A 55504-nucleotide genomic window follows, 5' to 3' on the forward strand; every position below is an offset into this window, starting at 1 on the left:
GAGTTATTGTCAAATCTGGTGTATGAGCATCAGGCGGCGTCTCTGCCGGATTGATCATCCACCCGTTCTCCATCCCGAAACTGAACGTTATTCACGACCAGCTTCAGTTGGTTAAACCCCTTGATCCGCTTCCAGCGTTTCTGGGCGGATTGGAGCAATTTAAATACCATCGATAACGTAGTGTCGCGGTTGCCACAGGACCGGCTTCGCTTGGTCCTCAGCCTGACTGTGGCGAAGGTGGACTCAATGGGATTCGTGGTCCTCAAGTGAATCCAGTGCGCTGCCGGGAAATCGTAAAAGGCCAGCAGTTCATCCCGGTCTTTTTCGAGGTTTTCCATGGCCTTCGGGTACTTGTCCCGGAATCGCCTTAACGTGCTGTCAAAGGCTTTGTGAGCGCCATCACGGGTCTCCGCCAGATAGATCTCATGCAGGTCTGACTTCACCTTCGGCTGTACGGACTTGGGCAGCTTGTCCAGCACGTTGGCAGTCTTGTGAACCCAGCACCTCTGGTGCCGGGTATCCGGAAACACCTTGCTCAGCGCTTTCCAGAAGCCCAAAGCCCCGTCGCCTACGGCCAGCTTGGGCGCATTGTCCAGGCCACGTTCACGCAAGCCGGTGAGCAGCTCTCGCCAGCTGGCTTCGGACTCGCGGTGGCCATCTTCCACCGCGACCAGCTCCTTGTGGCCATGCTCTGTGACCCCGATAATCACCAGCAGGCAAAGTCGATCATCCAGACGAACATTGCTGTAGACACCGTCTGCCCACCAGTAGACGTAGCGCTTCTGGCCCAGGTCACGGCGACGCCAATCCTCGTGCTCCTTCAGCCACCGTGCCTTGAGCCGTGACACCGTGTTGGCGGACAGGCCCTTGGCCTGCTCGCCGACCAAGGCACTCAGGGCCTCCTGAAAATTGCCAGAGGAGACACCGCGCAGGTAGAGCCAGGGGATGAGTTCATCCAGACTCTGGGCCCGCTTCAAATACGGTGGCAGGAGCTGACTGTTGAAGCGAATGCCGGAGCCGCTGCGGTCCCGGACCTTGGGCACCTGAACGTCAACATCTCCAACGCCTGTCTGAATGGTTCGCTTTGGTAAATGACCGTTTCGGACTACCGCCTTGCGACCATCGGGTGTCAATACATCGGCATACTGATCCAGTAGCCCCTGAAGCTCAGACTCGACAGCCCGCGCAATCAGGTCACGGGCACCCTGTCGGATCAGATCGTGCAAGGGATCGTTCGTGGTCGCCTCTGGTTGTGAAAGAGCATGCAGGTTAGACTTGGACATGGCGTATCCATCCTCTGTTGGTTGTGATCTTGGTGGTGATCAACCAACAGGATACGCCATCCTTTCAGCCTGCTTCCATACACCAGAAATCACCATAACTCTCATGCCCGCAGCAGCTGGCGCATCCGGTTTAGGTGCCGTCGAGCGGTCTCAGGATCCGCAGGGCGCGGCGCTGGCTGCTCCGGCAGGCCTCGCGGAATTTCAGCCGATAGATCCTCTCCATCAGCCACACGCCTCACGGCGATTTCGTAGGCTCTGATAAACAAGCGCCTTGTCTCAGTGGCGGGGAGCGTACATAGATCATGGCTGCTGATTTCTCTCGCCGCCACTCTCACGGCTGGATGACTCCACCTGCTGTGATCAGCGGCTGGGTGGGCCATAGCACAGGCCTCGCGGTATGCGTCCTCGGGGGAGGGGAGGCCGAGCGACTCCGGGTCTGGCTGGCACCACTGGATGAATTGACCCACGCTAGGCCAGAACGGACTATTGGAGCGCCGAGCTCGACGCAGGCCCCACTGGAGCTGCTCTTCAGTCGTTACCCCAGATTCCACCAGGGCTCGTGTCCAGCTCCGCTTAGCGGCGGCTAGATCTGCCTGACCCGGATAGGACTGCCGCCACGCGGGGAACAATGCCTGTAGATCAGCAAAAAGCCGGTTGATGACTCCCGCCGCTGCCCGGAACTGCTCCGGATCCGGCTGGTTAGGTGTGCGGGGAGGCCGATTGGCCCCCACCGCCTGTGAAACGACGTCGCTGATATGTTGCATCACCAACCTCCCTCGGCCCAGCTCGTGTCAGATAGCGTATCCACGGGTGAGACGGTTTTATGGGGAGTGCGGTCACGCTCAGCGAACTGCTGCCCACGAATCACCCATGTGCGCCATGCGGCCTGTAGGGCCTCCTGTGAGCGATACCGCTGATCCACGCCACGAGGATGTGTCTGAAAAACCTGGGTTTCCCACTGGAGGTCGACGAGCGGGGCGTTTTCCACCGCCCATGTCCGCATCTCATCAGTCACGACCAGATCGCGGCGGGTAAACTCTCTCTGTTTTTTTGAATCTATTTTTTCTGGATCTGTATTTTTTATATCGCCGGGTTTACCGGCGACGGGTGAACCATCGACGGCTGATCCATCGACGGAAAACACGTCCATGGTTGCACCATGCCCTGGATTTCCGTCTGTGGTGTTGCCCGTCCGGGTTTGGGTCTCCTGATACACCTCGGACACCCAGTCCCATGTGCCATCAGACCGTCTCGATTTGATTCGTACCAGATAGCCAGAACTTTCCAGTTCAGCGAGCAGGCGGCGCAGTTTATCTCGTCCAATCGCGCACTCCTGTTGCAGCTGATATGGGCGAACCTCCCAGTTGGGCGGACGTGAAATCAGTTTCACTAGCAGCCCCAGAGCATCGAGGGAGAGGCGTGGATCGCGGATAGTGCGGTTTGGCAGGACGGTGAACTCCTGCCCCTGAGCTCGACGAATAACGCTCATGCCGCACCCCCCACTGACCACTGGCGGGGCTCACGACGAGCGAGCTCGCGGTCTACGATCTGCTCAGCTCGCTCACGAATGTTGATGCGACCCTCGCGCATGAGGGCGGCGACGCAGTAGGAGCGGTAGCCGTAGCTGCCGTAGGCGTAGGTGATATCCAGCATGAGCTGGAAAAGTTCCGACGAAACAACGTTATTGACGCGCTGATGATGGGGATTACGTTGATTAAAACGCATAATAAAAAACCTCAACAAAAACAAACTGATAGTTGAGGCACTGCGCTCGCGGCTGTCTGGGGGACAGACAGCACTCGGCCCCGGTTGTGCCGATCCGGGGGTTAGTGGCGAGACGCATAAAGGAACCGACGAGCAACGCTCGCGGTTTACCCGCCCACGCTGGCCGCTGGCGCGGCTGCCTGGACTCGCGGCGGAAAAACCCGCTTTCCGTACTATTCACATCCAGCAGTGCTGGAAGGGGGGCTAAAAAGCCTATTTTTCAATAGTTTGAATGCTGTTTCTTTTCAGAGGCCAGCTACCTACTTTTTATGCGCCGGAGGTCAACCGGCGAAACCAGATACCAACACGGCTCCGGCGAGCTTGCTGACGAATGCAAGCACATCCAGCCCTACCAACTCCAGAGCGGCGAGGGCGGCGACTGCTCCCAGCAACTTAATCTCAATATGTGCGGTCATGGAAACATCCTCATCTGATCACAGTTTTATAATAGGCCGTAAAGGCCTATTTGTCAACGCCTCACAATCAGATTTTACCCTAGCCTGATCCTGAGCCCTCCCTCTGGAATTGCCCAAAATGGGCGGAAAGAGCAGGTTGGGGCGAGGGTCTCGAAAAGGACTTTTTCGAGACCCGGTTTGCAGATGACGGTAGGCGACTACACGAGCAGGTCTCGTAAAAGACTTTTATGAGACCGTGCTGGGCTTAGCTGCTTGCTCCTCCACGGATCAACATGCCAACAGTCCCGTAAAGGGCTTTTATGGGACTTTATTTGTGACCATTTTCATCGGTTTCCTCCAAACCGCCTGTTTCGGGGCTCTCTCCGCGCCAGATAAATCCCAACCCCGCCTCAGCACACAGAATTGCCCACGCGGCGTAGGGGATCCGGGACTCGCCACCAATCCACCGTCTCACAGTGCGAGAACCCTTACCTGAGCCTGAGCCGGTAGATGATGCGCCGCACAGACTGGCAAGCTCCACGTGAGTCAATTTCCGCTTCCCTCGTGCTCTCGCTGCTAATCGGACTACGAGACGAATTTCCTCTGCCGTAGGCGGTTCCCAGTGCGGGAACGACCGGAGAGTTTCCGGTCGCAGCTGTTCCTCTTCTTTTGTCATTCGCTTCTCCCGGAGCCCCGAAGGGCTCCTCACTTATCCTACTCACGTGAGGCTTAAACGAGGCAAATGGTCTATGCATCCAGTGAGTTCAGGTATATTTAATCCTTCCAATTCCTTGATTTCTTGAATAATTTCTAGTGATACGAGCCGGAACTTTTCCCCACACGAGCCCACCAGCACCTCCGGATGAATCGCACGAACTTTTACGCTGTAGCTGGGAGTGCTAGGAGTTGCGTATTCCTTGTTTAACTCCACCTCAGCATCAGGACTGATTCGCACAATGCGAAATGCCTCTTCGCGTTTTCGCTTATTCTCCTCTAGTCGTCGTTTGAGCAGCGACAGGTCTTCCTCTAATTCCGGATCTTCAACTACGTCCACTTCCTGCAGGACTTTCCGAATCGCGTTTGTTGAGCTCAGTCCCTGTTTGGCGTCATCAAGCGCATACCCCAGCCACTTGCGTTTTTCGAGAAAACTTAGAATTTGGGCGCGATCATCGCGAATGATCAATGGCTCTAAAATTACAGTGGTGCCATGCCGTGATTCTATGGAGTGATCCACGCAGAAAAACGCCCCTGTGAAGCCTTCCTGCAAATTTGTTGACCTGTCATTAATGATCAGCTTCACCCTATAACTGCGGCCTGGAACCTCGCAGGTGAAATACTTCCGCCCTCGTTTAACAATTTTCAGCTCTTTCATCATCTCTTTCTCCTAAACACTTGAGCACGTTGGCTACGCTCCCTCGGCTGTCCGAGAACTTGGTGTCAGAAGCACACTTCTAAATCTTATTGTAGGACATAATGGCCTATTTTCAATAGTAGCAACGACCTTTTAAATTAACATTTTGTTATGCGCCCAAAACGGGCAATTCCAGAGGCCAGCGTTTTCTGGGGCGTGTGAAATCATTTCTCCTGCATCAAGCAACAACCATAGGAGAAGCGACATGAAACCTGTTCCGACCAAACAACTCTCAAAAATCGTCGTGGCTCTGGGCATGACCACTGTAATGGCGGGATGTTCTACCGTGACAGACTACATCCACTCGATTCATGGTGATCAGCCCCACTCCGGATATAAATCCACAGAAACCGCTGAATATACATTCGAAGAACAGCGCATTGGCGGGAAAACAATTTGCTCGGCCACTTACAAAATAGGATCCGATTCAATTATTGACTTTGAAAACATTATAGATACTGCTGACGCAATTAATAACGAGCATAAAGTTCAGGAGCGATGCACTTCTTTTGAGATGGATCTCGAAAATTACATGTATAGGACCGGATCTGACAATTTTTATCTGTTTTTGGATCAGCGAAACCTTCCGAGTCGCTGTGGTCTTTTTTATGGCGACAGTGCAACCCCAGATAATGTAACAGAAGAACTAGAGTGGGAGCTGGCATCAACCGACTTATTTGATTGTCGCTATTTCTCTGTGCGCGATATGGCAGAGGAAATGCGCACAGTATTGAAATAACGAGGTGGAATCATGGCAAAAAGAAATGTTTACTCGCTAGACAGCCCTCACACATGTTTCCAATGTTGCGGTAGCGCCTATTTGCGGATACTGGAAGAGGCCGCTGATTCGTTAACACCAGAAGAATGTATCAGCGTTATTGTTCATAGGCTGGCAATTCTCGGTGAAAAACGCCGGGAATATGCAATCAAAAAGCTGGCTGAACAATACCTGCGTCTGATCGACTTCACCCCGAGCCTAGCGGCTCGGGGGCCCCAGAGGGGAATCGAAAAACCAGGTCTTCGACCTGATTTTTCTCCACACCCCACTCACCGCGAGTGGGCTGTCTCATCCGGCGCTGTTGCGCCGTCTGAGGGGACTCCCTGCAAGCCTCTGGCTGCGGAGTCAGAAGGGAGTCATGAACGAAGCCGTAAAGCTCAGGAGGGACACTAATGGGAGTCAGTAAGGCGTACAGGATCCAGATCTATCCCAGCCGAGCTGTTCATGTGCTGCTGAAAGATTTGGCTCAGGAGTCTGGGCAAACCATCAGTAAAACGGCAGTTAGTCTTATTGAGCAGGCCCTAAATGATGACTCGGTTTTGAATGAGGCCAGAGAGATTCGGAGGGATCAGAGGCATATCTATGAGCAGCTGATAAATCTGCTCTCAATAAACATGGCCACGGTTGATTACCTGCTTAAAAAAACTTGCTCTGAGCAGGAAATGATTGAAGCAAAACAGGTGATTGCTGAACGAACAAATGCTTTACGCCAACATTTTTCAGGAGGTGATGAAAATGCCTGAAATAAGAAAAGGTCGAATTGGTGATTTTATTCGTGGATCCGATACCTGGCTCCACGGTAGTCAAATGTTTTTCTTTAGTGCGGCATGGATAATCCTATTTGGAATAATTATCAGCCTTTTGGTAGCTTCAATTTATTCATGGATAGTTACTGATGAATGTGCTTTTTCTAACGCCTACACATATTACTGGGCAAAACTTAAATCATTAGTTGCGCCATTCTCCTCTGTAGGGATTGGATCGTGTGTTCCTGTTGAGGCTAAAACCGTCCCTTCAACTTTTGTGACTGGCGAGGCCTTCTTTAAAGAGGCCGCAGGACAGTTCGTTGGGAAACTGGGCTTTTATTTTGGTGCGTCCTTTTTGGCATATATCCCGGTAGGTTTTTATCTCGGGTATAAAGCCATAAAGCGAGGAAAAGATATTAAGTCCGATAAATATATCCGTGGTGCAAAAATTGTTAGCCAGGATGAATTGAAACGGGAGGTCATTGATAAGCACGGTGCATCAGATCTCGCTATTGGTGATCTGCCCTTGCCCGCAGGCTTTGCCAAAAAACACACACTTATCAGTGGTACGACCGGTGCCGGTAAATCCACTGCGCTGATTCACCTGCTGAAAGCAATTCGCGCCCGTGGAGATCGAGCAGTTGTGTACGACAAAAAAGGCGAGTTCGTTGAAATGTTCTATCGGGACAAAGTAGACCACATTCTGAATCCCTCGGATGAGCGCTCCCACCAGTGGAACCCATGGGCCGAAATGGCTTCACCGTTCGACGCCGACTGGATTGCAGAAACACTGTTCCCTGAGAACAACAGTAATGGCGGAGGTAATGACAAATTTTTCGTGAATGCCGCCAGAAACGTGGTCTCTGCGGCTTTGCAGACTCTCTATCTGGATGGCCCGCAATCGGTAATGACACTGTTGCAGGCGACCGCATGGAATGACGCTGAACTGCTCAGAGAGCTTGTTGCTGGCACCCCGGCTGCTGTGTATTTCAACGAGGAAAACGAGAGGACATTGGAGAGCATTCGCTCCACCATTGTTGATGGAATCCGACCGCTAAGGCTGCTTAAACAAGGCGAGGATCGTGGTTATTTTTCCATCCGGGATTGGATCGCTCAGGGTGACGAAACCGATGCTGATGATTCCTGGCTGTTCCTGCCTGTCAGAGAATCCGAGATCGAGATACAGAAACCGCTGATTTCCACGTGGATCCAGTCTGCGGCCAAGGGTCTCATGACTCGTGGTGTGAATAACGACCGGATTCTCTGGCTGATTGTGGATGAGCTCCCGAGCCTGAAAAAAATTCCGGCTCTATCCATGCTGATGGCTGAAGGGCGTGGTTTTGGTGCGGCGGTCGTTCTCGGGATTCAGGAGATTAACCAGCTGGAGGAGGAGTTCGGGAAAAACGTTTCCAAAACGATCCTCGGTCTTTGCTCTACGCAGTTGCATTTCCGTCTGAACAATTCTGACACTGCCGAGTGGGTATCCAAAACGCTGGGCGAGGCTGAGCGAGAGGAGATTGACGAGGATCTGAACTATTCCGCTGACGACATCCGCGATGGCGTTCGAGTCAGCAGTAAACGCCAGAACCGAAAAATCGTTCTGCCCAGCGAGATCATGGATCTGCCGGATCTCACCTGCTACGCCAAACTATGGGGAGTTGAATCAAAGGCAAAACTTGATGTGCCCTTCCTACGGCTACCGAAGATTTCTGAAGGCTTTGTGCAGGGCAACGAGGATGACAGCGTTGGTATGCGCCTGCTGAGGCTGGCACGAGCCGCAGCGGTTCCGGCAGATATGGAAATAGCTACTGACGATCCGGGCTCACTGGACGTTGATTCAGAGGAGTCCGCTACTCAGCCCAATGGGGACAATGACAACAATCAACCCGTTGATCAGGAATCCGAGACCGAACAATCCGGTTCTGATTCGGTGCTGGAATCTGCGGGTAACGATGACTATCTGTTCGATCTGCTGGGAGGGAAAAAATCATGATGTCGGCCTCGTCTATTAAAAGCGCCGGTGCGGCTGGCCACTATTTTGAGCAGGATGATTACTATGTAGACGGCTTATCGCCGTCTGCATGGGTAGGCAGTGGTGCTGAAACGCTCGGGTTAACCGGCGATGTTGACCGCGAAAGCTTCAAGTCCTTGCTTGAAGGCCAGCTTCCCACTGGAGAGAGAGTTGGAACGGTTCGAGATGGCGAGTGGAAACATCAACCCGGAACCGACCTGACTTTCTCCGCTCCCAAAAGTGTTTCCATTCTCGCGGAGGTTGCCGGTGACCAACGGCTTCTCACTGCCCATGACCGAGCTGTTCAATCGGTTCTCGCCCACATAGAACAGGAGTACATCGTCACACGTAACCGTTGCCGGGCGACGGATACCGTTGAATATGAAAAAACCGGTTCAATGGTAGCTGCGACCTTCAAACATACCACCAGCCGTGCTCTGGATCCCCAGCTACACACCCACGCCGTTGTCATGAATCTGACTCAGCGGGCAGATGGTGAATGGAGATCGACCGAAAACAAGCCGATTTTCATCGACCAGAAACACCTCGGATTGGTCTACCGGCAGTTCCTGGCAGAAGAGGTGCAAAGTTTGGGGTATCGGCTTGACCATGGACGAGATGGCACATGGGAGATCTCTGGACTGGATAAGGATGTAATCAGGGAGTTTTCCAAACGCTCTGAGGCGATAGGCGATGCGCTGGAGGCTCGCGGAAAAAACCGTGATACCGCGACGGCTGCGGAAAAAGAAACTGCCACACTGGATACTCGTGACCGCAAAGTTGCGGCAGAGCGTGGAGAGCTGTTGGATCGTTGGCACAACGAAATAGGGCACGAAAAGCTTTCCGAACTTCAGGATTTCGTTCAGCAATCCCAGCGTCACACAGCAACTCATGAGCAGCGTTCAGAGGCATTACTGGCCAGGATACAGGTAGCCAACCAAGCGGTTATGTGGGCGGCAGAGCATCTGGGAGAGCGTGACACCTCATGGGCTCGCCATGATCTACTCAAAGAGGCCAGCCGCTACGCTGGAGCGCGGGCGGTTCTCACCGACATCCAGAATGCTATTGATGCGGCAGCCCGAGAGGGGCAGCTCATTGAAAAAAGCGTTCGGGTTTACGACAAGGTGAGCAAGCAGGAGGTGGACGTTCCCGGTTACACCTCGAAAACGGCAATTGGTATCGAGGATGAAATGCTCAAGGAAGAGTATGTAGGCCGTAATAAAAGCAACGCTCTGTGTGATGCTGAGGCGGCGCAAAACGCGGTGGCAAAAGCAGAGCAACAGGCTGCTGAACAGGGATACAGCTGGAACGCAGATCAGAAACGAGCAACCGCAGGGATTCTGACCTCTGAGAATCGAATCGTGGGTATTCAGGGGCTGGCCGGTACAGCAAAAACCAACTCGGTGCTCCGGACAGTTTCCGAGACGGCGGAACGTCTGGGCTATGAGGTGAGGGGGCTCACTCCAACCAACTCTGCGGCTCAAAGCCTGGCTGAAGGGGCGGGCATACAGGCCAACACTATCCAGTCCTTCCTCGCTCAGAATAGAAACGAGTGGGTGCAGGAGAAAAAGAGCCAGGCTCAGATCGACAAAATTGATCGGCGTCTGGAAAGGATTGAGCAGCAGCTGGCGAATCCCACAGTCGATCTCCAAACCGGACTACAGATCCCGGAGGACTCTCCGCTGTACCAAAAGCGACTCGACGAACTCCGTTACGAACGAACAGAGTTGCAGGGAGAGCGCGAAGGACTTACCAAAAGCCTGCAAAAAAAACCGCAGCTATGGATCGTTGATGAGGCCAGTATGGTGGGCACCAAGTTGATGCGCGACCTGCTACAGCGGGCTGGCCAAGTAGGCGCTCGCGTCATTCTGACTGGTGATGTCCGGCAGCTCGCCTCGGTTGAGGCTGGCGCAGCGTTTCGGCAGCTACAGAACCACGGGATGGAAACCTACCATCTAGAAGAAATCGTTAGGCAGACTAACCGAGGAACTAGGGATGCGGTTTATCTCTCTTTGATGAAGAAGGCGAAACAGGCACTCGACCGAATCCAAGAAAGCGGTAGTGTGATCAAGGAGATGGTTGCCCACAAAGTAAACGGAGAAATCGACCATGAACAAAGCGGCGAATTGCGCAGGGAAGAGCTTGTGAAGGACTACATGGCTCTCGCGCCAGAAGAGCGAGCCAAAAGCACCATCCTAGAGCCCAGCCGTGAAGGTAGGAGCCGTACCAATGAGCTTATTCGCAGCGCTTTGAAGGAAGAAGGCACCCTTGGCGATGAAATTCGGGTTCAGCGGTTATCTTCTGTTGATTCAACTGAAGCCGAGCGGCGGCTTATCGGGACTTACCAGGATGGCCAGATTGTCAGGTTTTCTCGCAACTATAAGCGAGATGGCATCAAGCAAGGAGCGTACTACGAGGTCGTTGGCCGTGAGGATCAGAGTGTCCTGTTGAAGCTACACGGTTCGGATGAGGAGGCAACCATAATTCGCTTCACTCCAGAGCGTTATTCTGCCAGCAATGTCCAGATATTCGGTCTGACGGAGAGTGAGTTAGCCGTTGGCGAACAAGTAGTTTGGCGTGACAATGATCACGCGACATGTCGGTTTAACAGTGAAACTGCGATTGTTAAAAATATTGAAGGCGGGATTGTTACATTCACGCTAGCAAATGGAAAGGTTGAAAAATTTGATATGTCACAATTGAAAAACTCTCATTGGGATCATGGATATGCAATGACAGTTAACGCCGCCCAAGGTAAAACAGCCGAGAACGTATTTGTACACGCTGAGACTAACAGAAAGGCTCTGCTGAATACTGAGCAGTTCTATGTCCAGCTTTCGCGGGCAAAGAATGGCGTTTACCTCTACACAGACTCCCGTGAAGGGTTAGTGAAAGCGGTTGAGCAGCGCACTGGACAGAAACAGGCGGCGAAAGAAAGTCGCTTCCAGCCGCTCGCACCGCTGGATCACCTGATGGACAAGCTATGGGGCCGCGACAAGCCGCAGCAAGAACAGCAGAACCAGCGGGAAGCCGCGCACCGACAAAACCAAGACCGTGGTGGCATGGCGCTTTCGCGGTAAGCATCACACTGTAATTACCGTAATTACGGTAATTACAGTTCCCTTCATTTAATCTCGATCAAAACTTTCACATGTGAAAGTTTCTATCTTGATAATGCACCCAAAACGGGCAAAACGAGAGGCCGGGATTCTGTCTGGCCCATGGAAGAATGTCTCTGTAGAAACAAAATAAGGAGAGGTGATCATGAAGTATCCCAGTCTTTTCAAACCACTTGCCCTTACCGTAACCGTGTCGCTTTTCAGCGGATGCGCTGCACTGAATGACTCTGTCGAAAAAGCAGCTGGCCTCACCGGCATGACGGATCCCGCGCCAGAAACCACCAGTGAGGCGGTTGATGTAGCCGGAGGACTGGCGAATCTGCGCTCCGTTGGATTTATTGAATCGGATTTTGGCTCCTCAGCAGCTATGCGGTCTGCCGCGACGATGTTAGCTGCGCTGGGTTCAGAGTGGGCACAGTTTAATGGCTGGACGGCAGAGATCCTGGAATCGAATCAGCGATACAGGGAGCGCATTCGGGAACGGGATGAGCAGCGGCGTAAAAAGTGGCTGATCGGCAATAACGCCAGCCCCGGCGTTTTGCACCGGAATGATTTTTCCGATGCTGAGGAGCGCTTGGTTCGCGAGAAAATGGCTCCGGTGTCGTGCTTCACTGAGTCTGGCGTTCGAGATTACTCGGACTACGCCGATGCTGAGGTTATTCGGGAAGTGAGTTTCGCTAATATGCCGCGTCTGGCTTTCCAGCGTTGGAAAAGGACGGAACTTGAGACCGGCAATCGCATGACCTGGGATGAGTATGTGGACGCCCGAATCGAGACGGAGATGGGCCGGGAGCCATGGAAATGGGAGGATTCGGAGCAGTTTCTGAAAACCTCTCACTATCGCCAGCGAGCTTTGCGGTCGTGGGCTGAAAACTGTTCCATCGGAACACCGGTCGAGCACGTTCATTATGTTCTGAATACGCATTTTCTCGATGTGCGGAATTCGCTCTACGCAGCGGCGATTGATCGCGTGGGCGCAAATTCGGCTTATCGTATGGCTCAGCAGGCTATGGAAACGCAGGTTGGAACTCTGAATGGCATTGCTCAGGCACTATGGGAGGCATCTGATACTGGCCAGTGGCAGACGCCGAAACAGCCGCTACCTGCCTACGTTGGACGGTCGCCGGGTGTGCTCGTGCAGCATCTGGGCGGCATGTGCAGCTATTTTGGGGCCAGTGATAGCCCGGAACCCAACAGCGCCACCATTGACGCGCTTGCCATGGCTCTGGGGGCAGAGCAGCGATCCACTGATCGAGGGTTTCACTGCCTGAGCTGGGGATCTGGCAACTGGGAAAAAATCGCCTCGATGGTCTCCGAGGAGTCGCGCCTCATCCGTGATTACCTGCGGCAATATTCCCCTGTAAAAAACGGCTATTTGGTTCCCAGCTGGACCTATCCTGGCCCCCAGCAGCGCGGTGAGATTCATTCCGTTAGAGCGCGAGATCATCGGCGGGATAGCGGTTACAGCAACCTGCCTGTCCATGAACGGGAGACCTGTACGACCTATGCTGCGAAAAACTCCAATCTGATGACTTGGACGTACCCCGCCTGCGACACGCTGGAGGCCCTCAACGCCGCTTTTGATGAGCGAGAGTCCCTGATGGTTGCCGCAGGCCGCCGTGATGCCTACATATGCGCAAATAGCGAAACCAGTCCCTCAGAACCCGACCTGACAGCCTGCCCCTCTTTATACCCTCGCAACAGTCTGGCCAGTGGCCACCACAAAAACTGACTTTCCACTCAGGGGCCGACAGGCCCCTTTCTTTCACATGTGAAAGTTTCCTCTCGCCTACTAATGCACCCAAAAAGGGAAAAAGCGCAGGCATGCATTTTTCTCGACTTATGGAATGCTATCTATGAGCTTGAAGCAAAGAAGGTGACTGTCTTATGAAGCTTTTAGAGAAACTTTTCTCACCGAAAAAAACTGTTCCCGAGCCGCCGACCGTTCGGCTCAGCGAACAGATCGGCGCTGTGATCGCGCAGCTGGAGCAGCAGGAGCGTGATCTACAGGCCATGCAGCGGCAGCTGGAGCACGTTTTTCATCCGGACAATTTCGTGAGCGCTGAATATAAGAATGGCGTGCTTACCGTGACTCATCGTTATTGAGGGGATAGTCAGATGGAAATGAACGAACAGGCGAAAATTGCGAGCATTCTGAGCTCGCTGGCAGAGTCAAAAGAGGCTGATCCTGCGAAATTTTTTACTGAGCTGGTTAAGGGCGCGGAGGCGGCACTGGATGCCGGGCGGATTACAGAGCGTGAAAATCAGGGTCAGCGCCCGTCCGGTGAGGAGATGGTTAAATCGGATTTCGATTTTTCGAAAATGTCCGAGGCACCGCATCTGGCAAGGGAACAGCTGGAGGCTGTCAAAAAAACCGCCGAGATGGTTGAGTCACTGGAGGAGGCTGGCTACAAAAAACCGGAACAGGGTAATTGGGTTAGCAGCATGCTCGACAACCATCAGCGCGGGTACATGCAAAGCGATATTTTCACTGAGGCCGCTGTAGGTCTCGTCTGGATGGCAGCGAAACTGGCAGAAAAAATCATTGAAGGCCCCGAAAAAGAGCAGACACAAGATCGCAAAGGAGAATTGGTCTCAGAGATCAAAGGTGAGCTCGCGAAAATCGGTAAAGCCGCCGAGAAACAGCTGGCTCACAGCCATATCCGAGAGGCTAATCAGGGCCGAGATGTGGTTATGTCGATGATGGTCACTCAAGCACGCAACGTTTGGCGATCAGGCGACCACCAAAAAGCGGATCAAATGATCATTCAGACTCATGAAAAGTTGGCCAACGAAGCGAAAAAACAACATATGCACTATGAGCCAAGTCCGAAGTTCCAGAAAATCGTTTCTGAGGCTCACGCTCGTGAAAAACAGCGCGAAAAGAGCTTGGGTAAAGCGCCACAGGAGGCGCTAGCTCATAACACCGGAAAAGATCGGGACAGAGGGATGGCTCTCTGAGCGATAACAGTAACAGCCATGAAAAAGCCCCAAAGCAGGGGCTTTTTCTTTATCTGCAAGAACTTAACGTTTCAGTTTGCACGGGGCGGAATACCCTGGCTCTCCCTCAGTGCCGCCCGCATATCATCGAGATCCTGATCCATCTGCTCGAATGATTCATCGAGATCCTGAGATAACAGCTCACGCTGACGTTTTAGCTGGGCAATCCGGGAATCCCGTTCCTCCTGCCGGGCCTCAAAACGCTCTTTCTTTTCAGCCCGTTCCTCACTGGACGAAGGCGGGTTGTCAAAATCGTTCCATGCCTCCGCGAAATCGCGGCGGAACTCCTCTGACTGGATCTGCTGCTGCACCTCGTGTGCCTTTTGCTGGATTACCACATCCTGACGCCCCTGAAGCGCGAAGAATACGATAGCAGCGGTCATTGGTACGGAAATGGCGAGGCCATACAGAAATGATTTCATGGTGCGCTCCTTTAATTACCTTTCATGCCGGGTTGAGAAACTGAAAAGCCGGTTTCGGCGGAACTGGTCACGTTTGCAGCTCGTTCGGTCTGGAGCCGCTCTGAAATTCGCATGGAGAGGTTTTTGGATTGGGTTTTTCGGTTGTCGATGCTGGCGTACCGGGCATCTGATGCAGATAGCTCGGAACTCTCGGTATAGGAACGGGAGCTGGAATACAGTATGTCCTGAGAGCGACTGGTTTCCAGATCCCAGGTCTGGCCGAAAATGGAGTTGCCACGACCGTAGACGGTGAGCTCACCAATTGATGCGGTGAGTGTCTTCGGATCCACGCTGAAAGCGCCGCAGCTCCAATCATATTTGCCCTCGTACCGGTAACCGCGACTCGTCGGGACTACGCAACTCTGGCCGAGTTGCTGTTCTGCGATTTTTCGTGCTTTTACAGGTAGATCTGATCGGTCGAGGTGGGAAGCCATTGCTCTGGCAAGGCCGATTTTCACATCTTGCCCCAGCGGAATGCTCTGACCAGAGGCGAGGGTGTCCATGGTGGCCTCTGCTACCAGCCCATACAGTGCCCAGCATGAGGCGGGCTCGACCATTCTGCCGGAATCAACTCTCATGGTTGTAGGCATCCCGGTTGTGGCCCAGTTATAGGCGGCCTGTTCCAGCTCCACCTGACACTGGCCTAGAGTTTTCTCTTTGTTCCACGCCATACAGGCCTCAACACTGGTTACAACCGGTTTTGGCTCCAGAGAAGGAAATTGAGGTGCTTCGGGCTTTGTTACGAGAGAACAACTTCTGATGGCGGATGCGGTTGGCCCCTGAGCTGATTTGCCCCTTTCCACGTAGGCGAAAATTTCATTGAGCAGGGATAGGGGGGCGGTTTTAACGGAGATCCGGTCTGTTGCCTGCCTCTGATCTCGGTCAGAAATTTCTGCGGAATCCCGGTAAGAGTCTGTTTCTGTCGTGCGGGTTTCTTCGCCAGTCCGTTCTTCACGCCCCTTCTGGCGCTGAATTTCACGGCTGCGCTCATCGTTGATGGACTGCTCAAGCTGCGACCGGTTTTCCCTGGCTGATTTCTCACTGATGTTCGCGCTTTCCTGCGCGTACAGCTGAGAGCTGACAGTCAGCGCCGCCACTCCCAGCAACACCGTTCTGGAGAGAATATTGGGTTTCACTGAACACCTCCTCGGTTTGTGCGTTCAGCAATATTTTCTCGCAGAGGTCACAAAACCGAGGGGTCTGGAATTGCCCAATTTGGGCGCATGATCAAGCAAAAACTTTCACATGTGAAACTTCGAGACGCTACGAGTAGCAACAAACATAGCCAGAAAACAGGTAACATTGCCCAAAAAGATGCTGGACTAAGGAGTAGTTAGCTTGGAAGCCATTGCAGATTCTTCCGCTGTAGCTGAGTTTCTCAAACGTTGGGATGGAAATACCGGTAGTGAACGCGCGAATTTTCAGTCATTCATGCGCGACCTGTGTACTCTGCTGGACTTACCCCATCCAGATCCTGGCGAGGGCGATACCAGCCAAAACGCCTACGTCTTTGAACGGTTCATCTCATCGGCTCGTGTCGATGGTAATACCGACAACCGGTACATCGACTTGTATCGTCGGGACTGCTTTGTACTGGAAGGAAAGCAAACCGGTAAAGAGTTGGCATCTCGGAGCCAGCAAAATGCCATTAATGCAGCGGTAGCGCAGGCTGAACGATACATTCGAGGGTTACCGCAGGAAGAAGTAGAACATGGTCGCCCGCCGTTCATCGTGATCGTGGATGTTGGCAATGCTATCTACACATATTCAGAGTTCACCCGTACCGGCGGAAACTATGTTCCTTTCCCTGATCCACGGCATTATGAGATCCGTTTGGAGGATTTGTATAAGCCAGAGATCCAACACCGTCTCAGGCAACTATGGTTAGCGCCTGATCAACTGGATCCCAGCAAGCATGCTGCAAGGGTTACCCGAGAAGTCAGTACAAAATTGGCCGAGCTGGCAAAGTCTTTGGAACAGAGTGGCTACGATGTTGAGCGGGTAGCCAGTTTCCTAAAACGCTGTCTCTTCACCATGTTTGCTGAAGATGTTGAGTTACTGCCCAAGGCATCCTTCCAGAATCTTCTGATCGACATTAAAGATCGGAACCCGGAAGCCTTCCCCCATGCAGTTAAGGTCCTTTGGGAAACCATGAATGCCGGGGGCTATAGTGAACGCTTGATGCAAACGGTTAAGCGCTTCAATGGTGGATTATTCAAAAATATCGACCCTATTCCTCTCAACGTACAGCAGATCCAGTTGCTGATTGATGCAGCCAAAGCTGACTGGCGTTTTGTTGAACCCGCTATATTCGGTACGTTGTTGGAGCGGGCGCTAGACCCCCGTGAGCGCCATAAGCTTGGTGCTCATTATACTCCGCGAGCCTATGTCGAACGCCTCGTAATGCCCACGTTGATTGACCCCTTGCGTGAACAGTGGGGTGATGTTCGTGGTGCCGCCGAAACTTTGTTGCGTCAGGGCAAAGCTGACAAGGCTTTGCAGGAAGTCCGAGCTTTCCACTACCAACTATGTGAGACCCGTGTACTCGATCCAGCCTGTGGTAGTGCCAACTTCTTGTACGTTGCTTTGGAACACATGAAACGACTGGAGGGAGAGGTTCTGGGTTTTATTTCAGAGCTAACCCAAGGCCAGGGCGTTTTGGAAAGTGAGGGTTTGACGGTGGATCCCCACCAATTTCTCGGTCTCGAAATAAATCCTCGTGCTGCACAGATTGCCGAGCTCGTGCTATGGATTGGTTACCTTCAATGGCATTACAGGTTGAATGACCGACTGGATCTTCCTGAGCCTATCCTCCGTGACTTCAAGAATATTGAGTGCCGTGACGCCCTGATTGAATACGATAGCCGGGAACCGAAGTTGGATGAAAACGGAGAGCCGGTGACTATCTGGGATGGCATCAGCATGAAGGTCAGCCCAACGACTGGTGAGCTGATTCCGGATGAAACCGGTAGGGCAAAGGTGTACCGCTATCACAATCCTCGTAAAGCGAAGTGGCCGAAGGCTGAGTACATAATAGGAAACCCACCATTTATTGGTGATAAAGCTATGCGTAGGGCTTTGGGTAACGGCTACGTAGATGCGTTGCGAAAGGTTTGGAAGGAGCTTCCAGAATCCACAGATTTTGTTATGTATTGGTGGCACATCGCAGCAACTCAAGTTAGAAACGGAGAGTGTAAACGTTTTGGATTTATAACAACGAACAGTCTGCGCCAAACGTTCAACAGACGTGTCATGGAGCCCCATCTATCCGACACTAAAAGCCCTGTTTCGCTAGCTTTCGCCATACCTGACCATCCTTGGGTTGACGCTAATGATGGCGCAGCTGTGCGTATTGCTATGACTGTTGCTACAGCTGGTGAACGATCAGGAATACTAAAAAAGGTTCTAAGGGAAGTTAAAGATACTGACGATGCGAGAGCCGTCTCCCTAAACTCAAGGAACGGGAAGATCTATTCAGATTTAAGCGTTGGAGCTAATGTAGCCGGATCCCAGAAATTGAAAGCAAATTCCGGCATTTCATCAAATGGTGTAATGCTTGCGGGTTCAGGTTTTATCGTTAGTGAAGAGCAAGCACAGAGTCTGGGCTTTGGGATCAAGCCAGAAACTGAAAATGTAATCAGAAAGTATCGAAATGGGAGGGATTTGGCTCAGAAACCAAGAGAAGTGATGGTGATCGACTTATTTGGCATGGAGCCACCAGAGATTCGCGCTCAATATCCAGCCATTTATCAATGGGTTTCCGAGCGAGTGAAGCCTGAAAGAGATAATAATCGTCGAAAAAAGCTAAAAGAAAATTGGTGGATATTTGGTGAAGCGCGCGTTAACTGGCGCCTTATGAGTAGGGGACTAACTCGTTATATAAGTACAGTTGAAACAATGAAGCATCGTTTATTTTGCTTCCTTAGTTCGGACATTTTACCCGACCATAAATTAGTGAACCTTGCCCTCGATTCAGCTTCAGACCTTGGGGTTCTAACAAGCAGAATCCATTCTTGCTGGGCAATGGCGACCGGAAGTTGGTTAGGGGTCGGCAACGATTCCGTCTATGCAAAATCAAGATGCTTCGAGACCTTCCCATTTCCCGACAACGCGGCCAAAGAGTTGCAAGACGCTGGTCATTTAGCTGAATCTATCGATAATCACCGAAAGCAGCAGCAACAAGAACATCCATCATTGACCCTCACTGGCATGTACAACGTGCTGGAAAAGCTCCGTACTGGCCAAGAACTCACAGACAAAGAAAAGATTACCCATCATCAAGGCTTGGTTTCTGTCCTAAGAGAGCTCCACGACGATTTGGATCGAGCGGTATTCGAGGCTTATGGGTGGGGTGACATAGCAGATAAATTGGTCGGACTTCCTGGGGCGACCTCACCATTACCTCAAAAATCAGCGGAACAGCTGGAGGCGGAAGAAGAGCTCCTAATGCGTTTGGTAGCGCTTAATAAACAACGTGCCGAGGAAGAATCACGGGGCATCGTTCGCTGGTTACGTCCGGAGTATCAAGCACCCGACGCTGTGCAGACTGAGGTGGATGTTGCACCGAAAACCGCTGTTGAGGAAAAGAAAGCGTCCACCAGTAAAGGTAAAGGCACTTTCCCGAAGGCAATACCTGATCAACTAAGGGTTCTTCGAGAGGCGTTAGCCGAGCGGTCTCATACCACTGAAAGTCTGGCTGAGTTATTCAAGCGAAAACCCAAGAAGTCAGTTGAAGAAGGTCTCCAGTCACTCGCTGCCGTTGGCATAGCCGAGTTTGATGCAGAGAAAGCGACTTGGCACATAGTCTAGGGCCATTCGGCATGAGCGCGTTATGAATCACTTGATCCTCCTGATCAAAGTTCGGTCGTTACAGAAGGCTCGCCGCGACAATTTTCAGAGCCTCCAAAAACGATTGCGAGAGGCAAAGGAGCGCAGAGTCAGTAATGACGAAATAGCCAGCATATACGCTGATCATGGGCCGGAAGACTCTCTCTATGAGGCTGAAATCCACCATTTGTGGACGCGGTATCTCCAAGAAAGAGCGGAGCGGTTGATGTTGCCGCTCCCGTCGCTTGAAGATGAGTCATCCTGGGAAAAATCGCACGTTGTGCCAGGCTATTTGCTCACTAGAAAAGGTATCGATGAGGTTCGAAAGTCAATCAGGAATGAAGTCCAAGAGAGGAGATCTGGTTGGCTTACGTGGTTAGCTGCACTGACCGGTTTGATTGGTGCTATCAGTGGCCTGGTTGCGGTTGTACGTTCGGTTTCCTGAGCAAAGTTTTGGTTCTGTGTGGTCGAGTCACGAACGTGACAACATGGATAGGTTGGTAAAGTGACCAAACGAGATGTCGAATTAAGCAAAGGAGAAGTTCATGGCAAGTCGCAGGCAATCGCTCGTAAGGCTCAGGGAAATCATAGAACACCACTCCCAAAACCAAACAGATATGCCATTCCGCAACATGTTCGCCACCGCTTGCTATCTGTCTGTGATTGGTGAGGATCGAGCAGCTCGAAAGCAGCTGAAAAGCCTTTTTGATTGGTTAGGCTGGGACAATCGGAGAACTTATTTTAGTGCCATACTTGAATCTTTATCGGAATTTGCCCCGGAGTATGCGTCTGAAATAGCCGCCAACCAAGAAATCAACAAGCTCTTATACAGAGCTGAGGCTTCGAGCAGCTGTGGTGGCAAAAACTGATTGTTGTGTTACGGTCTTGAGGGGGCAGTCAAAGATTCCGCGACTGATCCAGACCGACATGGATATGTCAGGCGAACGCGACACCTGCATAGTGGTGTGACCAGCCAAGGAGAGGCTTGGCATCCCTTCCTTTTACTCCGCCAATGTATGTCTCAGTTTGTTCTATTTAAGGCAGGATCGTGCCAGAATAATGCGTTGGTCTTTAAGCCTAAAAGCTTTTAAATCAGTGGGTTACGCGAGGCATCATTTTCATTTTTTGATCCCTATTTGATTCCTAAGTTTCGCAAATCACTGTTTATCAATGACTTTTTAGATTCTGCATCGGAAAATAGGAACAACCATGAAAAACAACTCCCGGAACACCATTGGCTTATTCACCCTGTTCGCGGCGCTGGTGCTGACCGGCTGCAGCACCGTGTACTACAACACCATGGAAAAGCTCGGGTTCGAGAAGCGCGATATCCTGGTCGACCGGGTCGAGAATGCCCGGGATGCCCAGACAGATGGATGCCCAGGAAACCTTCCGCTCGTCGCTGGAACGGTTCCAGAGTGTGGTGGCCATTCCCGACACTGAATTGAAGGCGAAGTACGAAGAAATCCGCGATGCCTATGAAGACAGCGAAGATGCTGCCGAGAAAGTCCGGGACCGGATCGACAGCGTCGAGGATGTGGCGGGTGCCCTGTTTGCCGAGTGGGAAGACGAACTGGACCTGTACGAAAGCGCATCCCTGCGCCGCAGCAGCGAGCAGCAACTGCAGGAAACCCGCAATCAGTACGGGCAGCTGATTAACCGGATGCACCAGGCGGAATCCCGCATGGATCCGGTGCTTCAGGCGTTTGAAGACCAGGTGTTGTACCTCAAGCATAACCTGAATGCCCAGGCCATCGGTGCGCTGGAAACGGAGCTGGGTAAAATCCGCAGTGATGTCGACAGCCTGATCCGCAACATGGAAGCCTCTATCGCCGAATCCGAAGCCTTTATCCGCCGCTTTCGGGATCAATAACCCCGGCGAAAAAGTGGCAATGGTGTAACTGTTCCAGTTTTTGGCACACATTGTTCCAGTTAACTTGCTGTAATTCTCAATTGATAACAAATATCATTCGCTCCTGAAATTCATTACTTAATTTTTGGGAGCGACACATGGTGTTCAGGTCTTCATTGCTGGCGACCTCGGTTGCGGTAATCTCTGCCGCTTATTCACTGCAGGCCACTGCGCAGCCGGTGCAAATGGACGAGCTGGTGGTCTCCGCCGCCGGTTTTGAGCAGAAGGTTACCGATGCACCGGCGAGCATCAGTGTGATCAATCAGCAAAGCCTGCAGCAGAGTCAGTTTTCCAACCTGGGGGAAGCGCTCGAAACGGTAGAGGGTGTGGACGTCCGCCAGAGCACCGGCAAAACCGGCGGCCTGAACGTCAGCATTCGGGGCCTGCCCAGTGAATACACCCTGATCCTTATTGATGGCCGTCGCCAGAACCCACCGGGTGACGTTACCCCGAACGGATTCGGCGACACCTCCACCAGTTTCATTCCGCCCCTTTCCGCCATTGAGCGTATCGAAGTCATTCGTGGCCCCATGTCTACTCTCTATGGTTCCGATGCCATCGGCGGTGTGGTCAACATCATCACCAAGAAAGTCTCGGATGAGTGGACAGGCTCGGTCACCCTGGAGCATACCTTCCAGGAAAACCGGGACTATGGTGATACCGGCAAGACCAGTTTCTACACCAGCGGTCCGTTGATCGAGAACGTATTGGGGCTGGCCTTACGGGGCAGCGTGCTCGACCGGGAAGCGGCCGACCTGGACTTTGAAGACGGTAGCGAGGCACCCAAGCGCGGTGTTGCACCGGTGGATGGCCGCAATCATACCCTGGGTGCCCGCCTGACCCTGGTGCCGGCCGCCGGCCACGAGTTCTATCTGGATGTGGAGCAGGGCCGTCAGGTTTACAACAACGAGTCCTGTCAGCTTGGTACGCTGGATGGCCGGGACCGCAGTTGTGGAGACGACCCTGGTGTGGCGAACGGCTATTCCGATGAACTGCGTTTCAACCGGGATCAGGTGGCGCTGGGTCACTCAAGCCAGCTTGGCTTTGGCACCTGGAGCAATGACCTGACCTACAACGTGACCGAAACTGAAGGCCGGACCCTGCCGGGGACTATCGGTGCTGCTTACGACGCCCCTTACCAGAACCTGGTGGGTGGTGCCGAGCGGGAACTGGAATCCAAAGACACCGTCTTTGACACCAAGCTGGTCGCTCCGCTAACCGATAACCATATCGCCACCTTCGGGGCTCAGTACCGGGACACCGAACTGACCGACGGCATTGCCGACACGACCTTTGAGCAGAATTCCTGGGCGGTTTTTGCCGAAGACGAGTGGTATCTGAGAGACGACCTGGCGCTGACGCTGGGCGGTCGCTATGAAGACCACGATGCCTTCTCCGGCCACTTTACGCCACGAGCCTACCTGGTGTGGAACAGCACACCGTCCTGGACCTTCAAGGGCGGGGTCAGTCAGGGGTATCGTACGCCGGACATCAACGATCTCCACGATGGCATCAACGGTGTCACAGGACAGGGTGAAGATATCACCATCGGTACTCCGGACCTGGAGCCGGAGAAGAGCACTAACTACGAAGCCGGCGCCTACTTTGACAACCTTGAGGGCTTCAAGGCTAATGCCACCGTGTTCTTCACACGCTTTGAGGACAAGATTGATGATGGCTCAGAGGTGACCATCAGCGGTGATCCCCGGATTCCCGATGGCACCTACGATCAGCTGGATAACATCGGCAAGGCGGAAACCCGGGGTATCGAGCTGGCCTCCAGCTGGCAGTTTGCCCCGGACTGGAGCCTTCGCGGCAACTACACGTATACCGATTCTGAGCAGAAAAGCGGTGACAACAAGGGTGAAAAGCTGACCAACACACCCGAACATGTGCTGCACGCCCGGCTTAACTGGCAGGCAACAGCCAAACTGGGGTTGTGGCTGTCAGGCGAATACCGGGGCGAGCGCACCCGCGACCTGAAGACCCGGGAAAACCTGAGTACGGAAGAGCAGGCCATTGACCAACAGGTGGGAGAGCTGAGCGATTATGCGCTGTTCCATCTGGGTGGCTCTTACCAGGCCAGCGACAAGGTTCGACTGACGGCGACCATCTACAACCTGTTTGACAAGGACTTCCTCGAGGGCAGCAATTACAGCTATATCAACGCGGACGGTGACCAGGTAACCGACTGGGCATCCGATTACATCTACGTGTTCCGAGGCATGGCCAGCGGGGGTACGGTGGAAGAGGGCCGCCGCCTGTGGCTGTCTGCCACGGTGGATTTCTGAGTTATCCACAGCTTCTGTTAATAAAATCCGACAACGTAAAAAGGGAAGCCAGGTGCTTCCCCTTTTTTGTGGAACCGGGATTTCAAGGCCCCGGGTCCGGAAGAAAAAAGTCCCGGAAAACCCGGGACCGGAAGTTACCGAGGTTACCCGGTAAAGGCCATGTTCTCGGCTTCAATCTGCATCAGGCTGCGGGTCGGGCTGAGCATGCTGGTGGCATGAGTCTGGGCCCGGGGCAGCAAGCGCTCGTAGTAGAACTCGGCGGTGTTGAGCTTGGTCTGGTAGAAGGATTCAGACTCATCACCGCCATTATCCAGTTTATCCACAGCCACGGCGGACTGGCGCAGCCACATGTAGGCCATGCTCACGTAGCCGCTGTACATCAGGAAGTCGTAGGCTGCGGCGCTGACCACATCCCGGTCTTTGCGGGCCGCCAGCATCACCCGTACCGTCAGCACGTTCCACTGGGCGGTGAGTTTCAGCAGCTCCACGGCCATCGGGCGCAGGCGTTTGTCGGTCAGGTGTTTGCGGGCAAAGTTGGCCACCTTGAAGGTGAACTCGCGCACCGCGCCACCCTGGGTCATCAGTAATACCTTACGGCCCAGCAGGTCCAGGGCCTGGATACCGGTGGTGCCTTCGTACAGGGTGGCAATACGGGTATCGCGGGCGATCTGTTCCATACCGTGTTCGCGGATGTAACCGTGGCCGCCGAACACCTGCATCCCCAGGTTGGCCGCTTCACAACCCAGTTCGGTCAGAAAACCTTTCAGGATCGGGGTCAGGAAGCCCAGTTTGTCGTCGTACTTCTCGGCTTTTTCAGTATCACCTGCGGTATGGGCTTCAACCATGTGGTCGGCTACCCGGGCCGCGTAATAGAGCATGGCCCGGCCACCTTCGGCGATGGCTTTCTGGGTCAGCAGCATGCGCCGAACATCGGCGTGGTGAATCAGGCTGTCGGCCACCTGGTCCGGCTCTTTCTTGCCAGACAGCGCGCGCATGGAGCGGCGTTCTTTGGCATAGTCCAGCGCCCACTGGTAAGACAGCTCGGCCGGCCCCACGCCCTGAATGGCGGTACCAATCCGGGCGGTGTTCATAAAGGTGAACATGCACTCCAGGCCCTGGTTTTCCGGGCCGATCAGGTAACCGGTGGCGCCGTCAAAGTTCATTAAGCAAGTAGCGGACGCCTTGATGCCCATTTTCTTTTCCAGGCTGCCGCAGCTTACGCCGTTGCGCTCGCCCACACCGCCATCGGCGGCCGGCATGAACTTGGGCACAATGAACAGGCTGATGCCCTTGGTGCCTTTCGGGGCATCCGGCAGGCGGGCCAGGACAATGTGGACAATGTTCTCGGTCAGGTCATGCTCGCCGGAGGAGATAAAGATCTTGGTGCCGGTCAGTTTGTAGCTGCCATCGCCCTGGGGTTCGGCCCTGGTTTTCACCTGGCCCAGGTCGGTACCGCACTGGGGTTCGGTCAGGCACATGGTGCCACCCCAGCGGCCTTCGGTGAGGGGCACCAGGTAGGTTTGTTTCTGCTCGTCCGTACCGTGCAGGAAGATGGTGTTCATGGCACCCAGCGACAACCCCGGGTACATGGAGAACGACCAGTTGGCCGTGCCCATCATTTCCTGCTTGAACAGGCCCATGGAAGCGGGCAGGCCCTGGCCACCAAACTCTTCGGGGGCAGACAAGCCCTGCCAGCCACCCATCACATACTGCTGGTAGGCTTCTTTGTAGCCCTTGGGGGTGATTACTTCGCCATTTTCCAGCTTGCAGCCTTCTTCGTCGCCGCTCTGGTACAGGGGGCTCAGCACTTCTTCACAGAAGCGGCCACACTCGGTAAGGATTGCATCTACAATGTCCGGAGTGGCGTTTTCGCCGGAGGCCAGGCCCTGGTAATGGGTCGGGTAGTCGAATACATCACTCAGCAGGAATTTCATGTCCCGCAGGGGCGCTTTATACACAGGCATAGCCGGTCCTCGTTTAATCTCAGTCCGATTCGTGCGGGCCCGAAAGCCCGGATGAGTGCAGTTTTACGGGATTCCCGTGGGGCTGCCATTGACGGAAAGCGCCTGAATGGCTGTCAGAATGGACAATTGGCTGAAATGACGCAGTGGCGATTTTCTGATCGGAAACGGCAAGCAGGCCGTAGATCTCTGCACTGTCAGGCTGTTCTGGCGTTAACCCGGAGTGTAAAAGTCATGCAAAATTCCCGGATGCGACCCAAGGCCAGTGGTCTGGGGCCGTTGAGTCTTATATTGTTGATGTCTCTGGTGCTGGCAGGCTGTGCCGGGCCCGCACTGGATGATTACCAGAGCACCGGGCCAGACCTGGTGCCAAGCCAGTTCTTTACCGGCGAACTTTCTGCCCGGGGTGTGGTCAAGGACTTCTCCGGCGAGGTCATCCGCACCTTCGATGCGGATATCGTGGCCAGCTGGGACGACAACGGGGTGGGCACCCTGGATGAAGTGTTCCGTTTCGATGATGGCGAAGAGCAGACCCGGGTCTGGACCCTGACGCCATCGGAGCAGGGCTACCACGCCGAGGCTGGCGATGTCGTCGAACCGGGCACCATGCGCTGGCAGGGCAATGCCATCCACATGAACTATGTTCTGCGGGTGTCATACGGCGATGGCACGATTGATGTCAGAATGGACGACTGGATGTATCTGGTTACCCCCGATACCCTGATCAACCAGACCACCATGAGCAAGTGGGGTGTGGACGTCGGGGAAGTGGTACTGGTGATCCAGAAAAAAGGCGCGGGGCCGGCTCCGCAATCCTGATAACAGAATACGGACAGGTAACAGATACCCATGTGGAAGCAATGGCTGGTGGCGCTTGTGTTGGTCGGAGTTGTGGTGGCAGGTGCCGGCGTGTATCTGAGCCTGGAAGACCCGGCTGATGCGGAAGCCGAAGACGAACCCACGGCATCCACGGTAAATATCTCGGCACCGGAAATGCGCAGGGTGCGGGATGAGGTATCGGCCGTTGCCAACCTGAATGCCATGGATGCGGTGGCCCTGACCACCGAAGTCAGCGGTCGGGTAGTGGAACTCAACCTGCAAACCGGGCGCAAGGTGCAGCAAGGTGATGTACTGGTGCGGCTGGATGATCGCCAGGCGACAGCCGACCTGGCCGTAATTGAAGCCCAGCTGGCAGACGCCCGCCGGCAATATGACCGGGCCCGCAGCCTGCGGGCCAATAACAGCGTATCCCAGTCCCAGGTGGACGAGCTGAGAACTGCGGTGGATGTTGCCATTGCCCAGCGCGAAGCAGCCCGGGTCCGGCTTCAGAACCACCGGATTGAAGCGCCGTTCTCCGGTGTGGTCGGGCTGTCGGACATCAGTGTGGGCGCCTACCTGCAAGCCGGCACCGTGATCACCACCCTGGATTCCACGGATCAGCTGGAACTGAACTTTGCAGTGCCCGAGCGGTTTGTCGGACAGGTTCAGCTGGGCCAGCCGGTGCGGGCCACCTCTCCGGCATTCCCCGATGAAATCTTTGAAGGCGAGCTGGTAGAGCTGGCTACCCGCATCAGCGAGCTGAGCCGCACCCTGGCGGTGCGGGCCCTGATTGATAACCCCGATGGCCGCTTGCGACCGGGCCAGTTTATGTCCGCCTCTTTGACCCTGCAGGAACGGGAAGGCCTGGTGGTACCGGAGCAGGCGGTGATGCTGCGGGGCGACCAGAAATACGTATTCGTGGCCGAAGATGGCCAGGCCCGCCGGGTTTCGGTAAAAACCGGCAGCCGCCTGCCTGGATGGGTGGAAGTCACCGATGGCCTGACCATGGAAGATGCGGTGATTATTACCGGCCAGGACCGGCTGAGTTCCGGCAACCGGGTTCGGGTGATCGAGTCAGGCCTTGCCATTCCGGAGAACCGGTTCGACTCTGTGCAGGGGTCCTGAGCCATGGTGCTGTCAGACGTCTCCATCAAGCGCCCGGTCTTCGCCACGGTTCTGAGCCTGCTGATTGTTGTGTTCGGGTTGTCCGCCCTGATGGGCCTGCCGGTTCGGGAGTATCCGGATATCGACCCGCCAGTGGTCTCGGTGTCCACCGATTACACCGGTGCCGCCGCCGAAGTGGTGGATACCCAGATTACCCAGGTGATCGAAGGCGCCATCAGTGGCATTGAAGGTATCCGCTCTATTGAGTCTTCCACCGAGCAGGGCGAATCCCGCACCACCATCGAGTTCAACACCTCCCGCGATATCGACATTGCTGCCAACGATGTGCGTGATGCCGTCTCCCGGGTGTTGAACCAGATGCCGGACGAAGCCGATCCGCCGGTGGTTCGCAAGGCCGATTCCGATGCCCGGCCGATGATGTGGATAACTCTGACCAGCGAAGTCTGGGATGCCGCCGAACTGAGTGATTTTGCCGACCGGGTGCTGAGCGACCGGTTGTCGGTGCTCGATGGTGTGGCCGATGTGCGCATCGGTGGCGAACGCCGCTATGCCATCCGGGTCTGGCTTGACCGGGAACGGCTGGCGGCCCGCAATATCACAGTGGCGGAGGTCGAACAGGCTCTGCGGGCCAACAACGTGGAATTACCCGCCGGTTCGGTGGATTCCTCCACCCGCAACTTTACCGTGCGGGCCGAGGGCCGGTTATCCACAGTGGAAGAATTCCGTAACCTGGTCGTACGCCGGGATGGCAACGACCTGCTGCGACTGGGTGAAGTAGCCAACGTGCAGATGGGTGTGGAATCGGATATCGGCCGCCTGCGGGCTGCCGGCCGCACGGCCATTGGCATGGGGGTTATCCGCCAGTCCAAGGCCAATACCGTTGCGGTGTCTGACGGCGTGCGGGCCGAGCTGGACAAGATCCGTGAAACCCTGCCACCGGAAGTGTCGATTAGCGAAAGCTACGACGAATCTATCTTTATCCGTGCTTCCATCAAGGAAGTGCTGGTGACCCTGGCGATCTCGGTATCGCTGGTCATCCTGGTGATTTTCCTGTTCCTGCGGTCCTGGCGTGCCACGTTGATTCCGGCGGTCACCATTCCGGTGGCGGTCATCGGTGCCTTTATCGGCCTGGGCTTTCTGGGCTTTTCCATCAACGTACTGACCCTGCTGGCGGTAATCCTGGCCATCGGCCTGGTGGTGGATGACGCCATCGTGATGCTGGAGAACATCCAGCGCCGGATTGATGAAGGCGAGCCACCGTTGCTGGCGGCCTATCGTGGTGCCAAGCAGGTTGCCTTTGCGGTCATTGCCACTACCCTGACGCTGGTGGCGGTGTTTGTGCCCATCTCGTTTATGGGCGGTAACGTGGGCCGGTTGTTTGCCGAGTTCGGGTTTACCCTGGCGGCGGCTGTGATCTTCTCCAGCCTGGTGGCGCTCACCCTGGCCCCGATGCTGTGTTCCAAGTGGTTGCGCCACAGTCCGGAATCGGCGGAAGGCCACCGGCTCTGGGCCTTCAGCGAGAAGGTGCTCAATGGCCTGACCAACGGCTACAAGCGCCTGCTGGAGTTTTCCCTGAACCAGCCCGGCCTGTTGCTGGGCCTGGGGATTGCCGGGCTGATCGTGGCGGCGGTGATTTATCCCCGCTTGCCGCAGGAACTGGCGCCCATTGAAGACCGTGGCGTAATCATCATGCCCACCAGTGCGCCCCGGGGCTCCACCGTCGAATATACCGACCACTTCGTGCAGCAGGCCGAGCAGCGGTTGCTGACCTACCTGGAGGAGGGCACCGCCGAGCGGTTACTTTCCATTGTCGGTTTCCGGGATGAAGAAGACAGCGCCTTCATGATCATGGGGTTGGTGCCCTGGGAGCAGCGGAATATCAAGCAACAGCAGGTGACTACGGATATCCGTGACAAGCTGTCGGATATATCCGGTGCCCGCATCAACGTCATCAACCCGCCAGGCCTTGGCCAGCGGGGCTTCAGCCAGCCGGTGGAATTTGTGATTGCCGGCCCGGACTACGAATCGGTCCAGGCCTGGAGTGAAGAGATCATGGAGCGGGCCAGGGAAAACCCGAACCTGCTGAATGTGGATACCGATTTCGAACTTACCCGCCCGGAACTCCGGGTGAACATCGACCGCGACAGGGCGGCCGACCTGGATATTACCGTGCAGGATGTCGGGCTCACCCTGCAGACCATGCTGGCGTCCCGACAGGTGACCACCTACCTGGACCGGGGCCAGGAGTACGATGTGATTATCCAGGCCGAGGATGCCAACCGCGCCACTCCGGATGACCTGGAGCAGATTTTCCTGCGGCCTAGGGCAGGGGGGGAGCTGATCCCCCTGAAAGCCCTGGTGTCGGTGGAGGAAATTGGTGCTAACCCGGATCTGCGCCGGATCGACCGCCTGCCGGCGGTGGTGATCAGCGCTTCCCTGGCCGATGGCTACGATCTGGGTACGGCCCTGAATTACCTGAATAACCTGGCTGTGGATAACTTGCCGCCGGAAGCCCGGCTGAGTTACAAGGGCTTGTCCCGGGAATTCGAGGATTCCTCGGCGGCCATCTTTATCACCTTTGCCCTGGCCTTTGTGATTGTGTTCCTGGTGCTGGCGGCCCAGTTTGAAAGCTGGATTCACCCGATGATCATCATGCTGTCGGTGCCCCTGGCGGTTACCGGTGCGCTGATTGCCCTGGCCTGGTCCGGCATCAGCCTGAACATCTACAGCCAGATCGGGATCATCATGTTGCTGGGGTTGATGGCCAAGAATGGTATCCTGATCGTGGAATTCGCCAACCAGCTGCGGGACAAAGGTTACAGTGTGCGGGATGCCATTCTGGAAGGCGCGACGCTGCGCTTCCGCCCGGTACTGATGACCACCATCTCCACCGTGTTCGGTGCGGTACCCCTGGTGATTGCCACCGGGGCCGGTGCGGAAAGCCGGGCGGCGATCGGTATGGTGATTCTGGGCGGGCTGATCTTCGCCACCACCCTGACCCTGTTTATTATCCCGGTGCTGTATAACCTGCTGGCCCGGTTCGCCAAGTCTGCCAACGCGGTGGAAAAAGAGCTGGACCGGCTGGCGGCCGGCCCGTCCGGGGGCTCCGGCCTGGCAAGCAGCCCGGCAAAGAAGGCCGATGAGTTCTGATGCCTGTGCACAGCCAGTTCCGGTTGCTGGGCCAGCGGCGGTTTCTGCCGTTCTACCTGACCCAGTTTTCCGGTGCCTTTAACGACAACCTGTACAAGAATGCCCTGCTGTTGCTGATCACCTATCAGGCGGGTGGCCTGATGGGCTTGTCGGTCAATGTGGTGGTCAATATTGCCGCCTTCCTGTTTATCCTGCCGTTTTTCCTGTTCTCCGGCATTGCCGGCCAGATGGCAGACCGCTATGAAAAGGCCTGGATTATCCGCCGGGTCAAGGCGGCGGAAATCGGCATCATGTCCCTGGCCGCGCTGGCTTTGTGGTTTGGCTGGTACGAACTGCTGCTGGTGTTGTTGTTCCTGATGGGCGCGCAGTCCACGTTCTTCGGGCCGGTGAAATACTCCATCCTGCCCCGGGTGCTGGCAAACGACGAACTGGTGGGTGGCAACGGCCTGGTCAGCATGGGGACCTTCGTGGCCATTCTTCTGGGCACTATTGCCGCCGGTGTTATCGCCGGTGCGGAGCAGGCGGCCCGTATTACTGCTGTGGCCGTGCTGGTGATGGCGGTGCTGGGCTACCTGGCGGCGCGCAAGGTACCGGATACCCGGGATGAAGCACCGGAAGTGATGGTGCGTTTCCGGCCCTTGCTGGAAACCTGGCGGCTGATGGCCGTGGCCCGGGAACGCCCCAAAGTGTTGGGGGCGATCCTGGCTATTTCCTGGTTCTGGTTCCTGGGCGCGGCGTACCTGACCCAGTTTCCCAACTTTGCCAAAACCTGGCTGGCGGGTGACGAAACCGTGGTCACCTTGCTGCTGGCCATGTTCATTGTGGGTATCTCCGCAGGCTCCATGCTGTGCGAACGGCTGACCAAGCATCGAATAACCCTGGCGCCGGTACCCTGGGGCGCCCTGGGCCTGACCTTGCTGGGCATTGACCTGTTCTTTGCGGTACCGGCCAACCCGGAACCGTCCACCTGGCTCAGTCTGATGACGGAGCCTGTGTATATCCGGGTGTTGCTGGACCTGGTGGGAATCGGCATCTGCGGTGGCCTGTTCATTGTGCCGCTGTATGCGTTTATCCAGTATGAAACCCCGGATCACAAGCGGGCCCGCATTATTGCTGCCCTGAATGTGATCAATTCCCTGTTCATGGTGGCCAGTGCCATTGCCGGTATCCTGGTGCTCGGGGTCTTTGGCCTAGGAATCCCGACCTTTTTCCTGATCTTATCCTTGGTGAATGCGCTGGTGTGGGTAAGTGTGCTGGGGCTCCGGCGCCGTGCCGCCCAACCTGTGGATAATTAATGGGAAAAGCTACGGATAACCGTTGAATCGTTTTTTATAAATACAATAATAACAGTAGGTTATGGTCGTAAAACCGGGTCTGAGAAGCCTTTGTAAATGTGGATAACTTTCTTGAAAACTTTTCTGAACTGCTGGCTACAAGCTTCTGAAAAGCGGAAAGTTTCGGTTTTTACCCAGTCTGAAACCCCTGGCCGGCCCCCGTTTATACACAGCTCCCGGATTAATCGCCTTTCGGATACCCGAAGTTCTGGTTAAAATTTGCACATTCTGACTGTAATTTCCCGGGCGAGGCGTTATACTCGCCGCCCTGTTTTTTTCCCCGATTTCCGAGGTGTAGTGTGGAGTTTCCGACCCGTTTCGATGTCATTGTCATTGGTGGTGGCCATGCCGGCACTGAAGCTGCGTTGGCGGCTGCGCGCATGGGCTCGCAAACCCTGCTGCTGACCCACAACATTGAGACCCTGGGGCAGATGTCCTGCAACCCGGCCATTGGTGGCATCGGCAAGAGCCACCTGGTGAAGGAAATCGACGCCCTCGGCGGTGCCATGGCCCGGGCTACAGACCAGGCCGGTATCCAGTTCCGGGTACTCAACAGCCGCAAGGGCCCGGCCGTACGCGCCACCCGCGCCCAGGCTGACCGGATTCTGTACAAGGCAGCCATTCGCCACATGCTGGAAAACCAGCCCAACCTGACCCTGTTCCAGCAGGCGGCCGATGACCTGGTTGTGGAAAACGACCAGGTTGTGGGCGTGGTCACCCAGACCGGCATCCGTTTCAACGCCAAGACCGTGGTGCTGACCACCGGCACCTTCCTTGGCGGCGTTATCCACATCGGCATGCAGAACCATGCCGGTGGCCGTGCCGGTGATGCGCCGGCCAATGCCCTGGCCAGGCGCCTGCGGGAACTGCCGTTCAACGTCGGCCGCCTGAAAACCGGTACACCGCCGCGTATCGATGCCCGCACCGTGGATTTCTCCGCGATGCAGCAGCAGTGGGGCGACGACCCGACCCCGGTGATGTCCTTTATCGGCAGCCGTGACGAGCACCCCGAGCAGATCTGCTGCTACGTGACCCGCACCACCGAAGAAACCCACGACATCATCCGCAGTGGTTTTGACCGCTCGCCCATGTTCGCCGGTAACATCGAAGGCGTGGGCCCGCGCTATTGCCCGTCCATCGAGGACAAGGTCAACCGTTTTGCCGATAAAGACTCGCACCAGATTTTTGTGGAGCCCGAAGGCCTGACCACCAACGAGCTGTACCCGAACGGCATTTCCACCAGCCTGCCGTTTGATATCCAGCTCAAGGCGGTGCGCTCGATTCCCGGTTTCGAGAATGCCCACATCCTGCGCCCGGGCTACGCCATCGAGTATGACTACCTGAACCCGCAGGACCTGCGTCATACCCTGGAAACCAAGTTTATCCAGGGCCTGTACTTTGCCGGCCAGATCAACGGCACCACCGGTTATGAAGAAGCCGGCGCCCAGGGTTTGCTGGCGGGTATCAACGCCTCGCTGCGGGCCCAGGACAAAGACGAGTGGTACCCGCGTCGGGACGAAGCCTATCTGGGCGTATTGGTGGACGACCTGATCACCATGGGCACCCAGGAGCCGTACCGCATGTTCACCAGCCGTGCCGAATACCGGCTGATCCTGCGGGAGGACAACGCCGACCTGCGCCTGACCGAAACGGGCCGAAAGCTGGGCCTGGTGGACGACGAGCGCTGGCAGAAGTTCAGTGAAAAGTGCGAAGGCATTACCAGGGAGCGCAGCCGGCTGGAAAGCACCCGTATCCATCCGAACACCGAAGCGGGTGAGCGAGCCAATGGCTACCTGAAACAGCCGATGACCCGTGACCAGTCCCTGGCCGAGCTGCTGCGCCGGCCGGAAATTGTCTACGACCATATTGCCGAGATCAGCGCCGGGCGGGCAGAAGACCCGAACGTGGCCGACCAGGTGGAAATAGAGATCAAGTACGAAGGTTACATCTCCCGCCAGGCGGACGAAATCGAGCGCCTGCGCAAGAACGAGAACACCGCGCTGCCGCTGGACCTGGACTACGACGTGATCGGTGGCCTGTCCAACGAGATCAAGCAGAAGCTCAAGGACGTGCGCCCGGAAACCGTGGCCCAGGCCTCCCGCATCCAGGGAGTGACCCCGGCGGCGGTCAGCCAGATTCTGGTACACCTGAAAAAGCGTGACCTGTTGAAAAAGCAGAGCGCCTGAGATGAGTTATCCACAGCTATGGCAAAGCCAGCTGCAGGACGGGCTGGCACAGATGGGTATTGCCCTCAGTGACAGCCAGCAGGCCAAGTTGCTGGCATTTCTGGCCCTGCTGAACAAATGGAACAAGGCCTATAACCTGACCGCGGTCCGGGATGAACGGGTCATGGTGTCGCGCCAGCTGCTCGACAGCCTCAGCATCATGCCCTGGGTAACCACCGACCACCTGCTGGATGTGGGCGCCGGCGGCGGCCTGCCCGGCATTCCCCTGGCCATCGTATTTCCGGACAAGCGCTTTACCCTGCTCGACAGCAATGGCAAGAAAACCCGGTTCCTCAACCAGTGTGTGCTGGAACTGGGCCTGGCCAACGTTGACGTCATCCACGGCCGGGCCGAAGACTGCCAGCCGGAACAACCTTTCAGCCAGATCAGCAGTCGCGCCTTTACCGCGCTGGAAAACCTGGTTACCTGGTGTGGCAGCTTGCTGGCGAATGACGGCCAGTTCCTTGCCATGAAAGGTCTGTATCCGGATGATGAAGTGGCTGCCCTTCCGGAAGGCTGGCAGGTAGAATCCAGCCATTCCCTGAAGGTACCCGGAGCAGACGGCGAACGGCATTTGCTGATCGTCACCCGGGCCGACCAATCCCGGTAACCCGAAACAGCAGGAGGCAAGGCATGGCGCGCGTGATTGCAGTGACCAATCAGAAAGGCGGTGTGGGCAAAACCACCACCTGCGTGAACCTTGCTGCCTCACTGGCTGCTACCAGGCGCCGGGTGCTTTTGGTAGACATGGACCCCCAGGGCAACGCCACCATGGGTAGCGGTGTGGATAAAAACGCCCTGGAACTGTCGGGTTACGATGTGCTGACCAAGCGTGCCAGCCCGGCAGAAGTCATCGTGAAAACCGACGCCTCGGGCTTTGACCTGCTGCCTGCCAATGGCGACCTGACGGCCGCCGAAGTGGAACTGATGAACGAAATCGGCCGGGAGCACCGGCTGCGGCTGGCGCTGAACAGCGTCCGGGAAAATTACGACTACATCCTGATCGACTGCCCGCCGTCGCTGAACCTGCTGACCGTAAACTCCCTGTCGGCGGCGGATTCCGTACTGATTCCGATGCAGTGTGAATACTACGCCCTGGAAGGCCTGGCGGCACTCATGAACACCGTCGAGCAGATCAAGGAAACGGTCAATCCGAACCTGGAGATCGAAGGCATCCTGCGTACCATGTACGACCCCCGCAACAGCCTGACCCTGGATGTTTCCGGCCAGCTCAGCGAATACTTCGGCGACAAGGTGTACCGGGCGGTGATTCCCCGCAACGTTAGGCTGGCCGAGGCTCCCAGCTACGGTATGCCGGCACTGGCCTATGACAAAACCTCGAAGGGTGCGGTGGCCTACCTGGCCCTGGCGGGCGAGATGGTGCGCCGGCACGGTTCAAAAAAGACATCCGCCGCCGTTGCGGTGTAACATAGTTTGCCGTCGGGCAACCATGCACCAACTTTTTCAACAGGAAGAATGACAAACACCATGGCGGCGAAAAAACGAGGCTTGGGCGAACGGGGTTTGGGAGCGCTGTTACAGGGCTCGAAGGTTAACCTGAACCAGCAAGTGGCCGAACACGATGGCGAACTGCGGGAGATCCCCGTAGACCTCATCCAGCGTGGCCGTTACCAGCCGCGCCGGGATATGGACCCCGCCGCCCTGCAGGAACTGGCAGACTCCATTCGCCAGCAGGGTGTGATGCAACCGGTGGTGGTGCGCCCGGTTTCCGAAGGCCGCTATGAACTGATTGCCGGTGAACGCCGCTGGCGCGCTACCCAGATGGCCGAGCTCGACAGCATTCCCGCCATCATCCGTGATGTGCCGGATGAAGCCGCCATCGCCATGGCGCTGATCGAGAACATCCAGCGCGAAAACCTGAACCCGATCGAAGAAGCCTTTGCCCTCCAGCGCCTGCAGGAAGAGTTCGGCCTGACCCAGGCCCAGGTGGCAGAGGCTGTGGGTAAATCCCGCACCACCATTACCAACCTGTTGCGGCTGATCGGCCTGACCGAAGATGTGCGCACCATGCTCGAGCATGGTGACCTGGAAATGGGCCATGGCCGCGCCATGCTGACCTTACCCCCGGAACAGCAGATGCAGGTGGCCCGCCAGGTGGTGGCCAAGTCGCTTTCCGTGCGCCAGACCGAAGCCCTGGTGCGCCGCATCCAGCAGGAAAAGCCTGCAACGGAAGATTCCGGCAGCAAGGCGCTGGACCCGAACATCCGTGCCCTGCAGGACGACCTTTCCGACCGGCTCGGTGCCCGGGTGTCCATTGCCCATGGCAAGCGGGGCAAGGGTAAAGTGGTGATCGAATACAGTTCGCTGGATGAGCTGGACGGTATTCTGGGCCATATCCGCTGAGCACCCGGAAATTCCTGAAAATCATCCTAAAGTACCCATTCAGGCCAGAAACACCACATCTGGGTGCAGCCGAAGCCGGATAACACAACCTGTGTAAAAACAGGCCTTTTCATCTTGAAATCTGGTTAAATTTTCGCCATTTTTTCCGTCGGGTTATGTTGAACCGCTACCGGTTAACACATATAATTCCGCGCGCTTGGAATGACAGCTGGTGATATGAGCCGTTCAATGAAAGCCATCACGTACGTGCCGCTGAAACAGTGGCTGACCATAGAGATGGCCGCTCTCACCGTTCTGAGCCTTTTGTGGTTGCTGGAAAGTCGTTTGGCCGGTTATTCCGCGTTTATCGGCGGTCTTATTTTTGTCATACCAAACGCTTACTTTGCTCACCGGACGTACCGGTACCAGGGCGCAAGGCAAATGCACCTGGCAGTCAGCAACATTTTCAGGGCAGAGAGCATCAAACTCGCCCTTACCGCAGTGTTTTTTGCGGCCGTTTTCACTTTAATGGAGCCAGTACACGTACCGGCTCTGTTATTCACTTTTGCTGTGATGGTTGTGTTGGGTACGGCATTGCGCTGGCTCATCCGGCCGCGACCACAGCGATGACTGGACGAGAGCAGTATGGCAGCTGATACCCCAGTAGAGTATATAAAACACCACCTCACCAACCTTACCTATGGCAAGCTCCCGGAAGGCTATGAGCGCGCGGATGGCAGTGTTGTGCAGGAGGCCACCTGGACCTTCGCACGCACCGGTCAGGAAGCAGCAGACATGGGCTTCATGGCGCTCCACGTCGATACCCTCGGCTGGTCTATCGCTATGGGTATTCTGTTCCTGGGTCTGTTCCGCTTTGTGGCCAGCCGGGTTACCGACGGCGCGCCGAGTGGATTGCAGAACCTGGTTGAAATGACTTTTGAATTCGTTCAGGGCATCGTGCGCGATGTTTTCCACGGCAAGAACCCGTTGATTGCCCCTCTGGCACTGACGATTTTTGTCTGGATCCTGCTGATGAACATCCTGAAGCTGATCCCGATCGACTATATTCCGTCTATCGCCCATGCGATGGGTCTTGAGTACTTCAAGATTGTTCCGACCACCGATCCCAATGGTACTTTCGGTATCTCTATCGGTGTGTTCCTGCTGATCCTGTTCTACAGTTTCAAGGTGAAAGGCGTAGGTGGCTTTACCAAAGAACTGGCCTTTAACCCGTTCAATCACTGGATCATGGTTCCGTTCAACCTGTTGCTGGAAATCCTGGCGCTGATCATCAAGCCGATCAGTCTGGCACTGCGTCTGTTCGGTAACATGTACGCTGGCGAAGTTGTCTTTATCCTGATTGCGTTGTTGCCGCTGTGGGTTCAGTGGACACTGAACGTTCCCTGGGCGATCTTCCACATCCTGGTGATCCCGCTTCAGGCCTTTATTTTTACTGTGCTTACTGTGGTTTACCTCAGCGCAGCACACGAAGATCACTGATAAACCCTTAAATACACAAACCCTTAACTATCTGAAAAACTGAGGAGTCTTCAATGGAAATGGTATTTATCGCAGCTGCGTTGATCATCGGTCTGGGTGCCCTGGGCGCTGGTATCGGTTTTGGTCTGCTGGGCGGCAAACTGCTCGAGTCCACTGCGCGTCAGCCGGAAATGGCTAACCAGCTTCAAACCAAGGCATTCATCATGGCTGGTCTGCTTGATGCGGTTCCCATGATCGGTGTTGGTATCGCGATGTACCTGATCTTCGTTGTTGCTGGTTAATCAGCCGAGAATTGAGGGTGGCAGTGCCCGGCACTGCCACCGCATTCCGGACACCAGGACGCAACGAATAGCAAGAGGTATATTGCCGTGAATATAAACCTTACGTTGATAGGGCAATCGATTGCCTTCGCTATTTTCGTCTGGTTCTGCGTCAAGTATGTATGGCCGCCGATTACGGCTGCCATGGAAGCGCGCCAGAAGAAAATTGCAGACGGCCTCTCTGCCGCAGATCGGGCTTCCCTCGATCTGGAACTTGCGCAGGAAAAAGCCGCTAAAGAACTGCAGAAGGCGAAAGAAGAAGCTGCAGCCCTTATTGACCAGGCCAACAAGCGTGCCGCCCAGATCGTCGAAGCCTCCAAGGACGACGCTCGCAAAGAAGGCGACAAGCTTATTGAGCAGGCAAGGGCGGAAATTCAACAGGAGCGTGTTCAGGCTCGCGACGCACTGCGTGCAGAAGTGGCCACTCTGGCCATTGCCGGTGCCGAGAAGATTCTGGAAACCTCTGTAGACGCCAAAGCTCACAGCGAGATGCTGGACAAGCTGGCCGCAGAACTCTAAAAGAGGGTCATCATGGCAGAACTTACAACGTTAGCCCGACCCTACGCGAAAGCCGTTTTTAAAGCCGCGCAGGACCAGAATGCCGTTGATCAGTGGGATCAGGCTCTGGCTTTCGCAGCTATGGTTGCGGCTGACCAAGAGGTAAAGAACATCCTGGCCAACCCCGGCCTGTCTGAGCAACGCAAGGCGGAACTCTTCGCTGACTGTTTTGAAGAGCCGCTGCCTGAAGCACTCAGAAACTTCCTGTTGATTCTTGCTGAAAACAAGCGTCTGGCCCTGTTGCCGGAGATTTCTGCTTTGTTCCGTTTGTACCGTGCAGACCTCGAGAAGTCTGTGCACCTGACAATCGATACCGCATTCGAATTGTCTGCAGACGAACAGCAGAAACTGATCGACGCATTGTCCAAAAAGCTGGAGCGCAAGGTTGAGCTTGAAACCGCAGTTGATCAGAATCTGATCGGCGGCGTGGTAGTACGTACAGGCGACCTGGTTATCGACGCTTCAGTTCGTGGCAAGCTGGCCAGAATGGCCAAGGCTCTGGGCTCCTGATTTCAGCACAAGGTTTGAGGACAAAGGCATGCAGCAACTGAATCCATCCGAGATCAGTGACATCATCAAGAAGAGAATCGAGAACCTCGATATCTCTTCCGAAGCTAAGAACGAAGGTACGATCCTGTCTGTTTCTGACGGTATCGTACTGATCCACGGTCTGGCCGACGTTATGTACGGCGAGATGATTGAATTTGCCAACGGCACATACGGCATGGCGCTGAACTTGGAGCGTGATTCTGTTGGTGCGGTTGTTCTGGGTGACTACGAAGGTCTGGCTGAAGGCCAGAAGGTACGTTGTACCGGTCGTATCCTGGAAGTACCGGTTGGTAACGAACTGCTGGGCCGTGTTGTAGACGGTCTGGGTAACCCGATCGACGGCAAGGGCGAGCTGGGCAACAGCCTGACTTCCCCGGTCGAGAAGGTTGCACCGGGCGTTATCGCTCGTCAGTCCGTTGATGAGCCGGTTCAGACTGGTCTGAAAGCCATCGACACCATGGTTCCCATCGGTCGTGGCCAGCGTGAGCTGATCATCGGTGACCGCCAGATCGGTAAGACTGCGGTTGCGATCGACGCGATCATCAACCAGAAGCACACCGGCATCAAGTGTATCTACGTTGCCGTTGGCCAGAAGCAGTCTTCCATTGCCGCCGTAGTGCGCAAGCTGGAAGAGCACGGCGCCATGGACCACACCATCGTGGTTGCTGCCGGTGCCGCGGATCCTGCAGCCATGCAGTTCCTGGCTCCGTACTCCGGTACCTCCATGGGTGAGTTCTTCCGCGACCGCGGTGAAGACGCACTGATCGTATACGATGACCTGTCCAAGCAGGCCGTTGCCTACCGTCAGATCTCCCTGCTGCTGCGTCGTCCGCCAGGACGTGAAGCATACCCGGGTGACGTTTTCTATCTGCACTCCCGTCTGCTGGAGCGCGCTTCCCGCGTAAACGCTGACTACGTTGAGCAGTTCACCAACGGTGAAGTGAAAGGCAAGACCGGTTCCCTGACCGCACTGCCGATCATCGAAACCCAGGCTGGTGACGTTTCTGCATTCGTACCGACCAACGTAATCTCTATTACCGATGGTCAGATCTTCCTGGAAACCAACCTGTTCAACTCCGGTATCCGTCCGGCCATGAACGCCGGTATCTCCGTATCCCGGGTAGGTGGTGCAGCCCAGACCAAGATCATGAAGAAGCTCGGCGGTAACATCCGTCTGGCCCTGGCCCAGTACCGGGAACTGGCGGCATTCGCCCAGTTCGCTTCCGACCTTGACGAAGCAACCCGTAAGCAGCTGGAGCATGGTCAGCGCGTAACCGAGCTGATGAAGCAGAACCAGTACAGCCCGATGACCGTTGCGGAAATGGGCACTTCACTGTTCGCAGCCAACGAAGGCTTCCTGGACGATGTTGAAGTAAACAAGGTTGTGAAGTTCGAAGCACAGCTGCTGGACTGGATGCGTTCCGAGCAGAAAGAGCTTCTGGACAAGATCGGCCCTGAAGGTAACTTCAATGACGACATCGCTGCCGGCCTGAAAGCTGCTCTGGAGAAATTCAAGACCACTCAGAGCTGGTAAATCCACCGGGCCCGCCATTGTGCGGGCTTGCTGGTCCCTTTGAGTGTCTAACTTGAAAAGGCAGTGACTTATGGCCGTCGGAAAAGAAATACGTAACCAGATCGGAAGCATCAAGAGCACGCAGAAGATCACTTCCGCCATGGAAATGGTGGCGGCGAGTAAGATGCGCAAGGCTCAGGATCGGATGCAGGCAACTCGCCCGTATGCCGAAAAGATGCGTCAGGTAATCGGACACATTGCTAAGTCCAACAAGGATTACCGTCATCCGTTCATGCAGGAGCGTGAGGTCAAGCGGGTAGGCTACATTGTAGTTTCCTCTGACCGCGGCCTGTGTGGTGGCCTGAACACCAATGCGTTCAAGCTGCTCGTGCGCGAAATGCGTGAATGGAAAGAGAAAGGTATTGAGACTGATATCTGTGCCATTGGCCAGAAAGGCGCATCCTTTTTCCGCAGCTATGGCGGAAACGTGGTTGCAGCCCTGACCCACATGGGCGACAGCCCGAGTGCGGAAAAGCTGATTGGCAGTGTCAAGGTGATGCTGGATTCGTTCGAGGCAGGCAAGATCGACCGCCTGTTCCTGATCAGTAACGAGTTCGTCAACACCATGACCCAGAGCCCGAAGTCAGAGCAGTTGTTGCCTCTGCCGGAAGGTTCCGATGAAGACATCGGTCGCCAGTGGGATTATATCTACGAGCCGGACTCACGTCCGATTCTTGACGGGTTGATGCCACGTTATATCGAATCCCAGGTGTATCAGGGTGTGGTAGAGAATCTGGCCTGTGAACAGGCCGCCCGGATGATCGCTATGAAGAGCGCCACCGACAACGCTGGCAGCATCATTGACGAGCTTCAGCTGGCCTATAACAAGGCCCGTCAGGCAGCGATCACACAAGAGATTTCGGAGATTGTGAGCGGCGCCGCATCTGTTTGATAGCGCTCACAAACCTACTGGTTTTATTGACTACTAGATAACGAGGAACCGAGCATGAGTAGCGGACACATCGTTCAGATCATTGGCGCGGTTATCGACGTGGAATTTCCACGTGACTCCGTGCCAAGCGTTTACGACGCACTGCTGCTTGAAGGTGGCGAAACAACTCTGGAAGTCCAGCAGCAGCTGGGTGACGGCATTGTTCGTACCATCGCCATGGGCAGCACCGAGGGCCTGAAGCGTGGCCTGAAAGCAGAAAACACCGGCAAGCCGATCTCTGTACCGGTTGGTACCAAGACTCTGGGCCGGATCATGGACGTTCTGGGTCGTCCCATCGACGAGCAGGGCGAAATCGGTGAAGAAGAGCGTTGGGGTATTCACCGCAAAGCTCCGGGTTACGCCGACCAGTCAGCGTCTGCCGACCTGCTGGAAACCGGTATCAAGGTTATCGACCTGATCTGCCCGTTCGCCAAGGGTGGTAAGGTTGGTCTGTTCGGTGGTGCCGGTGTAGGCAAAACCGTAAACATGATGGAACTGATCAACAACATCGCGAAAGAGCACTCCGGTCTCTCCGTATTCGCCGGTGTTGGTGAGCGTACCCGTGAGGGTAACGACTTCTACTACGAAATGAAGGAGTCTAACGTTCTCGATAAGGTTGCCATGGTTTACGGCCAGATGAACGAGCCCCCTGGAAACCGTCTGCGTGTGGCCCTGACTGGTCTCACCATGGCCGAGAAGTTCCGGGACGAAGGCCGTGACGTACTGTTGTTCGTTGACAACATCTACCGTTACACCCTGGCCGGTACCGAAGTATCCGCACTGCTGGGCCGTATGCCTTCAGCGGTAGGTTACCAGCCGACCCTGGCCCAGGAAATGGGTGAGCTGCAGGAGCGTATTACCTCCACCAAGACTGGCTCTATCACCTCTATCCAGGCGGTATACGTACCGGCGGATGACTTGACTGACCCGTCTCCGGCCACCACCTTCTCGCACCTTGACGCGACCGTGGTACTGAGCCGTGACATCGCTTCCAAGGGTATTTACCCGGCGATCGATCCGCTCGACTCCACCTCCCGTCAGCTGGACCCGCTGGTGATCGGTGAGCAGCACTACAACGTTGCCCGTGGCGTTCAGAACGTTCTGCAGCGTTACAAGGAACTGAAAGACATCATCGCGATCCTGGGTATGGACGAGCTGTCAGAAGACGACAAGCTGATCGTTTCCCGTGCGCGTAAGATCGAACGCTTCCTGTCTCAGCCGTTCCACGTAGCAGAAGTATTTACCGGTTCCCCAGGTAAGTATGTGTCTCTGAAGGAAACCATCGCCAGCTTCGAAGGTATCCTGAACGGTGACTACGACGACATGCCGGAGCAGGCCTTCTACATGTGCGGTGGCATCGAAGAGGCAATCGAGAAGGCTAAGGCAATGAAAGCGAAAGAAGGCAAGTAACACTCCTTCTTCCCTTTCTGACCCAAGAGGCGTAAGAAATGGCTATGACCGTACATTGTGACGTCGTAAGTGCCGAGGAAAAAATTTACTCCGGTCTGGTGGAGATGCTGATCGCCACCGGTACCGAGGGTGAGCTTGGTATCCAGTTTGGCCATGCTCCGCTGCTGTCTGCGCTCAAGCCGGGCGCAGTGCGGATCATCAAGCAGGGTGGCACCGAGGAGATTCTGTACGTTTCAGGTGGCTACCTGGAAGTGCAGCCTAACCTGGTTACCCTGATGGCTGATTCTGCGGTTCGTGCAAAAGATGTAGACGAAGCCGCAGCACTGGAAGCCCAGAAGGAAGCCGAGAAGGCACTGGCGAATAAGACAGGCGAGTTTGAGTACTCCCGGGCCGCCGCCGAGCTGGCAGAAGCCGCCGCTCAGCTGCGTACCATCCAGAAACTGCGCAAGAACCTGCGTTAAGCAGGGTTGCGTCAGTGCCCGGACTGGCCTGACAGTGAACCGCATCCTCAGGTGGAGGGCTCTGTGTTTCCTACCGGAAACAGAGGGGTTTCCGCCGGGACGCGGTTTTTTATTTTCTACCAGATAAAGAGTTTGGAGCTGTACGCCCCATGAACCCGCTACACGTTGTGATCCTGGCCGCCGGTCAGGGTTCAAGGATGAAATCCGCCCTGCCGAAGGTCTTGCACCCGGTAGCCGGCAAGCCCATGTTGCACCATGTGGTCGACACCGCAAAGCAACTGGGCGCGGAGAAAATTCACACAGTGATCGGCCATGGCGCGGACCAGGTACGGGCGTCGCTGCATGACGACTCGGTGAACTGGGTGCTCCAGACCGAACAACTGGGTACCGGCCATGCCGTGGCCCAGGCCCTGCCGGACCTGCCGGATAACGCCCGGGTACTGATACTCTATGGCGATGTTCCGCTGACCCGTAAAGATACCCTGGAAGCCATGGTCAGTGACCTGGACGACAGCAATCTGGCCCTGCTGACCGTGGATATGGACAACCCCCACGGTTATGGCCGGATTGTCCGTAACGACCAGGGGCAGGTTCAGGCGATTGTTGAGCAGAAAGATGCCACCGCCGAGCAGCAGGATATCAACGAAGTAAACACCGGCATCCTGGCGGTATCGGCCAGCCACCTGAAAAGCTGGTTGCCGACGTTATCCAACAGTAATGCCCAGGGTGAATACTACCTGACCGACATCATTGCCATGGCTGTGGATAACGGCCTGTCGGTCACGGTTTCGCAGCCCCTGAACCCGTTTGAAGTGCAGGGTGTGAATAACCGCCTGCAGCTGGCCGAGCTGGAACGCTGGTATCAGCGCCAGCAGGCCGAGCGCCTGATGACCGAAGGTGCCACCCTGGCCGACCCGGCCCGCATTGATGTTCGCGGCGAGCTGACCATTGGTAACGACCTGTGGATTGACGTTAACGCGGTGTTCGAAGGCAAGGTAAGCCTTGGCAGCAACGTGGTGATCGGCCCCAACTGCGTGATCAAGGATGCCACCATTGCCGACGGTGCCGAGATCAAGGCCAACAGCGTCATCGAAGGTGCCGTGGTGGGCGCCAACGCCCAGATTGGCCCGTTTGCCCGCCTTCGCCCGGGCACCGAACTGGCCGCCAACACCAAGGTTGGCAACTTTGTGGAAACCAAGAAAGCCGTGGTAGGTGAGGGCAGCAAGATCAACCACCTGAGCTACGTGGGCGACGCCTCACTGGGCCGTAATGTGAATGTGGGTGCAGGCACCATCACCTGTAACTATGATGGCGTGAACAAGCACAAGACGGTGTTGGGCGATGGCGTATTTGTGGGTTCCAACACCTCGCTGGTGGCCCCGGTGTCTGTTGCGGACCAGGCGACCATCGGTGCCGGTTCCACCATCACCCGGGACATCAGTGAAGGCGAACTGGCCGTGGCCCGCGGCAAGCAGCGAAACATCTCCGGCTGGGAACGGCCGAAAAAAGCGTAAAGACCGATTAACGAACAGGTGACAACAGCATGTGTGGGATTGTAGGAGCGGTATCTGAACGGGACGTCCAGGGTATTTTGCTGGAGGGCCTGCGCCGCCTTGAATACCGGGGTTACGACTCCGCCGGTATGGCCGTGATCAGCAGCGCCGACCAGGTACAGCGGGCCCGGGAAGTGGGCAAGGTAGCTGCCCTGGCAGACGCCATCGCCGCGAACCCGGTTGCCGGCCATGTGGGCATTGCCCATACCCGCTGGGCGACCCATGGCGAGCCGTCCAAGCTCAACGCCCATCCGCATATGTCTGGCGACCGCCTGGCCATCGTTCATAACGGCATCATCGAAAACTACCAGGAACTGCGGGACGAACTGAAAGCCGAGGGCTTCGAGTTCACGTCCCAGACCGACACCGAGGTAGTGGCGCACCTGATCGCTAAAAACTACCGGGCCGGTGGCGGCCTGTACCAGGCGGTGAAAACCGCCCTGGATCGCCTGCGCGGTGCCTATGCCCTGGCCGTTGTCCACGCTGATGAGCCGGATCACATGGTAGTCTGCCGTCAGGGCAGCCCGCTGGTAATTGGTGTGGGAATCGGTGAAAACTTCATCGCTTCCGATCAGCTGGCCCTGCTGCCGGTGACCGACCGTTTCATGTTCCTGGAAGAAGGCGATATTGCCGACATCCGCAAAGGCAGCATCGAGATCCATGATCGCGAAGGCATGGCCGTAGAGCGCGCCATTACCCGTTTCGAGCACGGTGCCGATTCCGCCGACAAGGGCGAATACCGCCACTACATGCTCAAGGAAATCTACGAGCAGCCGAAAGTGATCAAGGCCACTATGGAAGGCCGGATTACCGACACCCGGGTACTGGAGCAGGCCCTGGGTACCGACGCTGCCAACCTGCTGGAAAACGTGCGCCATGTGCAGATCATCGCCTGTGGTACTTCCTACCACGCCGGCATGGTGGCCCGTTACTGGATTGAAGACCTGGCCGGCATCCCTTGCTCCGTGGAAGTCGCGTCCGAGTTCCGCTACCGCAAGCACGTGATCCAGCCGGATACCCTGTTCCTGTGCATCTCCCAGTCCGGCGAAACCGCGGATACCCTGGCCGCACTTCGCCAGGCCAAGAAAGCCGGTTTCCGGGCGGCCCTGGCCATCTGCAACGTACCGGGCAGCTCCCTGGTGCGGGAATCCGACCTGGTGATCATGACCCAGGCCGGCCCCGAGATTGGCGTAGCCTCCACCAAGGCGTTCACTACCCAGCTTACCGCACTGCTGATCTTCACCCTTGCCCTGGCCCGCCACAACGGCCTGAGCGAAGAGAAAGAAGCGGAGATCGTGGGCGCTATCCACCAGCTGCCGAAGCAGGTCAGCGATGTGCTGGCACTGGATGCAGACATCGAAGAACTGTCCAAGGCCTTTATGGACAAGCACCACAGCCTGTTCCTGGGCCGTGGCTCCCAGTTCCCGGTGGCCATGGAAGGGGCGCTCAAGCTTAAAGAGATCTCCTACATCCATGCCGAAGCCTATCCGGCCGGTGAGCTCAAACATGGTCCGCTGGCGCTGGTCGACAGCGAGATGCCGGTGGTCACCGTGGCGCCGAACAACGACTTGCTTGAGAAACTGAAATCGAACCTCGAAGAAGTCCGGGCCCGTGGCGGAGAGCTGTTTGTATTTGCCGACAGGGATGCCGATGTGAAGCCTGAAGAGGGGCTGCATGTGATGCAGATTCCGTCTGTGCACGAGATCACGGCGCCCATTGTCTACACCGTGCCTTTGCAGCTGCTGTCGTACCACGTTGCAGTACTTAAGGGCACTGATGTGGACCAGCCCCGAAACCTGGCCAAGAGTGTGACGGTGGAATAAACGGCGAGATTCAGGCTGGCCGCCGTCCGCGGTAAACCGGGGCCAGCCTGATTTTCCGGAAACATGATCCAGAGCAAGTCTTTCCGGGCGATGTAGGTCCAAGTACGGAGACCCGGGCGGCCCCACAGGGGTACCCTATACACAAATATCAAGGCAGGTAATGGTTGCCTGTTGCATACTTTTTTAGCCGCCAATTCAAGAAGAACTGATGCAATGCCCGACACTCTCGTTTCCGGATTTACCCGCAATTTCCTGGGCAAGGCGCCCAACTGGTACAAGCAGGTTATTCTGCTGTTTCTGATTGCCAACCCGATTGTGATGTTTGTGTTCGGGCCGGTGACGGCAGGCTGGCTGCTGATTGCCGAGTTCATCTTTACCCTGGCCATGGCCTTGAAGTGTTACCCATTATTGCCAGGCGGCTTACTGGCGGTGGAGGCATTACTGATTGGGCTAACCAACGCCGACGCCGTGTACCACGAGGTACTGATCAACTTCCCGGTTATCCTGCTGTTGATGTTCATGGTGGCAGGCATCTATTTCATGAAAGACCTGCTGCTGGTGACCTTCACCCAGATCCTGGTGGGTGTGCGCTCCAAGTCCGCGCTTTCACTGCTGTTTTGCGGCGCGGCGGCGCTGCTGTCGGCGTTCCTCGATGCCCTGACGGTGACTGCCGTCATCATCAGTGTGGCCGTCGGCTTCTACTCGGTTTACCACAAGGTGGCCTCCGGCAAGGGTTATCAGCAGAAAGACCACAACGCTAACAGCGACGCCGAAGTGGTGGAACTGCACCGGGAAGACCTGGAAAACTTCCGGGCGTTCTTGCGCAGCCTGTTGATGCACGGTGCCATTGGTACCGCCCTCGGTGGCGTGGCCACCATGGTTGGCGAACCCCAGAACCTGCTGATCGCCAAGGTGGTTGGCTGGGATTTCGTGGGCTTCTTCCTGCACATGGCACCGGTGAGTATTCCGGTACTGATTGCCGGCCTGTTTACCTGCTGGGCGCTGGAGAAGCTGCGCTGGTTCGGCTACGGCGGTCGCCTGCCCAAGCCGGTACGCCAGGTGTTGCAGGAATACGCCGATAACGAAAGAGCAAGCCGCACCAAGTCCGACAAGGCCGCCCTGTGGGTGCAAGCTGTTGCTGCCGTGATCCTGGTGCTGGGCCTGGCGTTCCACGTAGCGGAAGTGGGGCTGATCGGCCTGCTGGTGATCATCCTGGTCACTTCCTTCACCGGTGTGATCGACGAGCACCAGATCGGCAAAGCCTTCCAGGAATCCCTGCCGTTCACCTCACTGCTGGTGGTGTTCTTTGCCATCGTGGCGGTGATCCACGAACAGCACCTGTTCAAGCCCATCATCGAATACGTACTGAGCCTGCCGGAAGGCCAGCAACCGGGCATGTTCTTCATTGCCAACGGCCTGCTGTCCATGATCAGCGACAACGTGTTCGTGGCCACCGTATACATCAGCGAAGTAAAACAGGCCCTGGATGCCGGCGCCATCAGCTTTGACCACTTCCAGACCCTGGCCGTGGCCATCAACACCGGCACCAACCTGCCCAGCGTGGCCACCCCCAACGGCCAGGCCGCGTTCCTGTTCCTGCTCACCTCCGCCATCGCCCCGCTGGTTCGCCTGTCCTACGGCAAGATGGTGATTATGGCGCTGCCGTACACCGTGGTGATGGGTGGCGTAGGCCTGTACATGGTGACCCACGCGTTCTGATTCTCGACCCCGATAACAGCCTCATCTGACGCCCGTGCCGCTTTCACAAAGCTCAACGGGCGTTCTTGTTTCTGCTGCATAGTCTGTATATAGTGACCAAGTCCTTGGTTGACTACCATATATTGTGATCAAAGCGTGATCACTCAGGTAGTCGGGAATCCGGTGAGAGTCCGGAACTGACGCGCAGCGGTATTGGGGAACAAGCGTGGCATAAAGACACTGGCAAGCGCCGGGAAGTCGCCACGCAAGGCCGAACCACACGGTTCACGCCCCTGAGTCCGAAGACCTGCCAGGGATAGACACTGCACCTTCGCGTTTATAAAGGTGAGCAGGCGGGTTTCGTTTTCTGGCCACGGAATCCACGGAAGAACACGGAAAGAAAAGACTTACTGATTTTTTGCCACGAAATCCACGAAAAAACACGAACAAAGATTTACTACGAAAAGAAAAAAGCTTTTTATCTTTTCCTTTCGTGTTTTTTCGTGGATTTCGTGGCAAAACAGTCCCTTTCTTTTCATTTTTCCGTGTCCTTCCGTGGATTCCGTGGCAAAAACCTCCCCCTTCTCCTGAACGCAAAGGCTGCGCCACCACGCGTACACAAGGAGAAGTTCCATGTCTGCCATCCTGTCCCCCGAGCCCCCGGCGGTTGCCGCTACAGAATCCCTTCAGGTCATCAAACGCAACGGCACCCTCGTTGGCTTTAACCCTTCCAAGATCACCGTCGCCGTTACCAAGGCCTTCCTTGCGGTAGAAGGCGACCAGGCCGCCGGCTCCGCCCGCATCAACGACGCCGTGCACCGGGTCACCGAGCAAGTGGTGCAGGCCATCAGCCGGCGCCTGAAGGCCGGTGGCAAGGTGCATATTGAAGACATCCAGGATCAGGTAGAACTGGCCCTGATGCGAGCGGAAGAACAGAAAGTCGCCCGGGCCTACGTGCTGTACCGGGAAGAGCACGCCCGCAAGCGCGCCATTGAAGAGCCCATGGAAGCGCACCCGCACCTGACCGTGAAAAAAGCCGACGGCAGCGTGGCGCCGCTGGATTTGGGTTTGATGAAACTGCAGGTAGAGCAGGCCGCGACCGGGCTGGACGGCATTGAGGGCGAGTCCCTGGTGGAGGAAGCCCTGCGTAACCTGTACGACGGCATTGCCGAAACCGAAGTATTGTCTGCCCTGATCATGACTGCCCGGGGCCGCATAGAACGGGAGCCGGACTACAGCGCCGTGACTGCCCGCCTGTTGCTGGAACAGTTACGGCTGGAGGCGGCCGAGGAGCTGGGTTTGCCCCGCAACCAACCCCTTGCAGAAAGTTATCCACAGGCCCTGAGCGCCTTTGTTCACGCCGGTATCCGCTATGAGCTGCTGGACGAGGCCCTGGCCGCGTTTGACCTGGAACGCCTCGGCGCAGCCCTGAAACCCGAGCGCGACCACCAGTTCGGATTCCTCGGCCTGCAAACCCTGTACGACCGTTACTTCCTGCACTGGAACGGCGCCCGCCTGGAACTGCCCCAGGTATTCTTCATGCGCGTGGCCATGGGCCTGGCCCTGCGGGAAGACGACCCCAACGCCCGCGCCATCGAGTTCTACAACCTGCTGTCCAGCTTCGATTACATGGCCAGCACGCCGACATTGTTCAACAGCGGCACCCGCCACTCCCAGTTGTCTTCCTGCTACCTGACCACCGTGCAGGACGACCTGGAAGGCATTTACGGCGCCATCAAAGACAACGCGTTGCTGTCCAAATGGGCCGGCGGCCTGGGCAACGACTGGACCCCGGTGCGGGCGCTGGGTTCCCACATCAAAGGCACCAACGGCCAGAGCCAGGGCGTGGTGCCGTTTTTGAAAGTGGTGAACGATACCGCCGTGGCGGTGAATCAGGGCGGTAAGCGCAAAGGCGCGGTCTGTGCCTACCTGGAAAGCTGGCACCTGGACATCGAAGAGTTCCTGGAACTGCGCAAGAACACCGGCGACGAGCGCCGCCGCACCCACGACATGAACACCGCCAACTGGGTGCCGGACCTGCTGATCGAACGCATGCGTGAAGACCGGGACTGGACCCTGTTCTCCCCAAGCGATACGCCGGATCTGCACGACCTGTACGGTAACGAATTCCGGGAACGCTACGAGCATTACGAAGCGCTGGCGGAGCAGGGCAAGATCAAACTGTTCAAAAAACTGCCCGCCAAGCAGCTGTGGCGCAAAATGCTCACCGTGCTGTTTGAAACGGGCCACCCCTGGATCACCTTCAAAGACCCCTGCAACCTGCGCTCCCCGCAGCAGCATCAGGGCGTGGTGCACAGCTCCAACCTGTGCACCGAAATCACCCTGAACACCAGCGCCGACGAAATCGCCGTGTGCAACCTGGGCTCTGTAAACCTGGCGGCCCACATCAAGGACGGCGAGCTGGATGTACAACGCCTGGAACGCACCGTAAACACCGCCGTACGCATGCTCGACAACGTTATCGACATCAACTTCTACGCGGTGCCCCAGGCCAGGAATTCCAACCTCAAACACCGCCCGGTGGGCCTGGGCCTGATGGGTTTCCAGGATGCCCTGTATCAACTGGGCCTGCCTTACACCAGCCCGGAAGCGGTGGAGTTTGCCGACGTGGCCATGGAGCAGCTCAGCTACTTCGCCATTCGCGCCTCCGCCACCCTGGCCGGCGAACGCGGTGCCTACGAAACCTACGAAGGCTCCCTGTGGCAGCAGGGCATCCTGCCCATCGACTCCATCGCTCTTTTAAAAGAGGCGAGGAAAGACGGTGACCTGTCCCTGAACACCGACAGCCGCCTTGACTGGACCCCGGTGCGGGAGCTGATCGCCAAATACGGCATGCGCAACAGCAACGTCATGGCCATCGCGCCCACGGCCACCATCTCCAACATTGTCGGCGTGTCCCAGTCCATTGAACCGGCGTACCAGAACCTGTTTGTGAAATCGAACCTGTCCGGCGAGTTCACCGTGGTGAACCCTTCACTGGTGCGGGATCTCAAGGCGGAAGGCCTGTGGGACAACGTGATGGTGAACGACCTGAAATACTTCGACGGCAGCGTGCAGCAGATCGACCGCATACCGGCGGAACTCAAAGCCCGCTACGCCACCGCCTTCGAAATCGACGCCCGCTGGCTGGTAGAAGCCGCCGCCCGCCGCCAGAAATGGCTGGACCAGGCCCAGAGCCTGAACCTGTACATGGCTGAACCCAGTGGTAAAAAGCTCGATGCCCTGTACCAGCTGGCCTGGGAGCGCGGCCTGAAAACCACCTACTACCTGCGCTCCCTGGGCGCCACCGGCGCTGAAAAAACCGCCCCGGTGTCTGCCCCGCAGCCGCAGGTTTGCAGTATCGATGACCCGGACTGCGAGGCCTGTCAGTAACTGGCAAATCAATCTAAAAGGAGCGAACCATGCTGAACTGGGACGACGAATCAAAACCCGCACCGCAAGCCGCAAACCCCGAAGGCCCGGCACCGGTTAACGTAGACGACAAACGCGTCATCAACGGCGAAACCGACATCAACCAACTGGCACCCTTCAAGTACCCCTGGGCCTGGGAGTACTTCATGAACGCCAACAAGAACCACTGGACGCCGCTGGACGTGAACATGGCGCAGGACGTTCACGACTACCACCACCGGCTAACGCCGGCGGAAAAACACGTGTACGAGAACGTGCTGGCGTACCTGACCACCTCCGACATCCTCGCCATGCGCAACATCGGCCTGGCAGTGATGGAGAAAATGAGCGCCCCGGAGCTGCAGATCTACCAGGCCCGCCAGGTGTACGAAGAAGCCCTGCACACCTGGACCTACCAGCACTGCATCGAAACCCTCAACCTGGACCAGAGCGAAATCTACAACCGCTACCGGGTGGTGCCGCAGATCAACGGCAAAATCCAGCTGGCCAACCGCAGGCTGGACGCCGCCATGCGCTCCGACATGAACCTGCGCAACCCGGACGATCTGCAGGAATTCATCATGTCTTACCTGTTCTTCGCCGCCGTGTTTGAAGGCTGCTGGTTTTACAACGGCTTCAGCCCCATCTTCGCCCTGCAGCGCCGGGGCCTGATGCGCGGCACCGGCGAACAGCTGCAGTACATCCTGCGGGACGAAGCCATGCACTTCTCCTTCGGCCTGAAAGTGGTCAACCAGATTTTGGAGGAAGAAAACATCAGCTTTGACCCCAAAGCCGTGCGCGACATGTGGGACGAATCTGAAGCGGCTGAGATGGCTTACGCCAACTATATTTTGCGCGACCCGATTATGGGTTACTCGGCGGAATACCACACCGAGCAGTTCCGGTTTGTGGCCAACCGGAGGGCGCGCACGGTAGGGCTGGAAGAGCCGTTCCCGGGGGCGAAAAACGTCTCGCCCTGGCTGGACGAGCAAGCCACCATGCGCAAAGAGAAGAACTTCTTTGAGACCCGGGTAATTGAATACCAGACCGGCGCTCAGCTGGAGTGGTAAGCAGGTAGGGGGAGCAGAGCTGTCCGATATGTCGGGCAGCTCCGGGAGGGTTATTTCCGCGCCATGGCTTCCAGCATCCGGTTCACTGCGTCCAGGTGCTCTGGCTCGTTGTGGCTCATGCCCTGGAAACAGGCGCAGATATCCAGGAAATCCTTCAGCTCGGTGCGCTGGGCCATCTTCATCAGCCGCTTGGTCAGCCGCGTTGCTTTGGGCGGCTGGCTGGCCCGTTCACCGCGGCAATCACCGGCACCTCCACCGCCTGCATGGCCAGGGGAATACGCTGGATACCCTTGCGATAGCGCTCTGCACACTCAGCGGGATTGCCAGCGAAATCGCCGCTGCGGTTAGCCATATCGCGGATATTGCCACCGGCACTGAACGCCGACCCCGCCCCGGTGATCACCAGCACGGATACGTCCTGGCAGTGGTTGACCCACTCTGCTGTGGTGACGATGTCATCAATCAGGTGGGAGCCTGTGAGGGCATTGCGCAGGTCGTGCCGGTTCAGGGTCAGCACGGCCACCCCGTTTTCCAGGCTGAGCAGGGCATCCGTAAGTTGGGGCAAGCTGGCCATCGTGGAGTCCTTGTTCTGTAAATTCAGGGCGATTGTCTCCCTATGATTGGCCCATGCCAAGAACCTTCGATCGCCTTGGCCAGGGGCCCGTGCTGCATGAACCAACAAACAGTGGAGTTATACGAACCCGTTCGCAAAACTCCGGGGAAATGCATGGGAAAAGTTAGTAACCTTCTGATATGTTTAGGAAGTGGTGTTTTCAGGGGCGGAGTTATACGCCCCTAAGTAGGAGCAGGGGTGGCTCGAATCAGGGCGTATAACTCCGGCGGTAGCCGTGGTAAATTACTGTCATGTTGTTGTTTTTGATTAGAAAAATTAAAAATTTTGGGCGCGTTTGGGTTGGAATTATACGAACGCGGGATATACGAACTCGTTCGTAGAATTCACTGTTAAATTGTAAGCGTCCGCCCATCACACCTTGTCAGGTGTAGCCGGCGTCCAGTTGTGGGGCAACAGCTCGTCGATGGCTTTGTTCTTCTGCGTCGGCAAGCGGGTCAGCACATCCTTCAGATAGGCATAGGGATCATGCCCGTTCAGCTTGGCGGACTGGATCAGGGTCATCACCGCAGCCGCCCGTTGGCCACTGCGTAGTGATCCCGCGAACAACCAGTTGCTGCGGCCCAGTGCCCAGGGCCGGATCTGGTTTTCCACCCAGTTGTTGTCGATGGGCACCGCGCCATCGTCCAGGTAGCGCGTCAGCGCTTCCCAACGTTTGAGACTGTAATCCAGTGCTTTGGCCGTGCCGGAACCATCCGGCACTTTCTGGCGATGCTCCAGCATCCATTGATGCAGTGCCTCAGCCAGTGGTTTAGCTCTGGCTTGTCGGATGTCCCGACGCTTATCCGGCGGCAGGTCTTTGGGTTCCCGTTCGATCTCGTAGAGTCCGCCGATGTATTCCAGGGCCTTGGCCGCCAGTTCGCTCTTGTTGGCCTCGTGCAGGTCGTAGAACTTGCGTCGGGCGTGGGCCATACAGCCGATTTCGGTGATCCCGTTACCGAACCCGGCCTTGTAGCCGGCGTAGTCGTCACAGACCAATTTGCCCTGCCAGTCACCCAGGAAGGTACGGGCGTGTTCACCCGCCCGGCTTGGGGCGAAGTCGTAAACGGTGGCTTTCAGGT

The 55504-nt window shown here is 56.2% G+C and carries 43 protein-coding genes, 2 pseudogenes and 1 riboswitch; of the genes and pseudogenes, 34 read left to right on the forward strand and 11 right to left on the reverse strand.

What is annotated here, in order from left to right; all coding sequences use genetic code 11:
• Positions 1 to 29: 29 nt before the first annotated feature.
• The 6 genes from B9Q17_RS14700 to B9Q17_RS14725 form a co-directional block, all read right to left on the reverse strand.
• Entirely contained in the window at positions 30 to 1283 is a 1254-nt protein-coding gene (locus tag B9Q17_RS14700) for an IS256 family transposase (protein ID WP_011783528.1), read from the reverse strand.
• A 101-nt stretch (positions 1284 to 1384) separates the two neighbouring features.
• On the reverse strand, positions 1385 to 2047 hold the full coding sequence (locus tag B9Q17_RS18600; RefSeq protein WP_094625780.1) for a replication protein P: 663 nt from the start codon (positions 2045 to 2047) through the stop codon (positions 1385 to 1387).
• On the reverse strand, positions 2047 to 2772 hold the full coding sequence (locus tag B9Q17_RS14710; RefSeq protein ID WP_094625781.1) for a helix-turn-helix domain-containing protein: 726 nt from the start codon (positions 2770 to 2772) through the stop codon (positions 2047 to 2049). The genes B9Q17_RS18600 and B9Q17_RS14710 overlap by 1 nt, the downstream gene beginning before the upstream one ends.
• Positions 2769 to 3008 carry a hypothetical protein gene (locus B9Q17_RS14715; protein WP_094625782.1) on the reverse strand — a complete coding sequence of 80 codons (240 nt, stop codon included), beginning with the start codon at positions 3006 to 3008 and terminating at the stop codon, positions 2769 to 2771. Before B9Q17_RS14715 ends, B9Q17_RS14710 begins: the two co-directional genes overlap by 4 nt.
• A gap of 320 nt (positions 3009 to 3328) precedes the next feature.
• Positions 3329 to 3463 carry a hypothetical protein gene (locus B9Q17_RS18500; RefSeq protein ID WP_279627999.1) on the reverse strand — a complete coding sequence of 45 codons (135 nt, stop codon included), beginning with the start codon at positions 3461 to 3463 and terminating at the stop codon, positions 3329 to 3331.
• 697 nt (positions 3464 to 4160) lie between these two features.
• Entirely contained in the window at positions 4161 to 4817 is a 657-nt protein-coding gene (locus tag B9Q17_RS14725) for a hypothetical protein (protein ID WP_094625784.1), read from the reverse strand.
• Between the two features lie 241 nt (positions 4818 to 5058).
• On the opposite strand from B9Q17_RS14725, the gene B9Q17_RS14730 reads away from it, so the two are divergent.
• From B9Q17_RS14730 to B9Q17_RS14765, 7 genes are all read left to right on the forward strand, one after another.
• The gene (locus tag B9Q17_RS14730) at positions 5059 to 5592 is read left to right on the forward strand and encodes a hypothetical protein (protein WP_094625785.1); all 534 of its coding nucleotides are present in this window, start codon (positions 5059 to 5061) and stop codon (positions 5590 to 5592) included.
• A 431-nt stretch (positions 5593 to 6023) separates the two neighbouring features.
• Positions 6024 to 6374 carry a hypothetical protein gene (locus B9Q17_RS14740; RefSeq protein ID WP_094625787.1) on the forward strand — a complete coding sequence of 117 codons (351 nt, stop codon included), beginning with the start codon at positions 6024 to 6026 and terminating at the stop codon, positions 6372 to 6374.
• On the forward strand, positions 6316 to 8370 hold the full coding sequence (locus B9Q17_RS14745; RefSeq protein WP_244177407.1) for a type IV secretion system DNA-binding domain-containing protein: 2055 nt from the start codon (positions 6316 to 6318) through the stop codon (positions 8368 to 8370). Before B9Q17_RS14740 ends, B9Q17_RS14745 begins: the two co-directional genes overlap by 59 nt.
• Positions 8367 to 11468 carry a MobF family relaxase gene (gene mobF / locus B9Q17_RS14750; RefSeq protein WP_094625789.1) on the forward strand — a complete coding sequence of 1034 codons (3102 nt, stop codon included), beginning with the start codon at positions 8367 to 8369 and terminating at the stop codon, positions 11466 to 11468. The genes B9Q17_RS14745 and mobF overlap by 4 nt, the downstream gene beginning before the upstream one ends.
• Positions 11469 to 11652: 184 nt before the next feature.
• Positions 11653 to 13239 (forward strand): hypothetical protein, encoded by a 1587-nt coding sequence (locus B9Q17_RS14755; protein ID WP_094625790.1) that lies wholly within the window; start codon positions 11653 to 11655, stop codon positions 13237 to 13239.
• A gap of 155 nt (positions 13240 to 13394) precedes the next feature.
• Positions 13395 to 13613 (forward strand): hypothetical protein, encoded by a 219-nt coding sequence (locus B9Q17_RS14760; RefSeq protein ID WP_094625791.1) that lies wholly within the window; start codon positions 13395 to 13397, stop codon positions 13611 to 13613.
• 12 nt (positions 13614 to 13625) lie between these two features.
• A complete protein-coding gene (locus B9Q17_RS14765; protein WP_094625792.1) occupies positions 13626 to 14468 on the forward strand; it encodes a hypothetical protein in 843 nt (280 codons plus the stop codon).
• Positions 14469 to 14539: 71 nt separating this feature from the next.
• On the opposite strand, the gene B9Q17_RS14770 is transcribed toward B9Q17_RS14765, so the two are convergent.
• A complete protein-coding gene (locus B9Q17_RS14770; RefSeq protein WP_094625793.1) occupies positions 14540 to 14929 on the reverse strand; it encodes a hypothetical protein in 390 nt (129 codons plus the stop codon).
• 11 nt (positions 14930 to 14940) lie between these two features.
• Entirely contained in the window at positions 14941 to 16104 is a 1164-nt protein-coding gene (locus tag B9Q17_RS14775) for a hypothetical protein (protein WP_094625794.1), read from the reverse strand.
• Positions 16105 to 16306: 202 nt separating this feature from the next.
• Between B9Q17_RS14775 and B9Q17_RS14780 the strand changes: the two genes are divergently transcribed.
• The 5 genes and pseudogenes from B9Q17_RS14780 (at position 16307) to B9Q17_RS14800 (ending at position 23998) form a co-directional block, all read left to right on the forward strand.
• Positions 16307 to 19777 (forward strand): class I SAM-dependent DNA methyltransferase, encoded by a 3471-nt coding sequence (locus tag B9Q17_RS14780; RefSeq protein WP_167373033.1) that lies wholly within the window; start codon positions 16307 to 16309, stop codon positions 19775 to 19777.
• Between the two features lie 22 nt (positions 19778 to 19799).
• On the forward strand, positions 19800 to 20240 hold the full coding sequence (locus B9Q17_RS14785; protein ID WP_094625795.1) for a hypothetical protein: 441 nt from the start codon (positions 19800 to 19802) through the stop codon (positions 20238 to 20240).
• Between the two features lie 100 nt (positions 20241 to 20340).
• The gene (locus tag B9Q17_RS14790) at positions 20341 to 20664 is read left to right on the forward strand and encodes a hypothetical protein (protein WP_094625796.1); all 324 of its coding nucleotides are present in this window, start codon (positions 20341 to 20343) and stop codon (positions 20662 to 20664) included.
• A 340-nt stretch (positions 20665 to 21004) separates the two neighbouring features.
• A pseudogene (locus B9Q17_RS14795) lies at positions 21005 to 21668 on the forward strand (DUF2959 domain-containing protein).
• Between the two features lie 137 nt (positions 21669 to 21805).
• Positions 21806 to 23998, forward strand: a complete 2193-nt coding sequence (locus tag B9Q17_RS14800; protein ID WP_094625797.1) for a TonB-dependent receptor domain-containing protein — start codon at positions 21806 to 21808, stop codon at positions 23996 to 23998.
• A 143-nt stretch (positions 23999 to 24141) separates the two neighbouring features.
• On the opposite strand, the gene B9Q17_RS14805 is transcribed toward B9Q17_RS14800, so the two are convergent.
• A complete protein-coding gene (locus B9Q17_RS14805; RefSeq protein ID WP_094625798.1) occupies positions 24142 to 25962 on the reverse strand; it encodes an acyl-CoA dehydrogenase C-terminal domain-containing protein in 1821 nt (606 codons plus the stop codon).
• A 246-nt stretch (positions 25963 to 26208) separates the two neighbouring features.
• Between B9Q17_RS14805 and B9Q17_RS14810 the strand changes: the two genes are divergently transcribed.
• The 22 genes from B9Q17_RS14810 (at position 26209) to B9Q17_RS14920 (ending at position 53812) form a co-directional block, all read left to right on the forward strand.
• Complete coding sequence (locus B9Q17_RS14810; protein WP_036220016.1) at positions 26209 to 26778, forward strand: DUF3833 domain-containing protein; 570 nt, start codon at positions 26209 to 26211, stop codon at positions 26776 to 26778.
• A 30-nt stretch (positions 26779 to 26808) separates the two neighbouring features.
• A complete protein-coding gene (locus B9Q17_RS14815) occupies positions 26809 to 27903 on the forward strand; it encodes an efflux RND transporter periplasmic adaptor subunit (RefSeq protein ID WP_094625799.1) in 1095 nt (364 codons plus the stop codon).
• A 3-nt stretch (positions 27904 to 27906) separates the two neighbouring features.
• Positions 27907 to 31053 (forward strand): efflux RND transporter permease subunit, encoded by a 3147-nt coding sequence (locus B9Q17_RS14820; protein ID WP_094625800.1) that lies wholly within the window; start codon positions 27907 to 27909, stop codon positions 31051 to 31053.
• A complete protein-coding gene (locus tag B9Q17_RS14825; protein ID WP_094625801.1) occupies positions 31053 to 32348 on the forward strand; it encodes an MFS transporter in 1296 nt (431 codons plus the stop codon). The genes B9Q17_RS14820 and B9Q17_RS14825 overlap by 1 nt, the downstream gene beginning before the upstream one ends.
• A 338-nt stretch (positions 32349 to 32686) precedes the next feature.
• Complete coding sequence (gene mnmG, locus B9Q17_RS14830) at positions 32687 to 34573, forward strand: tRNA uridine-5-carboxymethylaminomethyl(34) synthesis enzyme MnmG (RefSeq protein WP_094625802.1); 1887 nt, start codon at positions 32687 to 32689, stop codon at positions 34571 to 34573.
• A 1-nt stretch (position 34574) separates the two neighbouring features.
• On the forward strand, positions 34575 to 35222 hold the full coding sequence (gene rsmG, locus B9Q17_RS14835; protein ID WP_094625803.1) for a 16S rRNA (guanine(527)-N(7))-methyltransferase RsmG: 648 nt from the start codon (positions 34575 to 34577) through the stop codon (positions 35220 to 35222).
• Positions 35223 to 35245: 23 nt separating this feature from the next.
• Positions 35246 to 36040, forward strand: a complete 795-nt coding sequence (locus B9Q17_RS14840) for a ParA family protein (protein WP_094625804.1) — start codon at positions 35246 to 35248, stop codon at positions 36038 to 36040.
• 60 nt (positions 36041 to 36100) lie between these two features.
• Positions 36101 to 36976, forward strand: a complete 876-nt coding sequence (locus B9Q17_RS14845; RefSeq protein WP_058342467.1) for a ParB/RepB/Spo0J family partition protein — start codon at positions 36101 to 36103, stop codon at positions 36974 to 36976.
• 228 nt (positions 36977 to 37204) lie between these two features.
• Positions 37205 to 37585: an ATP synthase subunit I gene (locus B9Q17_RS14850; RefSeq protein ID WP_232901992.1), complete on the forward strand. Its 381-nt coding sequence runs from the start codon at positions 37205 to 37207 to the stop codon at positions 37583 to 37585.
• Between the two features lie 15 nt (positions 37586 to 37600).
• A complete protein-coding gene (atpB, locus tag B9Q17_RS14855) occupies positions 37601 to 38455 on the forward strand; it encodes a F0F1 ATP synthase subunit A (protein ID WP_058342164.1) in 855 nt (284 codons plus the stop codon).
• A 53-nt stretch (positions 38456 to 38508) separates the two neighbouring features.
• Positions 38509 to 38736 (forward strand): F0F1 ATP synthase subunit C, encoded by a 228-nt coding sequence (gene atpE, locus B9Q17_RS14860; RefSeq protein WP_014423137.1) that lies wholly within the window; start codon positions 38509 to 38511, stop codon positions 38734 to 38736.
• Positions 38737 to 38823: 87 nt separating this feature from the next.
• Positions 38824 to 39294 (forward strand): F0F1 ATP synthase subunit B, encoded by a 471-nt coding sequence (locus tag B9Q17_RS14865; protein ID WP_058342163.1) that lies wholly within the window; start codon positions 38824 to 38826, stop codon positions 39292 to 39294.
• Between the two features lie 12 nt (positions 39295 to 39306).
• Positions 39307 to 39843 (forward strand): F0F1 ATP synthase subunit delta, encoded by a 537-nt coding sequence (locus tag B9Q17_RS14870; protein WP_058342162.1) that lies wholly within the window; start codon positions 39307 to 39309, stop codon positions 39841 to 39843.
• Positions 39844 to 39871: 28 nt separating this feature from the next.
• On the forward strand, positions 39872 to 41416 hold the full coding sequence (gene atpA / locus B9Q17_RS14875) for a F0F1 ATP synthase subunit alpha (protein WP_058342161.1): 1545 nt from the start codon (positions 39872 to 39874) through the stop codon (positions 41414 to 41416).
• 70 nt (positions 41417 to 41486) lie between these two features.
• Positions 41487 to 42347, forward strand: coding sequence for a F0F1 ATP synthase subunit gamma (gene atpG, locus B9Q17_RS14880; protein WP_058342160.1), 861 nt, complete (start codon positions 41487 to 41489; stop codon positions 42345 to 42347).
• A gap of 54 nt (positions 42348 to 42401) precedes the next feature.
• Positions 42402 to 43796 (forward strand): F0F1 ATP synthase subunit beta, encoded by a 1395-nt coding sequence (gene atpD / locus B9Q17_RS14885; protein WP_094625806.1) that lies wholly within the window; start codon positions 42402 to 42404, stop codon positions 43794 to 43796.
• Between the two features lie 38 nt (positions 43797 to 43834).
• Positions 43835 to 44257 carry a F0F1 ATP synthase subunit epsilon gene (locus B9Q17_RS14890; protein ID WP_058342158.1) on the forward strand — a complete coding sequence of 141 codons (423 nt, stop codon included), beginning with the start codon at positions 43835 to 43837 and terminating at the stop codon, positions 44255 to 44257.
• A gap of 149 nt (positions 44258 to 44406) precedes the next feature.
• The gene (gene glmU, locus B9Q17_RS14895) at positions 44407 to 45771 is read left to right on the forward strand and encodes a bifunctional UDP-N-acetylglucosamine diphosphorylase/glucosamine-1-phosphate N-acetyltransferase GlmU (RefSeq protein WP_094625807.1); all 1365 of its coding nucleotides are present in this window, start codon (positions 44407 to 44409) and stop codon (positions 45769 to 45771) included.
• A 29-nt stretch (positions 45772 to 45800) separates the two neighbouring features.
• Positions 45801 to 47633 carry a glutamine--fructose-6-phosphate transaminase (isomerizing) gene (gene glmS / locus B9Q17_RS14900; protein WP_094625808.1) on the forward strand — a complete coding sequence of 611 codons (1833 nt, stop codon included), beginning with the start codon at positions 45801 to 45803 and terminating at the stop codon, positions 47631 to 47633.
• A 213-nt stretch (positions 47634 to 47846) separates the two neighbouring features.
• Positions 47847 to 49352: a sodium/proton antiporter NhaB gene (nhaB, locus tag B9Q17_RS14905; RefSeq protein ID WP_094625809.1), complete on the forward strand. Its 1506-nt coding sequence runs from the start codon at positions 47847 to 47849 to the stop codon at positions 49350 to 49352.
• An 88-nt stretch (positions 49353 to 49440) separates the two neighbouring features.
• Positions 49441 to 49660: riboswitch (cobalamin riboswitch) on the forward strand.
• Positions 49661 to 49964: 304 nt separating this feature from the next.
• A complete protein-coding gene (locus B9Q17_RS14915; protein ID WP_094625811.1) occupies positions 49965 to 52724 on the forward strand; it encodes a ribonucleoside-diphosphate reductase subunit alpha in 2760 nt (919 codons plus the stop codon).
• 29 nt (positions 52725 to 52753) lie between these two features.
• The gene (locus B9Q17_RS14920) at positions 52754 to 53812 is read left to right on the forward strand and encodes a ribonucleotide-diphosphate reductase subunit beta (RefSeq protein ID WP_094625812.1); all 1059 of its coding nucleotides are present in this window, start codon (positions 52754 to 52756) and stop codon (positions 53810 to 53812) included.
• Between the two features lie 50 nt (positions 53813 to 53862).
• Here B9Q17_RS14920 and B9Q17_RS14925 read toward each other — a convergent pair.
• Positions 53863 to 54386, reverse strand: a pseudogene (locus B9Q17_RS14925) (enoyl-CoA hydratase-related protein).
• A 411-nt stretch (positions 54387 to 54797) separates the two neighbouring features.
• A partial coding sequence (gene tnpC, locus B9Q17_RS14930; RefSeq protein ID WP_154707608.1) for an IS66 family transposase occupies positions 54798 to 55504 on the reverse strand: 707 nt, incomplete at its 5' end.

The sequence above is a fragment of the Marinobacter vinifirmus genome, assembly GCF_002258215.1.
Lineage (GTDB): Bacteria > Pseudomonadota > Gammaproteobacteria > Pseudomonadales > Oleiphilaceae > Marinobacter > Marinobacter vinifirmus.

What these genes read in the sequence shown, in the direction of transcription:
- B9Q17_RS14805 (WP_094625798.1), bottom strand. Translation starts at nt 25,962, where the DNA reads ATGCCTGTGTATAAAGCGCCCCTGCGGGACATGAAATTCCTGCTGAGT.
- B9Q17_RS14710 (WP_094625781.1), bottom strand. Translation starts at nt 2,772, where the DNA reads ATGAGCGTTATTCGTCGAGCTCAGGGGCAGGAGTTCACCGTCCTGCCA.
- B9Q17_RS18600 (WP_094625780.1), bottom strand. Translation starts at nt 2,047, where the DNA reads ATGCAACATATCAGCGACGTCGTTTCACAGGCGGTGGGGGCCAATCGG.
- atpD (WP_094625806.1), top strand. Translation starts at nt 42,402, where the DNA reads ATGAGTAGCGGACACATCGTTCAGATCATTGGCGCGGTTATCGACGTG.
- B9Q17_RS14765 (WP_094625792.1), top strand. Translation starts at nt 13,626, where the DNA reads ATGGAAATGAACGAACAGGCGAAAATTGCGAGCATTCTGAGCTCGCTG.
- B9Q17_RS14825 (WP_094625801.1), top strand. Translation starts at nt 31,053, where the DNA reads ATGCCTGTGCACAGCCAGTTCCGGTTGCTGGGCCAGCGGCGGTTTCTG.
- mobF (WP_094625789.1), top strand. Translation starts at nt 8,367, where the DNA reads ATGATGTCGGCCTCGTCTATTAAAAGCGCCGGTGCGGCTGGCCACTAT.
- B9Q17_RS18500 (WP_279627999.1), bottom strand. Translation starts at nt 3,463, where the DNA reads ATGACCGCACATATTGAGATTAAGTTGCTGGGAGCAGTCGCCGCCCTC.
- B9Q17_RS14790 (WP_094625796.1), top strand. Translation starts at nt 20,341, where the DNA reads ATGGCAAGTCGCAGGCAATCGCTCGTAAGGCTCAGGGAAATCATAGAA.
- rsmG (WP_094625803.1), top strand. Translation starts at nt 34,575, where the DNA reads ATGAGTTATCCACAGCTATGGCAAAGCCAGCTGCAGGACGGGCTGGCA.
- atpB (WP_058342164.1), top strand. Translation starts at nt 37,601, where the DNA reads ATGGCAGCTGATACCCCAGTAGAGTATATAAAACACCACCTCACCAAC.
- glmS (WP_094625808.1), top strand. Translation starts at nt 45,801, where the DNA reads ATGTGTGGGATTGTAGGAGCGGTATCTGAACGGGACGTCCAGGGTATT.
- B9Q17_RS14920 (WP_094625812.1), top strand. Translation starts at nt 52,754, where the DNA reads ATGCTGAACTGGGACGACGAATCAAAACCCGCACCGCAAGCCGCAAAC.
- B9Q17_RS14725 (WP_094625784.1), bottom strand. Translation starts at nt 4,817, where the DNA reads ATGATGAAAGAGCTGAAAATTGTTAAACGAGGGCGGAAGTATTTCACC.
- B9Q17_RS14850 (WP_232901992.1), top strand. Translation starts at nt 37,205, where the DNA reads ATGAAAGCCATCACGTACGTGCCGCTGAAACAGTGGCTGACCATAGAG.
- atpA (WP_058342161.1), top strand. Translation starts at nt 39,872, where the DNA reads ATGCAGCAACTGAATCCATCCGAGATCAGTGACATCATCAAGAAGAGA.
- B9Q17_RS14785 (WP_094625795.1), top strand. Translation starts at nt 19,800, where the DNA reads ATGAATCACTTGATCCTCCTGATCAAAGTTCGGTCGTTACAGAAGGCT.
- B9Q17_RS14820 (WP_094625800.1), top strand. Translation starts at nt 27,907, where the DNA reads ATGGTGCTGTCAGACGTCTCCATCAAGCGCCCGGTCTTCGCCACGGTT.
- atpE (WP_014423137.1), top strand. Translation starts at nt 38,509, where the DNA reads ATGGAAATGGTATTTATCGCAGCTGCGTTGATCATCGGTCTGGGTGCC.
- B9Q17_RS14845 (WP_058342467.1), top strand. Translation starts at nt 36,101, where the DNA reads ATGGCGGCGAAAAAACGAGGCTTGGGCGAACGGGGTTTGGGAGCGCTG.
- B9Q17_RS14810 (WP_036220016.1), top strand. Translation starts at nt 26,209, where the DNA reads ATGCGACCCAAGGCCAGTGGTCTGGGGCCGTTGAGTCTTATATTGTTG.
- glmU (WP_094625807.1), top strand. Translation starts at nt 44,407, where the DNA reads ATGAACCCGCTACACGTTGTGATCCTGGCCGCCGGTCAGGGTTCAAGG.
- B9Q17_RS14840 (WP_094625804.1), top strand. Translation starts at nt 35,246, where the DNA reads ATGGCGCGCGTGATTGCAGTGACCAATCAGAAAGGCGGTGTGGGCAAA.
- B9Q17_RS14730 (WP_094625785.1), top strand. Translation starts at nt 5,059, where the DNA reads ATGAAACCTGTTCCGACCAAACAACTCTCAAAAATCGTCGTGGCTCTG.
- B9Q17_RS14915 (WP_094625811.1), top strand. Translation starts at nt 49,965, where the DNA reads ATGTCTGCCATCCTGTCCCCCGAGCCCCCGGCGGTTGCCGCTACAGAA.
- B9Q17_RS14770 (WP_094625793.1), bottom strand. Translation starts at nt 14,929, where the DNA reads ATGAAATCATTTCTGTATGGCCTCGCCATTTCCGTACCAATGACCGCT.
- nhaB (WP_094625809.1), top strand. Translation starts at nt 47,847, where the DNA reads ATGCCCGACACTCTCGTTTCCGGATTTACCCGCAATTTCCTGGGCAAG.
- B9Q17_RS14740 (WP_094625787.1), top strand. Translation starts at nt 6,024, where the DNA reads ATGGGAGTCAGTAAGGCGTACAGGATCCAGATCTATCCCAGCCGAGCT.
- B9Q17_RS14715 (WP_094625782.1), bottom strand. Translation starts at nt 3,008, where the DNA reads ATGCGTTTTAATCAACGTAATCCCCATCATCAGCGCGTCAATAACGTT.
- B9Q17_RS14755 (WP_094625790.1), top strand. Translation starts at nt 11,653, where the DNA reads ATGAAGTATCCCAGTCTTTTCAAACCACTTGCCCTTACCGTAACCGTG.
- B9Q17_RS14815 (WP_094625799.1), top strand. Translation starts at nt 26,809, where the DNA reads ATGTGGAAGCAATGGCTGGTGGCGCTTGTGTTGGTCGGAGTTGTGGTG.
- B9Q17_RS14890 (WP_058342158.1), top strand. Translation starts at nt 43,835, where the DNA reads ATGGCTATGACCGTACATTGTGACGTCGTAAGTGCCGAGGAAAAAATT.
- B9Q17_RS14870 (WP_058342162.1), top strand. Translation starts at nt 39,307, where the DNA reads ATGGCAGAACTTACAACGTTAGCCCGACCCTACGCGAAAGCCGTTTTT.
- B9Q17_RS14760 (WP_094625791.1), top strand. Translation starts at nt 13,395, where the DNA reads ATGAAGCTTTTAGAGAAACTTTTCTCACCGAAAAAAACTGTTCCCGAG.
- atpG (WP_058342160.1), top strand. Translation starts at nt 41,487, where the DNA reads ATGGCCGTCGGAAAAGAAATACGTAACCAGATCGGAAGCATCAAGAGC.
- B9Q17_RS14800 (WP_094625797.1), top strand. Translation starts at nt 21,806, where the DNA reads ATGGTGTTCAGGTCTTCATTGCTGGCGACCTCGGTTGCGGTAATCTCT.
- B9Q17_RS14700 (WP_011783528.1), bottom strand. Translation starts at nt 1,283, where the DNA reads ATGTCCAAGTCTAACCTGCATGCTCTTTCACAACCAGAGGCGACCACG.